Annotated in this window: 53 protein-coding genes and 1 other RNA gene (1 of these 54 cut by a window edge); 37 read left to right on the top strand and 17 right to left on the bottom strand. The window is 72.6% G+C overall.

All coding sequences use genetic code 11. The features are described from left to right. The 5 genes from ACI3ET_RS07980 to ACI3ET_RS07960 form a co-directional block, all read left to right on the top strand. Positions 1-1190 carry the end of an FtsK/SpoIIIE family DNA translocase gene (locus ACI3ET_RS07980; protein ID WP_405032479.1) on the top strand. The gene continues 1831 nt to the left of window position 1, outside the view, so only the last 1190 of its 3021 coding nucleotides appear in the window; the start codon falls outside the window, past its left edge; it ends in the stop codon at positions 1188-1190. A gap of 81 nt (positions 1191-1271) precedes the next feature. Continuing rightward, positions 1272-2780, top strand: coding sequence for a 30S ribosomal protein S12 methylthiotransferase RimO (gene rimO / locus ACI3ET_RS07975; RefSeq protein ID WP_405032478.1), 1509 nt, complete (start codon positions 1272-1274; stop codon positions 2778-2780). Further along, on the top strand, positions 2777-3382 hold the full coding sequence (gene pgsA, locus ACI3ET_RS07970; protein ID WP_405032477.1) for a CDP-diacylglycerol--glycerol-3-phosphate 3-phosphatidyltransferase: 606 nt from the start codon (positions 2777-2779) through the stop codon (positions 3380-3382). The genes rimO and pgsA overlap by 4 nt, the downstream gene beginning before the upstream one ends. Beyond that, complete coding sequence (locus ACI3ET_RS07965; protein WP_405032476.1) at positions 3379-3903, top strand: CinA family protein; 525 nt, start codon at positions 3379-3381, stop codon at positions 3901-3903. The genes pgsA and ACI3ET_RS07965 overlap by 4 nt, the downstream gene beginning before the upstream one ends. A gap of 3 nt (positions 3904-3906) precedes the next feature. Beyond that, entirely contained in the window at positions 3907-4245 is a 339-nt protein-coding gene (locus ACI3ET_RS07960; protein WP_405032475.1) for a helix-turn-helix domain-containing protein, read from the top strand. A gap of 52 nt (positions 4246-4297) precedes the next feature. On the opposite strand, the gene ACI3ET_RS07955 is transcribed toward ACI3ET_RS07960, so the two are convergent. After that, a complete protein-coding gene (locus ACI3ET_RS07955; RefSeq protein WP_405032474.1) occupies positions 4298-5620 on the bottom strand; it encodes an alpha-amylase family glycosyl hydrolase in 1323 nt (440 codons plus the stop codon). 74 nt (positions 5621-5694) lie between these two features. On the opposite strand from ACI3ET_RS07955, the gene ACI3ET_RS07950 reads away from it, so the two are divergent. Beyond that, the gene (locus ACI3ET_RS07950; protein ID WP_405032473.1) at positions 5695-6129 is read left to right on the top strand and encodes a rhodanese-like domain-containing protein; all 435 of its coding nucleotides are present in this window, start codon (positions 5695-5697) and stop codon (positions 6127-6129) included. 18 nt (positions 6130-6147) lie between these two features. On the opposite strand, the gene ACI3ET_RS07945 is transcribed toward ACI3ET_RS07950, so the two are convergent. The 4 genes from ACI3ET_RS07945 to ACI3ET_RS07930 form a co-directional block, all read right to left on the bottom strand. After that, on the bottom strand, positions 6148-7005 hold the full coding sequence (locus ACI3ET_RS07945) for a DNA-formamidopyrimidine glycosylase family protein (RefSeq protein ID WP_405032472.1): 858 nt from the start codon (positions 7003-7005) through the stop codon (positions 6148-6150). Positions 7006-7068: 63 nt separating this feature from the next. Then, the gene (locus tag ACI3ET_RS07940) at positions 7069-8010 is read right to left on the bottom strand and encodes a DMT family transporter (protein WP_405032471.1); all 942 of its coding nucleotides are present in this window, start codon (positions 8008-8010) and stop codon (positions 7069-7071) included. Between the two features lie 37 nt (positions 8011-8047). Continuing rightward, positions 8048-12922: an Lhr family ATP-dependent helicase gene (locus tag ACI3ET_RS07935; protein WP_405032470.1), complete on the bottom strand. Its 4875-nt coding sequence runs from the start codon at positions 12920-12922 to the stop codon at positions 8048-8050. Positions 12923-13010: 88 nt separating this feature from the next. Beyond that, positions 13011-13214 (bottom strand): hypothetical protein, encoded by a 204-nt coding sequence (locus tag ACI3ET_RS07930; protein ID WP_405032469.1) that lies wholly within the window; start codon positions 13212-13214, stop codon positions 13011-13013. 138 nt (positions 13215-13352) lie between these two features. Here ACI3ET_RS07930 and ACI3ET_RS07925 point away from each other — a divergent pair, with 138 nt between their 5' ends. The 3 genes from ACI3ET_RS07925 to ACI3ET_RS07915 all read left to right on the top strand — a co-directional run bounded on the left by ACI3ET_RS07925 (position 13353) and on the right by ACI3ET_RS07915 (position 18314). After that, entirely contained in the window at positions 13353-15338 is a 1986-nt protein-coding gene (locus ACI3ET_RS07925; RefSeq protein WP_405032468.1) for an ABC transporter transmembrane domain-containing protein, read from the top strand. Then, a complete protein-coding gene (locus tag ACI3ET_RS07920; RefSeq protein WP_405032467.1) occupies positions 15335-17284 on the top strand; it encodes an ABC transporter ATP-binding protein in 1950 nt (649 codons plus the stop codon). Before ACI3ET_RS07925 ends, ACI3ET_RS07920 begins: the two co-directional genes overlap by 4 nt. A 70-nt stretch (positions 17285-17354) precedes the next feature. Continuing rightward, the gene (locus ACI3ET_RS07915) at positions 17355-18314 is read left to right on the top strand and encodes a LysR family transcriptional regulator (RefSeq protein WP_405032466.1); all 960 of its coding nucleotides are present in this window, start codon (positions 17355-17357) and stop codon (positions 18312-18314) included. Between the two features lie 2 nt (positions 18315-18316). Here ACI3ET_RS07915 and ACI3ET_RS07910 read toward each other — a convergent pair whose 3' ends face one another. Beyond that, the gene (locus ACI3ET_RS07910; RefSeq protein WP_405032465.1) at positions 18317-20158 is read right to left on the bottom strand and encodes a carboxyl transferase domain-containing protein; all 1842 of its coding nucleotides are present in this window, start codon (positions 20156-20158) and stop codon (positions 18317-18319) included. 70 nt (positions 20159-20228) lie between these two features. On the opposite strand from ACI3ET_RS07910, the gene ACI3ET_RS07905 reads away from it, so the two are divergent. From ACI3ET_RS07905 to ACI3ET_RS07895, 3 genes are all read left to right on the top strand, one after another. After that, positions 20229-21155, top strand: a complete 927-nt coding sequence (locus tag ACI3ET_RS07905; protein WP_405032464.1) for an AEC family transporter — start codon at positions 20229-20231, stop codon at positions 21153-21155. Positions 21156-21164: 9 nt separating this feature from the next. Further along, complete coding sequence (locus ACI3ET_RS07900; RefSeq protein ID WP_405032463.1) at positions 21165-21386, top strand: DUF3046 domain-containing protein; 222 nt, start codon at positions 21165-21167, stop codon at positions 21384-21386. Between the two features lie 86 nt (positions 21387-21472). Further along, positions 21473-21886: a hypothetical protein gene (locus ACI3ET_RS07895; protein ID WP_405032462.1), complete on the top strand. Its 414-nt coding sequence runs from the start codon at positions 21473-21475 to the stop codon at positions 21884-21886. A 31-nt stretch (positions 21887-21917) separates the two neighbouring features. Here ACI3ET_RS07895 and ACI3ET_RS07890 read toward each other — a convergent pair whose 3' ends face one another. The 3 genes from ACI3ET_RS07890 to ACI3ET_RS07880 all read right to left on the bottom strand — a co-directional run bounded on the left by ACI3ET_RS07890 (position 21918) and on the right by ACI3ET_RS07880 (position 25204). Further along, positions 21918-23030, bottom strand: coding sequence for an aspartate-semialdehyde dehydrogenase (locus ACI3ET_RS07890; protein ID WP_405032461.1), 1113 nt, complete (start codon positions 23028-23030; stop codon positions 21918-21920). Continuing rightward, the gene (locus tag ACI3ET_RS07885; protein ID WP_405032460.1) at positions 23027-24298 is read right to left on the bottom strand and encodes an aspartate kinase; all 1272 of its coding nucleotides are present in this window, start codon (positions 24296-24298) and stop codon (positions 23027-23029) included. The genes ACI3ET_RS07890 and ACI3ET_RS07885 overlap by 4 nt, the downstream gene beginning before the upstream one ends. A 132-nt stretch (positions 24299-24430) precedes the next feature. After that, on the bottom strand, positions 24431-25204 hold the full coding sequence (locus tag ACI3ET_RS07880) for a YwiC-like family protein (protein WP_405032459.1): 774 nt from the start codon (positions 25202-25204) through the stop codon (positions 24431-24433). 345 nt (positions 25205-25549) lie between these two features. Here ACI3ET_RS07880 and recA point away from each other — a divergent pair, with 345 nt between their 5' ends. Then, positions 25550-26590, top strand: coding sequence for a recombinase RecA (recA, locus tag ACI3ET_RS07875; RefSeq protein ID WP_463671517.1), 1041 nt, complete (start codon positions 25550-25552; stop codon positions 26588-26590). Continuing rightward, positions 26590-27183, top strand: a complete 594-nt coding sequence (locus ACI3ET_RS07870; protein WP_405032457.1) for a regulatory protein RecX — start codon at positions 26590-26592, stop codon at positions 27181-27183. The genes recA and ACI3ET_RS07870 overlap by 1 nt, the downstream gene beginning before the upstream one ends. 34 nt (positions 27184-27217) lie before the next feature. Here the strand turns inward: ACI3ET_RS07870 and ACI3ET_RS07865 are convergent, their stop codons facing one another. Continuing rightward, positions 27218-27772 (bottom strand): DUF5709 domain-containing protein, encoded by a 555-nt coding sequence (locus tag ACI3ET_RS07865; RefSeq protein WP_405032456.1) that lies wholly within the window; start codon positions 27770-27772, stop codon positions 27218-27220. 107 nt (positions 27773-27879) lie between these two features. Between ACI3ET_RS07865 and ACI3ET_RS07860 the strand changes: the two genes are divergently transcribed. Further along, entirely contained in the window at positions 27880-28626 is a 747-nt protein-coding gene (locus tag ACI3ET_RS07860; RefSeq protein WP_405032657.1) for a YoaK family protein, read from the top strand. 23 nt (positions 28627-28649) lie between these two features. Continuing rightward, positions 28650-30170 (top strand): tRNA (N6-isopentenyl adenosine(37)-C2)-methylthiotransferase MiaB, encoded by a 1521-nt coding sequence (gene miaB / locus ACI3ET_RS07855; protein WP_405032455.1) that lies wholly within the window; start codon positions 28650-28652, stop codon positions 30168-30170. Between the two features lie 60 nt (positions 30171-30230). Here the strand turns inward: miaB and ACI3ET_RS07850 are convergent, their stop codons facing one another. Both ACI3ET_RS07850 and ACI3ET_RS07845 read right to left on the bottom strand, forming a co-directional pair. Continuing rightward, on the bottom strand, positions 30231-30380 hold the full coding sequence (locus tag ACI3ET_RS07850) for a hypothetical protein (protein WP_405032454.1): 150 nt from the start codon (positions 30378-30380) through the stop codon (positions 30231-30233). A 307-nt stretch (positions 30381-30687) separates the two neighbouring features. Further along, positions 30688-31248, bottom strand: a complete 561-nt coding sequence (locus ACI3ET_RS07845) for a PGPGW domain-containing protein (RefSeq protein ID WP_405032452.1) — start codon at positions 31246-31248, stop codon at positions 30688-30690. A gap of 68 nt (positions 31249-31316) precedes the next feature. Here ACI3ET_RS07845 and ACI3ET_RS07840 point away from each other — a divergent pair, with 68 nt between their 5' ends. Together ACI3ET_RS07840 and ACI3ET_RS07835 are read left to right on the top strand one after the other, a co-directional pair. After that, entirely contained in the window at positions 31317-32093 is a 777-nt protein-coding gene (locus ACI3ET_RS07840; protein ID WP_405032451.1) for a GNAT family N-acetyltransferase, read from the top strand. 21 nt (positions 32094-32114) lie between these two features. After that, complete coding sequence (locus ACI3ET_RS07835; protein WP_405032449.1) at positions 32115-32540, top strand: hypothetical protein; 426 nt, start codon at positions 32115-32117, stop codon at positions 32538-32540. Here ACI3ET_RS07835 and ACI3ET_RS07830 read toward each other — a convergent pair. Continuing rightward, positions 32515-36306 (bottom strand): FtsK/SpoIIIE domain-containing protein, encoded by a 3792-nt coding sequence (locus tag ACI3ET_RS07830; protein ID WP_405032656.1) that lies wholly within the window; start codon positions 36304-36306, stop codon positions 32515-32517. The genes ACI3ET_RS07835 and ACI3ET_RS07830 overlap by 26 nt on opposite strands. A 200-nt stretch (positions 36307-36506) precedes the next feature. Between ACI3ET_RS07830 and ACI3ET_RS07825 the strand changes: the two genes are divergently transcribed. The 7 genes from ACI3ET_RS07825 to ACI3ET_RS07795 all read left to right on the top strand — a co-directional run bounded on the left by ACI3ET_RS07825 (position 36507) and on the right by ACI3ET_RS07795 (position 41092). Continuing rightward, positions 36507-37736: a CpaF family protein gene (locus ACI3ET_RS07825; protein WP_405032448.1), complete on the top strand. Its 1230-nt coding sequence runs from the start codon at positions 36507-36509 to the stop codon at positions 37734-37736. Further along, positions 37736-38602 carry a type II secretion system F family protein gene (locus ACI3ET_RS07820; RefSeq protein ID WP_405032447.1) on the top strand — a complete coding sequence of 289 codons (867 nt, stop codon included), beginning with the start codon at positions 37736-37738 and terminating at the stop codon, positions 38600-38602. Before ACI3ET_RS07825 ends, ACI3ET_RS07820 begins: the two co-directional genes overlap by 1 nt. Then, positions 38599-39531, top strand: coding sequence for a type II secretion system F family protein (locus ACI3ET_RS07815; RefSeq protein WP_405032446.1), 933 nt, complete (start codon positions 38599-38601; stop codon positions 39529-39531). The genes ACI3ET_RS07820 and ACI3ET_RS07815 overlap by 4 nt, the downstream gene beginning before the upstream one ends. A gap of 64 nt (positions 39532-39595) precedes the next feature. Continuing rightward, positions 39596-39799, top strand: coding sequence for a hypothetical protein (locus tag ACI3ET_RS07810; protein WP_405032445.1), 204 nt, complete (start codon positions 39596-39598; stop codon positions 39797-39799). After that, the gene (locus ACI3ET_RS07805) at positions 39799-40188 is read left to right on the top strand and encodes a TadE/TadG family type IV pilus assembly protein (protein WP_405032444.1); all 390 of its coding nucleotides are present in this window, start codon (positions 39799-39801) and stop codon (positions 40186-40188) included. The genes ACI3ET_RS07810 and ACI3ET_RS07805 overlap by 1 nt, the downstream gene beginning before the upstream one ends. After that, positions 40185-40625 (top strand): pilus assembly protein, encoded by a 441-nt coding sequence (locus tag ACI3ET_RS07800; RefSeq protein ID WP_405032443.1) that lies wholly within the window; start codon positions 40185-40187, stop codon positions 40623-40625. The genes ACI3ET_RS07805 and ACI3ET_RS07800 overlap by 4 nt, the downstream gene beginning before the upstream one ends. Further along, positions 40622-41092, top strand: a complete 471-nt coding sequence (locus tag ACI3ET_RS07795; RefSeq protein ID WP_405032442.1) for a pilus assembly protein TadG-related protein — start codon at positions 40622-40624, stop codon at positions 41090-41092. Before ACI3ET_RS07800 ends, ACI3ET_RS07795 begins: the two co-directional genes overlap by 4 nt. A gap of 36 nt (positions 41093-41128) precedes the next feature. Here the strand turns inward: ACI3ET_RS07795 and ACI3ET_RS07790 are convergent, their stop codons facing one another. Further along, complete coding sequence (locus ACI3ET_RS07790) at positions 41129-41782, bottom strand: HAD-IA family hydrolase (protein ID WP_405032441.1); 654 nt, start codon at positions 41780-41782, stop codon at positions 41129-41131. 28 nt (positions 41783-41810) lie between these two features. Further along, the gene (locus tag ACI3ET_RS07785) at positions 41811-42476 is read right to left on the bottom strand and encodes an arsenate-mycothiol transferase ArsC (RefSeq protein WP_405032440.1); all 666 of its coding nucleotides are present in this window, start codon (positions 42474-42476) and stop codon (positions 41811-41813) included. A 194-nt stretch (positions 42477-42670) separates the two neighbouring features. Between ACI3ET_RS07785 and ACI3ET_RS07780 the strand changes: the two genes are divergently transcribed. Next, entirely contained in the window at positions 42671-44167 is a 1497-nt protein-coding gene (locus ACI3ET_RS07780; protein ID WP_405032439.1) for a nitronate monooxygenase, read from the top strand. 9 nt (positions 44168-44176) lie between these two features. On the opposite strand, the gene ACI3ET_RS07775 is transcribed toward ACI3ET_RS07780, so the two are convergent. Beyond that, positions 44177-44725, bottom strand: a complete 549-nt coding sequence (locus ACI3ET_RS07775) for a DinB family protein (RefSeq protein WP_405032438.1) — start codon at positions 44723-44725, stop codon at positions 44177-44179. A gap of 90 nt (positions 44726-44815) precedes the next feature. Between ACI3ET_RS07775 and prfB the strand changes: the two genes are divergently transcribed. From prfB to ACI3ET_RS07750, 5 genes are all read left to right on the top strand, one after another. After that, positions 44816-45928 carry a peptide chain release factor 2 gene (prfB, locus tag ACI3ET_RS07770; RefSeq protein ID WP_405032437.1) on the top strand — a complete coding sequence of 371 codons (1113 nt, stop codon included), beginning with the start codon at positions 44816-44818 and terminating at the stop codon, positions 45926-45928. Positions 45929-45930: 2 nt separating this feature from the next. After that, the gene (locus ACI3ET_RS07765) at positions 45931-47433 is read left to right on the top strand and encodes an aldehyde dehydrogenase family protein (protein WP_405032436.1); all 1503 of its coding nucleotides are present in this window, start codon (positions 45931-45933) and stop codon (positions 47431-47433) included. A 166-nt stretch (positions 47434-47599) separates the two neighbouring features. Further along, positions 47600-48292 carry a cell division ATP-binding protein FtsE gene (gene ftsE / locus ACI3ET_RS07760; RefSeq protein WP_405032435.1) on the top strand — a complete coding sequence of 231 codons (693 nt, stop codon included), beginning with the start codon at positions 47600-47602 and terminating at the stop codon, positions 48290-48292. Further along, complete coding sequence (ftsX, locus tag ACI3ET_RS07755; RefSeq protein ID WP_405032434.1) at positions 48289-49212, top strand: permease-like cell division protein FtsX; 924 nt, start codon at positions 48289-48291, stop codon at positions 49210-49212. Before ftsE ends, ftsX begins: the two co-directional genes overlap by 4 nt. An 11-nt stretch (positions 49213-49223) precedes the next feature. Then, on the top strand, positions 49224-50885 hold the full coding sequence (locus ACI3ET_RS07750; protein WP_405032433.1) for a peptidoglycan DD-metalloendopeptidase family protein: 1662 nt from the start codon (positions 49224-49226) through the stop codon (positions 50883-50885). A gap of 88 nt (positions 50886-50973) precedes the next feature. Here the strand turns inward: ACI3ET_RS07750 and smpB are convergent, their stop codons facing one another. Then, positions 50974-51450 (bottom strand): SsrA-binding protein SmpB, encoded by a 477-nt coding sequence (gene smpB, locus ACI3ET_RS07745; RefSeq protein WP_405032432.1) that lies wholly within the window; start codon positions 51448-51450, stop codon positions 50974-50976. Between the two features lie 141 nt (positions 51451-51591). Between smpB and ACI3ET_RS07740 the strand changes: the two genes are divergently transcribed. From ACI3ET_RS07740 to ACI3ET_RS07715, 6 genes are all read left to right on the top strand, one after another. Then, the gene (locus ACI3ET_RS07740) at positions 51592-52011 is read left to right on the top strand and encodes a CBS domain-containing protein (RefSeq protein WP_405032431.1); all 420 of its coding nucleotides are present in this window, start codon (positions 51592-51594) and stop codon (positions 52009-52011) included. Between the two features lie 116 nt (positions 52012-52127). Then, positions 52128-52496: a transfer-messenger RNA gene (gene ssrA / locus ACI3ET_RS07735) on the top strand. A gap of 411 nt (positions 52497-52907) precedes the next feature. Further along, on the top strand, positions 52908-53210 hold the full coding sequence (locus ACI3ET_RS07730) for a tyrosine-type recombinase/integrase (RefSeq protein WP_405032430.1): 303 nt from the start codon (positions 52908-52910) through the stop codon (positions 53208-53210). Positions 53211-53303: 93 nt separating this feature from the next. Beyond that, on the top strand, positions 53304-53450 hold the full coding sequence (locus tag ACI3ET_RS07725; protein ID WP_405032429.1) for a site-specific integrase: 147 nt from the start codon (positions 53304-53306) through the stop codon (positions 53448-53450). A 437-nt stretch (positions 53451-53887) separates the two neighbouring features. Further along, the gene (locus ACI3ET_RS07720; RefSeq protein ID WP_405032428.1) at positions 53888-54196 is read left to right on the top strand and encodes a monooxygenase; all 309 of its coding nucleotides are present in this window, start codon (positions 53888-53890) and stop codon (positions 54194-54196) included. A 374-nt stretch (positions 54197-54570) separates the two neighbouring features. Then, positions 54571-55845, top strand: a complete 1275-nt coding sequence (locus ACI3ET_RS07715; RefSeq protein WP_405032427.1) for an adenylate/guanylate cyclase domain-containing protein — start codon at positions 54571-54573, stop codon at positions 55843-55845. Positions 55846-56455: the final 610 nt, after the last annotated feature.

The following is a 56455-nucleotide window of genomic DNA, read 5'->3' as shown; positions in this document are numbered from 1 at the left end:
ACTCGATGATCACCTCGATCCTCATGCGCTCCACCCCGGACGAGGTCCGGATGATCCTCGTCGACCCGAAGCGGGTGGAGCTGACGGCCTACGAGGGCATCCCGCACCTCATCACGCCGATCATCACCAACCCCAAGAAGGCCGCGGAGGCCCTGGCGTGGGTCGTCAAGGAGATGGACCAGCGCTACGACGACCTGTCCGCCTTCGGCTACAAGCACATCGACGACTTCAACAAGGCCATCCGAGCCGGCAAGATCACCCCGCCGCCGGGCTCCGAACGGGTCCTGACGCCCTACCCCTACCTCCTCGTCGTCGTCGACGAACTGGCCGACCTGATGATGGTCGCCCCCCGCGACGTCGAGGAGTCGGTGGTGCGCATCACCCAGCTCGCGCGCGCCGCCGGCATCCACCTGGTGCTCGCCACGCAGCGACCGTCCGTCGACGTCGTCACCGGCCTCATCAAGGCCAACGTGCCCAGCCGGATGGCGTTCGCCACCTCCTCTCTCGCGGACAGCCGCGTCGTGCTCGACCAGCCCGGCGCGGAGAAGCTCATCGGCCAGGGGGACGCGCTCTTCCTGCCGATGGGTGCCAGCAAGCCGATGCGGGTGCAGGGCGCGTGGGTCTCGGAGTCCGAGATCCACGACGCGGTGGTCCACGTGACCAAGCAGCTGACGCCGAAGTACGTCGAGGAGGTCGTCGCCGCGCCGGTCAAGAAGCACGTGGACGAGGACATCGGCGACGACCTCGAGCTGCTGCTGCAGGCCGCGGAGCAGGTCATCACCACCCAGTTCGGCTCGACCTCGATGCTCCAGCGCAAGCTGCGCGTGGGCTTCGCCAAGGCCGGCCGTCTCATGGACCTCATGGAGTCCCGCGGCATCGTCGGTCCGTCCGAGGGGTCCAAGGCTCGCGAGGTGCTTGTCCGGTCGGACGACCTCGACGACACCCTGTCGCTGCTGCGCGGCGACGACGTGCCGCCACGTCCGGAGCCCGAGGTCGACTCTGCACCCTTCGACGCCGACGCCGCCGAGGTGGTCGACGAGGACACCGGCCCCGGGTATGCCACACCCGCGGGGGGCAACAGCCGCTACGACAACGACCCGGTGGCGCGGTCCCTGGTCGTGCACGAGGACGACGAGGAGTCCCAGGACGCCTGGGCCCTCACGGACCGCGGGGACCGGGAGCGCTACTGAGCGAGCCGGGGCCGGCCGGCGCGCCGCCTCTCCTCCGACGGACGGACGGGGACGCAGGCATCGCCGCCTAGACTCGGCACCATGCTTCCGTCCCGCTCCGTCGCCGTCGTCACCCTCGGGTGCACCCGCAACGAGGTCGACTCCGAGGAGCTGGCCGGCCGGCTCGCGGCCGAGGGCTGGACCCTCGTCGACGACGCGGGGGAGGCCGACGTCGCGGTCGTCAACACCTGCGGCTTCGTCGAGCAGGCCAAGAAGGACTCGATCGACGCGCTGCTGGAGGCCAACGACCTCAAGCGCACCGGCCGGACCCAGAAGGTCGTCGCCGTCGGCTGCATGGCCGAGCGGTACGGACAGCAGCTGGCCGCCGAGCTCCCGGAGGCCGACGCCGTGCTGGGCTTCGACTCCTACGCCGACATGTCCGGCCACCTGCAGCGGATCCTGGCCGGCGAGCGCCCGACCTCCCACGCCCCCCGCGACCGCCGACGGCTGCTCCCGCTCGCCCCCGCGGCACGGCGCACCGCAGCGACCGGGGTGGCCCTGCCGGGGCACCAGCAGCCCGGGGAGCGCGCGACCGGCACGGCCGGGAGCGCCCCTGACGGCCTCGCCCCGCTGTCCGAGGTCTCTCCCGCGAGCGGCCCGCGCGTGGTCCGCGCCCGGCTGGACGACCGGCCGTGGGCTCCCCTGAAACTGGCTTCCGGGTGCGACCGGCGGTGCGCCTTCTGCGCCATCCCCATGTTCCGCGGAGCGTTCGTGTCGCGTCCGCCGGAGGACGTCCTGACCGAGGCGCGGTGGCTGGCCGAGCGCGGGGTGAAGGAGGTCTTCCTCGTCAGCGAGAACACCACCTCCTACGGCAAGGACCTCGGCGACCTCCGGCTCGTCGACGCGCTGCTGCCCGAGCTGGCCGCCGTCGAGGGCATCGAGCGGGTGCGGGTGTCCTACCTGCAGCCCGCCGAGATCCGCCCGGACCTCCTCGACGCGATGGCCTCGACCCCCGGGGTCGCGCCCTACTTCGACATCTCCTTCCAGCACGCCTCCGGGCCGCTGCTGCGCCGGATGCGCCGTTTCGGGGACCGGGAGTCTTTCCTCGGCCTGCTCGACCAGGTGCGCACGCGGGTGCCGGACGCCGGGATCCGCACCAACGTCATCGTCGGCTTCCCGGGGGAGACGGAGGAGGACCTGGTCGAGCTCACCGCCTTCCTCGAGGCTGCGCGGCTGGACGTGGTCGGGGTGTTCGGCTACTCCGACGAGGACGGGACGGAGGCCGAGGGCTACGACGGCAAGCTCGACGAGGCGACCATCCGCTCGCGGGTCGAACGGGTCTCGGCGCTCGTCGAGGAGCTGACGGCGCAGCGCGCCGAGGACCGGATCGGCACGACGGTGGAGGTGCTCGTGGAGGCCGTCGACGAGGACGACGGCCGCCTCGCGGGCCGGGCGGGCCAGCAGGGGCCGGACGTGGACGGGGTGACCTACCTCGTGGCTCCTGACGGCACGGTGCCGGACCTGGCGCCGGGCTCCCTGGTGCAGGCGCGGGTGGTGGCGAGCGAGGGCGTGGACCTCGTGGCCGTGGTCGGTGGGGGGGCGACGCCGTGATCGGCCCCCACGACCCGGACGGGCCGGACATCGCGACGGCACCGGTCGCCCCGCAGGCCTCGGCCTGGAACGTCCCCAACGCGCTCACGGTCCTGCGCATCCTCATGGTCCCGGTGTTCGGCTGGCTGCTGCTCGCCCACGACGGGCAGGAGACCGACTGGCGCTGGTGGGCCACGGGCGTCTTCGTCGTCGCGATCGCCACCGACTGGGTCGACGGGTTCCTGGCCAGGCGCGACGGGCTCATCACCGACTTCGGCAAGCTCATGGACCCGATCGCGGACAAGGCGCTGAACGGGACCGCGCTGGTGGGGCTCTCGCTCGTCGACGTCCTGCCGTGGTGGATCACCGTGGTCGTCCTGGTCCGCGAGATCGGGATCACGCTCATGCGGTTCGTCGTCATCCGCCGGGGCGTCATCCCGGCGAGCAAGGGCGGCAAGCTCAAGACCGTGCTGCAGGCCGTCGGGATCACCCTCCTGCTCGCCCCGCTGGGCGGGATCGTCGCCACCGCGGGTCTGTGGGTCATGTACGCCGCCGTCGTCGTCACCGTCCTCACCGGGGTGGACTACCTCGTGCAGGCGTTCCGGCCGCGCCCCGCGTCGTGAGCGCAGCGGCCGAGGCCGTGCAACTGCTGGCCGGCCGCGGCTGGACGCTCGCCACGGCCGAGTCGGTGACCGGAGGTCTCGTGGCTGCCTCGCTCACGGACGTCCCCGGCGCGAGCGCGGTCCTGCGGGGCGGGGTGGTGTCCTACGCCACCGACGTCAAGAAGCACGTGCTCGGGGTCCCGGCGGGGGTGCTGCGCGAGCACGGCGCCGTCTCGGAGGAGTGCGCGCTCGCGATGGCGGCCGGAGCCCGGCGGCTGCTGGCCGCGGACTGGGCGGTGAGCACGACCGGGGTCGCGGGTCCCGAGACCAGCGAGGGGTACGCCGTGGGCACCGTCCACGTCGCGGTCGTCGGGGAACACGACCGGGCCCACCGGGCGTTGCAGCTGGACGGGTCCCGGGAGGAGATCCGCCGGCAGACGGTCGCCGCGGTGCTGGCACTGCTCGTGGACGTCGTTGGGCGGCTGTCGGTGCCTGCAGGTACGGTAGAGATCTCGTCGTCGACGACCACGGAGGAGGGATGAGACATGATGCTGCTGCGTCGTGAGCTGGGTGACGTCCTGCGCGAGACGCGCCAGGGCCAGGGTCGCACCCTGCGCGAGGTCAGCGCCGAGGCCGCCTGCTCGCTGGGCTACCTCTCAGAGATCGAGCGCGGCGAGAAGGAAGCCTCCTCCGAGCTGCTCGCCTCCATCTGCCGGGCCCTCGACCTGCCCCTGTCCCAGATGCTCTCGGACGTGGCCGACCGGCTCAACCTCGCCGAAGCCGCCGAGACGCAGATGACCGCGGTCCTCAACGAGGGCCTGGCGCGCCCCCTGCGCCACGGCCAGGTCCGGGTCCGCCGGGACCAGGTCGTCTCCGCGGCCTGAGCGGTCCACGCCACGCCGACCGTGGACGGCCCACGGCCGACGGCCCGCAGTCTCAGTCCAGCGGGGTGACCCCGACCCGGTAGCCCCAGGCCGGAAGCTCCCAGACCGAGCCCTCGGCATATCCCAGGGGCTCCCCGCTCCAGGCGTCGACGAAGCTCAGGTCCTGCCCCGGGGCGAGACCGAGCCTCACCCGCGCCGGGCTGTCCGACAGGTTGAAGGCTGCCACGACCGCGTTCCGGGTCTCGTGGACGCGCACGAAGCTGATGACGCGGGTCTCGTCGTCGTTGACGACGCGCGTCATCCGGGCGCCCCAGGCGGCGTTCCACAGCGCGGGGTGCGCCTTCTTGAGGGCGAAGAGCTGTCGGTAGAGCTCGCCCTGCGGGTCCTCGCGCCACTCGATCTCGTCCTTGTCGAAGAACGTGAGCCGCCGGTCGTTGCCCGCCTCCTGGCCGTTGTAGATCAGCGGGATCCCCTCGCTGACCACCGACAGGACGACGGCAGCGTCGAGCATCGGCCCGAACTGCTCGTACTCCGTCCCCTCCCACGAGTTCTTGTCGTGGTTGGAGACGAACATCATCCGCATCACGTCGGCCGGCCAGGCCCGCTCGTTCCAGGCGTAGTAGACCTTGAGATCGAAGGGCGTGGCCCGGCCGTGCGCGATCTTGTGCATCGTGTCGTTCCAGGACCACGCGTAGGTGGCGTCGAAGGCCGCAGTGTGCAGGTCGCGGTTCTCCCACTCGGCGAGGAGGAAGACCGGCTTGATCGTCTCGAGCTCGGCCCGCGCGGTCTCCCAGAAGTCGACGGGGACGTAGCCGGCCACGTCGCAGCGGTATCCGTCGATGTCGGCCTCGCGGACCCAGTAGGCCATCGCCTCGGTCATGTAGCGGCGCAGGCCGGGCTGGTCGTAGTCGAGGTCGATGACGTCGTCCCAGTCCCACCAGGGGGTGGGCATGAAGTCGCCCTTGAAGTCCTTGCGGTACCACTCGGGGTGCTCGCGGGTCAGCGGGTTGTCCCACGCGGTGTGGTTGGGCACCCAGTCGACGATGACCCGCATCCCCAGGTCGTGCGCGGCGGCGACGAAGGCCCGCAGGTCGTCCAGGGTGCCGAACTCGGGGTTGACCGCCAGGTAGTCGCGGACCGCGTACTGCGAGCCCAGCACACCCTTGCGGTTCTCCTCGCCGATCGGGTTGACCGGCATCAGCCAGACGATGTCGATCCCCAGGTCCCGCAGGCGGGGCAGGTGCTCCTGCGCCGCGGCGAAGGTGCCCTCGGGGGTGAAGTGACGCTGGTTGACCTGGTAGACCACGGCGTCCTTGCTCCACTCGGGGTGGGTGAGGCGGACCGGGGGTGCGGGGAGGAAGCGATCGTCTGGCACGGGGACCCAGTATGCCGTCCCGCGCGGGACGGCGGTGCACGCGCGCTGCATACCCCCCGCGGTATGCTGGGCGCATGAGAACCGTTCCCCGCCGCCTCGTCCTGCTCACCCCCGCCCTGGCGCTGCTCGCCGCGTGCGGTGCGGACGACGCTTCCTCCGGGGGCGGGTCCCCGGACGGCGCGTCCGGCAACGGCGCCGAGCTGGACGCGCAGGCCTTCTCCGAGCGGGTGGGCGAGCCCGGCACCGTGGTCGTCGACGTGCGGACCCCGGGGGAGTTCGCCGCCGGCCACCTGGCCGACGCGGTCAACCTCGACCTGCAGTCCGCCGACTTCGCGAGCCGGCTGAGCGAGCTCGACCCCGACGCGCGCTACGCGCTCTACTGCCAGTCGGGCAACCGGTCCGGCCAGGCGATGGCCACCATGCTGGACGAGGGTTTCAGCGACGTGGCGCACCTGGGTGGCGGCATCGGTGCGTGGCAGACGGCGGGTCTGCCCGTCGTCACGGGCTGAGCCACCCGCAGGGCGCTGCTACTCGTAGCGCCGCCGGGCGTGCCCCAGCGGCGTCTGGCGGGCCCCGTCGTCGGTCGGCGCGAGCCCGCCCTGACAGGTCGGGCAGTAGAACATCACGCGCTCCTGCGGCTGGCGGCCGATCGGGGCCAGCCGCACGGGCGTGCCGCACCGCTTGCACGGCAGGCCGACCCGCCCGTGCACCCAGGCGTCGTCCGCGGTGACGTCGGCGCGGCCGGTGATCGTGGTGCGGCCGGTCCGGCAGCTGAGGACGAGCATCCGGCGGGCGGTGGAGAGCATCTCCTCGACCCGGTCGGCGCCGACCTCCCCGACCGGTGCCCACGGGTGGAGGCCGAGCACGAACAGCGGCTCGGCGGTGAAGATCGTCCCCATCCCGGCGACGTTGCGCTGGTCCAGGCAGGCTTCGGTGATGGTGCGCTCCGGGTCGGCGAGCACGTTGGCCAGGGCGACCTGGACGTCGTAGCCGGGGTCGAGCAGGTCGGGACCGAGGTGGCCGACCACGCGGTGCTCCTCGCTGGTGCGGACCAGGTCGAGCATCCCGAGGGAGTCGCCGACGGCCACCCGTGCCGAGGTCCACAGCAGGGCACGGACCGTGTGCCGGGCGCCGAGGGCATGCCGCCGGCCGACCGGGTGCACCCGCCACGACCCCTCCATGCGCAGGTGGCTGTGGACGGTGAGGTCGCCCTCGAGCCGGTGCAGGAGGTGCTTGCCGCGCGGCACGACCTCGATCGTGCGCCGACCCGAGAGGTCTGCGGTGGCGTGCGCGGGGACCCGCACGTCCGAGCCCTCCAGGCGGTCCCCGGCGAGCCCCTGGTGCAACCGTCGTGCCGTCCTCCAGACGGCGTCGCCCTCAGGCACGGCGCGGCCCGTCCGCCGCGGTCGGGTCGGGCACGTCTGAAGTCTCCATCATCCCGACGGTGCTCACACGGGCTCTGGGACGGCCGGGCGGGTCCGGCGGCGCACGGTCATCAGCAGGAGGCTGAGCACGACGACGCCGATCCCGACGGCCGTGAGCGGTGAGAGATGCTCTCCCAGGACGAGGACGCCGAGCAGCGTGGCGGTGACCGGCTCGGCGAGCGAGAGCGTGGCCACGGTGCCGGCCGGCAGACCGCCCAGCCCGTGCTGGAAGAGCACGTAGGACACCCCCGTGGCCACGACGCCCAGCCACAGCACCATGACGAGACCGCTGGTGGAGGTCAGCCAGCGGAGGTCCGCGACAAAGAGGACCGGGGCGAGCACGACCGCGCCCACGACGAAGATGCCGGCCATCACCGCCATGCCGGGGGCGCCGCGGACCAGCAGCGAGCGGGCGGCGACGGTGTAGCCGGCGTAGGAGACCCCGGCACCCACGGCGGCCGCGACGCCCAGCCCGTCGACGCCGAACCCGCCGTCGCCCGCCACGAGCAGGACCACGCCGGTGACGGCACCGGCGGTGGCGAGCCCCCAGGGCAGGCCTGGGCGCTCGCCGAGCAGCAGCCCGAGCAGCCCGGTGGCCAGGGGGGCGACGCCGAGGGCGACGACCGTGCCGACCGCGACGCCGGTCCTGGCCACGGCCAGGAAGAACGAGACCTGGTAGGCGGCGACCGCGAGCCCGCCGACCAGCAGGAGAGCGAGGTCCCGGCGTCTGGTGACGAGGCCGGGCCGGGACACCGGCGCCTCCTCGCCCGACGACCATCGGACCTGGTCGCGCCAGGTCAGCAGGACCAGGACGGCGGCGCCCACAACCACCCGGAGCGCTCCCACCGCCGCAGGCCCGGACGCGTCCGGGCCGAGCGCCTGCGCCGTGCCGGTCGTCCCCCAGAGGGCAGCAGCCCCGACCGCCGCCAGCGCGGCGGTGAGGGCGCTCCCGGTTCGACGAGTCACGCGCGCGTCCCTGCGCTCCTGGAGCGCTGTCGGTTGCTCACCGGCGCAGCCGCAGTCCCTGGGGGGCGGTGTGGAACCCCGCCTCCACGAGCGCGCCGGCCAGCGGTGCGCCCGACCCGACCGCGGTCGCGCCGTCGATCCTGCCCACGGTGATCCCACGCAGGGAGCCGGAGCGCACAGCGCCGACGAGCGAGGCGGCCACCGCCGGCCAGACCCGCTCGGGCGGTCCGTGCGCGGGCGGGTCGAAGGTGAGGGCGCTACGCCCGCCCCGTTCGAGATAGAGCACGAGCGATCCGTCGACGAGCACCACCATGGCACCGGCCTTGCGCCCCGGCCGGTGGGTCGCGGCTTCCGGGTCGGTGCCGCCACGCCCTCCGGGCCACGGGACCGACGCGCCGTAGGGGCTGGCGGGGTCGGTCGCCGCCAGGAGCACGACCTCGGGCTCCCGGCCCGGCTTGTCCAGCTGGCCGTCCAGGGCCCGCAGCCGGTCGATGGCTCCAGCGGTGCCGAACTGCGCCGCTCCGAGGCCCTCCACGACATACCCACGCCGGACCCGCCCGGCCTCCTCCGCACCGGCCAGCACCCGGTAGACCCCGGCGAAACCGCCCGGGATCCCCTCCGCGACGACGGACCCCCGCGTGAGCACGCCGTAGCGGTCCAGCAGCTGCTCGGCGGTCGCCAGCGCCCGCACCGTGGTGTCCGTCTCGACGGGCGGCAGCAGCGACCACCGGCCGACCCCGCCGGGAGGCCCGGACCGGACCGGCAGGGAGGGGCGGGCGGACCGGGAGGACAGGGCCACGGAGGTGCGTGACCAGCGGCCGGTCCTCGCGGGGGCCCGGCGGGCCTTGTGGGCGGTGCGGCCACCGGCGAGCAGCGCGCGCACCGGGGCGAAGGTGTCGGCCGTCACGCGACCGGCCCAGACCAGCTCCCACACGGTCCTCAGCAGCGCCAGGTCGTCGGTCGCCCCGACGGCGTCGGACAGCGCCCGGAAGAAGTACGCGCCGCCGGGCACCCGCTCGAGCAGCTCCAGAACCTCCTGGGCGGGGGCCGCCGGCTCGACGTCCGGTGCCGTCATCGTCAGGTGGGCCGTGTCCGCCAGGTGCAGCGACACCCAGCCGTCGTCGCCGGGCAGCGACCCGTGACCCTGCCAGAGCACCTCGCCGGCCGTCATCAGCTCGTCCAGCTGGGCGGGGGAGTAGCCCTGCACGCGGGCCGGCAGCACCAGCGACTCGACGGCGGAGGCGGGCACGCGGGCACCGGCGAGCTGCTCGACGGCGCGCACCACGCCGTCCAGCCCGCGCAGCTCTCCGATCGACTGCCAGCGCGGCAGGAAGCGGGCGTAGGTGTCCTGGGTGACCGGCTCGACCTCCCGCCGCAGGGCGGCGAGGGAGCGCCGACGCAGCAGGCGCAGCACCTCGGCGTCGCAGACGTCGTCGTCGCCGGTGCCCTCCGGCACGAGCGCACCCTGCACCACCCGACCGGAGGAGACGAGCCGGCGCAGCGCGTCCCGGACCACGGCCGTGCCCAGGCCCAGCCGCCCGGCCAGGTCACCGACCGGAAAGGGCGTGTGGGTCCGGGCGTAGCGCACGACGAGGTCGCCGAGCGGGTCGTCCCCGCCCTCGAGGTAGGCGGCGGGCACCCCGACGGGGATGGCGGACCCGAGGGCGTCGCGCAGCCGTGCCGCGTCCTGGGCGTCGGCCCAGCGCTGGTCGCCGGCGATCCGCACCTCGATCACCCGGCGGGCCTCGACCAGCGCGGCCAGCCAGCCCGGCGCCCGGTCGCGGACGTCCTCCTGGGTGCGCGCGACGACCTCGTCGGTCGACAGCGGGCCGAGCACCCTCAGCAGGTCGACGAGCTCCTCGGGGTCGCGGGCGGCCCGCTCGGGGACGAGCCGCTGCAGCTCGTCGTGCGCGCGGGCCACCACCCGGGGGTCGAGGAGGTCCCGCAGCGAGGCGCCCTCACCGCGGCCGAGCAGCTCGGCCAGCAGGGAGGGGTCGAGCGACAGTGCCGCCGCCCGGCGCTCGGCGAGGGGGGAGTCGCCCTCGTAGAGGAACTGGGCGATGTAGCCCATGAGGAGCGACCGGGCGAAGGGCGAGGGGGAGGTGCTGGCGACGGTGACCACGCGCAGGTCGCGGGCGGCGATCCTGCGCATCAGGTCGACGAGCGCGTCGACGTCGTAGACGTCCTGGACGCACTCCCGCACGGCCTCGAGGACGATCGGGAAGGTGGGGTAGCGGGCGGCGACCTCGAGCAGCTGCGCCGACCGCTGCCGCTGCTGCCACAGCGGCTGGCGCTTGCCGGGGTTGCGGCGAGGCAGCAGCAGCGCCCGCGCCGCGCACTCGCGGAAGCGGGAGGCGAAGAGTGCCGAGCCGCCGATCTCGGTGGTGACCAGGTCGGCCACCTCGTCGGGGTCCAGGGTCAGCAGCTCGGCGATCTCGGCGTCCAGGCGCGCGGCGCGGCCCGCCTCGTCCGGGGCCGCCGCGCCGTCCTCCTCCCAGGCGCCCAGGTCAGGCAGTCGCAGGACGATCCCGTCGTCGGCGGCCATCGCCTGCACGTCGGTGCCGTAGCGCTCGCGCATCCGGGCGGCCAGGCACAGCGCCCACGGAGCGTGCACCGGCGTCCCCCAGGGCGAGTGCACGACGACCCGCCAGTCGCCGATCTCGTCGCGGAAGCGCTCCACCACGATCGTCCGGTCGTCGGGCAGGTGCCCGGTCGCCTGCTGCTGGTCCCGGAGGTAGGTGAGCAGGTTGTCGGCGGCCCAGGCGTCGAGCCCACGGTCCACCAGCGTCGTGCGCGCGTCGTCCGGCGACGCCGCGACGGTGCGACGCACGAGTTCGCCGACGGCCCCACCGAGCTCGGCCGGCCGTCCCTGCGACTCGCCCTTCCAGAACGGCAGCCGTCCGATCTGGCCGGGTGCCGGGGTGACGAGCACCTGGTCGTGGGTGATGTCCTCGATCCGCCAGCTGGTCGTGCCCAGGGTGAAGACGTCGCCGACGCGGGACTCGTAGACCATCTCCTCGTCGAGCTCGCCGACCCGGCGCCCCGGGCCCTCGCCCGTGGCGAGCATCACGGCATACATGCCCCGGTCGGGGATCGTCCCGCCCGAGGTGACCGCGAGCAGCTGGGCACCGCGCCGGGCGGTGAGGGTGTCGGTGACGCGGTCCCACACGATGCGCGGGCGCAGGTCGGCGAAGTCCTCGCCCGGGTAGCGGCCCGCGAGCATGTCGAGCGTCGCCTCGAACAGGCTGCGGGGCAGGGCGGCGTAGGGCGCTGAACGGCGCACCAGGTCGAAGAGGTCGGGGACCGACCACTCGTCCATCGCCAGCATCGCCACCACGTGCTGGGCGAGCACGTCGAGCGGGTTCGCCAGGACCGAGAGCCGCTCGATGGAGCCCGCCCGCATGCGCTCGACCACGACAGCCGTCTGCACGAGGTCGGCGCGGTGGGTCGGGAAGAAGACCCCGCGGCTGACGGCCCCCACCTGGTGCCCGGCACGCCCGACCCGCTGCAGGCCGGAGGCGACGCTGGGCGGGCTGGCGACCTGGACGACGAGGTCGACGGCGCCCATGTCGATGCCGAGCTCCAGGCTGCTGGTCGCCACGACGGCAGGCAGCTGCCCGGTCTTGAGGGCGTCCTCGATGACGGCCCGCTGCTCCTTGCTCACCGACCCGTGGTGCGCGCGGGCCAGGACCGGGGGTGCGCCGCGCGAGGCGCCCGACTGGGCCATCACCTGGGCGGGCGTGCGCTGCACCGACGGTCGGACGTGGTGCGTGGGAGTCGCCGGGAGCCCGCCGTCGACGGCCTCGTCCCGGTCGGGGTGCCGGTCCTCCCAGACCTCGTTGAGCCGGGCGGTGAGCCGCTCGGCCACCCTGCGCGAGTTGGTGAACACGAGGGTGGAGGTGTGGTCCGCGACGAGGTCGACGATGCGTCGCTCCACGTGCGGCCAGATGGACGCCCGCTCCTCCGGCGGGGTGGAGGGTGCCCAGGCGTCCGCGTCGGGGGCGCCGGCAGGTATGCCGTGTCCCTCGCCGTCGAGGTCCGGGAGCACCGGGCCGACGCCGACCGCCCAGTCGTCGTCGGGACCATCCTCGTGGGCAGGCTCGCGGTGCGCGACCGCCGCCCCCGTCCGGGGCCCGGGCAGCTCGCCCGCCCCGGGGTCGGCCATGTCGGGGACCGGCACGACGACCGACAGCTCCCAGGCCTTGGTGGACGGCGGCTGCACGGTCGTGACCGGGCGACCGCCTGCGAGGAAGCGCGCCACCTCCTCGACCGGTCGCACGGTGGCCGACAGGCCGATGCGCTGAGCCGGCCGCTCCAGGAGAGCGTCGAGCCGGTCGAGCGTGACGGCCAGGTGCGCGCCGCGCTTGGTGCCCGCGACCGCGTGCACCTCGTCGACGATGACGGTCTCCACCCCGCTCAGGGCTGCGCGGGCCTGGGAGGTGAGCAGCAGGAAGAGCGACTCGGGCGTGGTGATGAGGACGTCGGCGCCGTCCTTGGCGAAAGCCCGACGCTCGGCGGCCGGCGTGTCGCCGGACCGGACGGCGACCCCCACCGAGGGCGACGCCAGACCGAGACGGGTGGCGGCGTGCCCGATGCCGACGAGCGGCGAGCGCAGGTTGCGCTCGACGTCCACGGCGAGCGCCTTGAGAGGGGAGACGTAGACGACGCGGCAGCGCCCCGGGGGCTGCTCGTCGGTCCTGGCCGGTCGCGGGGAGCTGGTGATCCGGTCGAGCGCCCAGAGGAAGGCCGACAGGGTCTTGCCCGAGCCGGTGGGTGCCACCACGAGGGTGTGGTCGCCCGAGCTGATCGCGGACCAGGCACCGGTCTGCGCCGGGGTCGGCCCCGGGAAGGACGCGTCGAACCAGGCGCGCGTCGGCGGGGAGAAGCGCTGGAGGACGTCCTCGGTGGTCACCGGTCCACTGTGCCACCGGGCACCGACAGACCCGGCCGGGCGCGCCCGTGGCAGCGTCTCGGGGATCCCCGGCGACGGGTGGGTGTGCTCAGGTGCGCGGGTCCCCGGACTGCGGGACGATGCGGCGGCGCTTGCCCAGGTCGACCCGGTTGCCGTAGGCACCGGTGACGCGCGGCACCGGTGGGCGCTCCATGTCGCGCACCTCGTGGTGCAGCGTGCGGTGCGGGGGCCGCCACAGCTTCAGCGCGACGAGCAGCTTCTGCCACCAGGCGAGGTCCTGCCGAGTGCTCACGGTTCCTCCAGTGCGCCAGGATCGGGGTCGGGGTTCATCCTCTCACCACCAGGGCCGGCGTCCGCACCCGGTGGCGGACCAGGGCTGCCCAAAACCCGTGGAGGAAGGTCGGTGCGGCGGCCTATCCTGAACCACGCCATGCGCGACTTCCCACCCCCCACCACCGCCCGGACGCCCGGATCCGCCGAGGCGCCCGACACGCGCACGCCCGTCCGCTTCCTGTGGTGGATGCTGCGTCAGCAGGGCGACCTGATCGTCGCAGGCTCGCTCCTGAGCGTCCTGTGGATGATGCCCACGGCCCTGACCCCGTGGATCTTCGGTCGCGCCATCGACGAGGGGATCGTCGGGGGCGACGCCGAGCGCATCGTCCTGTGGTCGGCCGTGCTGCTGATCGTCACCCTGGCGGGCGGCGGCAGCGGCGTCTTCTACCACACGGTGGTGGTCCGCTCCTGGCTCGTCGCCTCCTACGGCAACACGGGCCTCGTGACCCACCAGGCCACCCTGCTGGGCCACGTGCTGCCCCGGCGCAGCCCGACCGGGGAGGTCCTGAGCGTCAGCGGCAGCGACGGCGACCAGTTCGGCCACTTCGTCGAGATCACCTCGCGCGTGATCGGCAACCTGGTGGCCTACGCCGTCGTGGCCGCCATCGTGCTGCAGATCTCCGCACCGCTCGGCCTGGTCGTCCTGCTCGTTGCGCCGCTGCTGGTCCTCACCTCCATGCCGCTGCTGCGTCCCCTGTCCGCGGCGCAGACGCGCGAGCGTACCCGCGACTCCGAGCTGACCTCGATGGCCACCGACATCGTGGCCGGGCTGCGCATCCTGAGGGGCATCGGCGGCGAGCGCATCTTCGGCGAGAACTACGCCAGCCAGTCGCAGCGGGTCCGCGTCGCCGGCGTCCGCGCAGGTGCGTGGGCCGCCCTCGTCGAGGCCGTCGGCGTGCTCCTGTCCGGGATCTTCGTCGTCGTCCTGATGGCGCTCGGGGTGCAGGAGGTACGCGCGGGTCGGCTGCAGATCGGCGAGCTGATCACCTTCCTGGGCTACGCGATCTTCCTCGTGCAGCCGATCCGGGTCTTCTTCGAGGCCGCGCAGCAGATGACGCGGTCCCTCGTCTCGGCCCGCAAGGCGATCGGGGTGCTGGGCAGCCCCGACCCGTGGCCGGAGCGCCGTCCCGGCTCCCTGGACGCCGCCGGCGAGCTCCTCGACGAGGTCTCGGGGCTGCGGGTGCGTCCTGGCCGTCTCACGATGGTCGTGAGCGCCGTCCCCGACGACAGCGCCGCGCTCGCCGACCGGCTGGGTCGCTACCTGCCCGCCGAGGACGCCCTGTCCCAGGACGCGGAGGAGCTCGCCGGGAGGGCCGAGCGCCGGGCCATGGTCCGTCGCGAGCAAGCCAGGGCCGAGCTCGCCGAGCGCGACCGACACCGCGCCGGACGACCCTGGGGCGTGACCCTGGGCGGGGTCGACCTGTCGACGGTGCCGCTCGCGCAGGTGCGCGAGACGGTGCTGGTCAGCGACGCTGGGTCCTACGTCTTCGCCGGCACCCTGCAGGACGCCGTCGACCCGCGGGGTCGCCTGACCCGCGAGCAGGCCGAGGCCGCCCTCTACGCCGCTGCAGCCGAGGACGTCTACGACATCCTGCCCGGGGGCTGGCAGGGCGTGCTCGACGAGCGCGGTCGCGGCCTGTCCGGCGGGCAGCGGCAGCGGCTCGTCCTGACCCGGGCGCTGGCCGCCGACCCTCCCGTCCTCGTCCTGGTCGAGCCCACGTCGGCCGTCGACGCCCACACCGAGGCGCGGATCGCGGACCGGCTGCCCGGGCACCGGGCCGGTCGCACGACCGTGGTCGTCACGGCCTCTCCGCTGCTGCTCCACCACGCCGACGAGGTCGCCTACCTGGAGGGCGGCCGAGTGGTGGCGACGGGCACGCACGCCGAGCTGAGCCGCAGCCACGCCGACTACCGCTCCACCGTCCTGCGCGGCGACCTCGTCGACCCGCACCTGGTGGAGGCCCTCGACCGGGCGGCCGAGGACGGGAGCCGCAGCGACTCGGCCCAGGGGCACCCCATCCCCCCTTCCGTGACCCATCCGACGCCCGACGGCGTCCACGTCGTCGAGGAGGTGAGCTCGTGAGCGCCCAGCTCGACGAACGGCTCCGCGCCGACTCCGCCCGCACCTGGCGGACGGGAGCTGCGACCCACGACCCGGTGCCGCCCGGGCTGCGCCCGCCCGCGCCGGGCAGCGTCGGGCTGCGCCAGCGGCACCGGATGCTCTGGGAGCGTCACGCCCTGCGGCGGCAGCGTGCCCAGGACCACCTCGCGTCCGCGCTCGACCCCGAGCGCGGGCTGCCGGTCGCCGCCTCGGCCACCGTGGTGGGCTACCTCACCGGGCTCCTGCGGCGCCGGCTCGGCATGGTCGTCATCGTCACCGGCGCCAACGCGCTCGCGGCCGCTGCCGGCCTGGCCCTGCCGATGCTGCTGGGGCGCCTGGTCGACAGCGTGGTGGCGGCCGACGGACGACCGGCGTCCGGCACCGTGACGACCTTCGTCGCGGTGGTCACGGCCGTGCTCGTCGCCCAGACGCTGCTGACCTACCTGGCCAAGTGGCTGGCCGTCCGGCTGGGCCACGGGGTCCTCGCGGAGGCGCGCGAGCACGTCATCCGGGCCGTGCTCCGGCTGCCCCTGGGGCGGGTCGAGTCGGCGAGCACGGGTGACCTCGTCACCCGCGTGACCCGCGACGTCGGGGCGATGAGCTTCGCCGTCCGGCGGGCGCTGCCCGAGTTCATCATCGGGCTGGTGACCGTGCTGCTCACGGTGGTGGCGATGGTCGTCAACTCGTGGGCGCTGGCGGTGCCGACGCTGGTGACGGCGTCGCTGTCGCTGTGGCAGGTCCGTCGCTACCTGCGCGACGCGCCCGCGGCCTACCTGCTGGAGGGTGCGACCTACTCGCAGATCAACAGCACCCTCACCGAGACGGTGGAGGGCGCGCGGACCGTCGAGGCGCTGGGGCTGCAGGACCGCCGTCGGTCTGCGGGGGCGGACGACATCGAGGTGTCGGCGCAGGCCGAGCGCTACGGCCTGACGCTGCGCAACGTGCTGTTCGCGGTGATGGACATGGCGTTCTCGCTGCCCCGGGTGATCACGCTCGTCGTCGGCGCCTGGCTCTACCTGCGCGGCTGGGTCACCCTGGGTCAGATCACCGCCGCCATGCTCTACATCGAGACCTTCTACGGTCCGTTCGACCGGCTCGTCGGCATGATCGACAGCCTCCAGGTCGGGATCGCCTCCACGACCCGTCTGCTCGGCATCGCCGAGGTGCCGGCCGACCGGGTCCCCCGTGACGCGCTTCCGCAGGGTCGGGACATGGTCGGCCGGGACCTGCGCTACGCCTACCGGGAGGGCCACGACGTGCTCCACGGCATCGACGTCGGCCTTCGGCCCGGCGAGCGGCTGGCCGTGGTCGGACCCTCGGGGTCGGGCAAGTCCACGCTCGGTCGGCTGCTCGCCGGCATCCACGCACCCCGCAGCGGCTCCGTCGCCGTCGGGGGTGTCGAGCTGGTCGAGCTGCCGCTCGACGTCCTGCGCACCGAGGTCGCCCTCGTCACCCAGGAGCACCACGTGTTCCGGGGCACGGTCCGCGACAACGTGGTGCTCGCTCGCGACGGCGCGGACGACGCGGAGGTGTGGCGTGCGCTGGAGACCGTGGATGCCGGCGAGTGGCTGCGCGCCCTGCCCGCCCGGCTCGACACGGTCCTCGGGTCGGGGCACCAGGTGCTCACCCCTGCCCAGGCCCAGCAGATCGCCCTGGCCCGGCTGATCCTCGCCGACCCGCACACCCTGGTCCTCGACGAGGCGACCAGCCTCATCGACCCGCGCACGGCGCGGCACCTGGAGGGGTCGATGAACGCGTTGCTCACCGGGCGCACCGTGGTGGCCATCGCCCACCGCCTGCACACGGCGCACGACGCCGACCGGATCGCCGTCGTCCAGGACGGGCGCATCGTCGAGCTGGGCAGCCACGACGAGCTGATGGAGCGGGGCGGGGAGTACGCCGCGCTCTGGCGCGCCTGGACCAGCTGAGCGTCCTCGGGCTCCTCGGCCCCCGCGCCGGAGCGACCGTGCGCCCCGCAGGGCTGCCACAATCGGACCCATGTTCAACCCGGAGCACCTGCGCACCCTCCAGGCGGTGGTCGAGGAGGGGACGGTGCTCGCGGCCGCCGACCGGCTGCACCTGACGCCCTCGGCCGTCAGCCAGCAGCTGGGCCGGCTCCAGCAGCAGGTGGGCCAGCCCGTCATGGTCCGGCAGGGCCGCGGCCTGGTCCCCACGGACGCCGCCGCGGTCCTGGTCCGGGTGGCGGAGCAGATGGTCGAGCTCGACGAGCGGGCCAGGGCCGAGCTGGAGACCCTCCAGGAGGAGGTGTCGGGCCCGCTCGTGCTCGCCGCCTTCCCGACCGCGCTGCTCGGGCTGGTGGCTCCGGCCGTCACGGTGCTGCAGGAACGCCACCCCCACCTGGTGCTGACGGTGCGCGAGCTGTCCCCCGAGGCTGCGCTGCACGCCCTGCGCCGTGGCGAGGTGGACGTCGCGGTCGTGCACGACTGGACCGACCGGCAGGTCTCGATCCGGGCGGGCCTGCAGGCCCACCTGCTCGGACTCGACCCCGTCGACCTCATCGCCCCGGCCACCTCCGACCTCCAGGCGGGTCCGGACGGGGTCGACCTGGACGACCTGGGCGGCCACGTGTGGATCGACGACTCGCCGGGCGTCTACAGCGACTGGCTGCGCGGAGCCCTCTCCACCCGCCGGCTGCCGCACCGGATCGGGGCGACCGTGGAGGCGTCCGCCCCCCGGCTCTCGCTCGTCACCCAGGGGTTCGGGCTCTGCCTGCTGCCCCGGCTGGGTCGGGACGCGCTGCCGGCCGGTCTGGTGGCGCTGCCGCTCGTGGAGGCACCGACCCGGCGCATCCACGCCGTGCACCGCGAGGCCAGCGCCCGTCGCCCGGCGGTCGAGGCCGCCCTCGAGGCGATGCGCACCGTATGGCGTGAGCGGGCCGAGCTGCCCGACGTTCCCGAGGAGGGCGAGGGCGGCGGCGGTGGGGGTCCGACCCGCTGAGGTCAGTCGTGGTGCTCGGCGGCGAGCTTGCCGAGGGTCCGGGGCCGCAGCCGGTCGTCGGCCTTCTGCCGCAGACGACGCGGGCTCAGCCCGTGCTGGGCGTTGTACCCGTCGACGATCGCCACGCGCAGGGCGTGGGCGGTGGCGTAGGGGTCCTGGCCGTCGTGGACCACGGTGTCGACCAGCCCCTGGTGCCGGAGGTCGTCGGAGGAGGCGCGCATGGTCTCCAGGGTCATCGCCACCTGCTCCACCGTCGGGTTGGCCTCGTTGTAGAGGATCGTGGCCGTGGACCGAGGCTCGGACACGAAGCCCAGGGCGCTGTCGAGCATGACGGTCTCGCGGCCGAACGGGGTGGTTGCCAGACCGCCGCCGCTGCCCATCGCCCCGGTGATGACCGAGATCGTGGGATAGGGGTGGGAGGCCGCCTTCTTGATGCTGCGCGCGATCGCCCTCGACTGTCCACGCCGCTCGGCGGCCATCGTCGGCAGCGCACCGAGGGTGTCGGTGAGGAAGACGATCGGCAGCTCCCAGCGCTCCGCGGCGTCCATCATGCGCACGGCATACTCGAAGTCCTCCGGGCTGGGGTTCGCCGGGGACTTGCCGACGTAGCTGCCCGAGATGCGGTAGCTGGGCTGGTCGCCGACCACCATGAAGGACTGGCCGGCGATGGTGCCCACCGCGGCCACGATCCCGGGGTAGCGCTTCTCCTCCTCGAACTGCACGTGGTTGTAGAACGGGACGGCGGTGTCGAAGACGTTCTGCAGGAAGAACTCCGTGTCCAGCCGGTTGGCCCCGACGGCGATCTCGTTGTAGCGGGCCATCAGCGCCTCGCGCCGCGAGGCGTCCGGGCGGTCGCGCCGGTCCCGTTCCACCTGCAGCGTGTGCTCGACGAGCTGACGGTCCCACAGCGCGGCGGAGAACCCCTCGACCCCACGGGTCAGGGGCCGCGACGTGGCCCGCCGGCGGTCCTCGCCGTCGTGCCGCCCGAGCCGCAGCCGGTGCCCGGAGCGACCGGAGGCGATGACGCGACCCAGGAAGGTGATCAGCTCGTCGACGTCCTTGAGGAGCACGTCCACGTTGCGGTCCAGGTAGTTGGCCTCGGCGCTCTGCAGGCCGCGCGGCACCGCCCGCCCCTCGAAGGTCTCGATGACCCGGCGGCCGGCGAAGCCGTAGTCGGTCCCCTCCAGCGCGACGATGAGGTCGGCGCTCGGGACCGCGCTCGCCGACATCCCGCCCCACACCTGCCCTGCCAGCACCGAGATGTAGGGCCGGTTGGTGGTGTGCTGGAACTTGTTGGCGGCCGCGGCCATCCGCTGCATCTGGATCAGGCCCAGCACGTTCTCGTGCTGGCGCACGCCCGAGGAGGCGCCCATGCTGACCAGCGGCAGCCTCTCCCTCTCGGCAAGCTCGGCGGCCTGGACGAACTTCTCGCCCGCGACCTCCCCGAGGGACCCGGCGAAGAAGGACCAGTCGACGACGTAGACCACCGCGCGCTGGCCGTGGAAGTGCCCGATGCCGAACTTGGCCGACTCGGTCGACCCGCTGCGGGCCTCGGCGTTGAGCAGCTTGTCCTTGTAGTGCTCGATGGTGTCGCCGACGCGCCGCTGCAGCCCGATGAGGTCGTCGACGACGCGCAGGTGACCGCGCCGCTCCTGCAGGTTGACGGCCTCGAGGAAGGTCCGGATCGCCTGGGTGGGGTTCAGGCCCGGCCGGGTCTCGTAGAGGGAGGCCACGGTCCGGGGTGTCACCGGCCGAAGGTCGAGCACCTCCGCCGTGACGCCGCCGTCGCCGGTGACGTAGTCGTCGTCGGGGTGGTGGTCGTCGGACGACCGCGGGTCGCGCATTCCAGGGAGGCTAGCAGCGCGTGGAGCCGCTGCGCCCCGGCCGTGCGGGAGGTCGGGATAATGGTCCGTCGTGACTGCCGTGCTGATGGGTTTCTGGCTGATCGCGGCGGTCGTCGCGGTCGGCTGGCTGCTGGCCCACACCGGGCTGTTCGGCCGGCCCGAGCAGCAGATGCTCGCGAAGCTGACCTTCTGGGTCGGCTCGCCGGCCCTGCTCTTCCTCGTCGTCGCCGACGCGGACGTGCGCGTCCTCTTCTCGGGCTTCCTCGTCGCCACCGCCGTGGCCGTGGTGGTGACGGCCTCGGCATACCTCCTGCTCGCCCGGCTCGTGCTGCGACGCAGCATGACCCACGCCCTGATGGGCGGCATGAGCGTCAGCTACCTCAACGCCAACAACCTCGGGCTGCCGATCGCCATCTACGTCCTGGGGGACGCGTCGTGGTCGGCGCCCATCATCCTGATGCAGCTGCTGGTCCTGCAGCCGGCGTGGCTGGCGGCGCTGGACACCAGCCAGGACGGGCACGGCTCGGTGTGGAGGCTGGTGCGCGCACCCCTCACCAACCCGCTGACGATCGGCAGCCTGCTGGGTCTGGTCGTGGCCCTGACGGGGGTGCAGCTGCCGGACGTCGTCCGCGCGCCCCTCGAGCTCGTGGGTGGACTGGCGATCCCCGGCATGCTCCTGGCGTTCGGCATCTCGCTGCGCCTGTCGCCGGTGCCGCGCGGCAGGGCCAACCTGGCCGAGCTGGGCGGGGTGGTCCTGCTCAAGCTGGTCCTGATGCCGGCGGTGGCGGGGCTCGTCGCGGGCCCGGTGCTCGGGCTGGGCCCGCAGGAGGTGCTCGCCGCGGTCGTGATGTCATCCCTGCCGACCGCCCAGAACGTCTACATCCTCGCGGTGGCCTACGGTCGCGGCGAGAGCATCGCGCGGGACAGCGTGTTCGCCACGACCCTGCTGGCGATGCCCGCGATCCTGCTCGTCGTCGCCCTGATGGGCGGCGGCTAGGGTGGCCCGGTGCGGCTGAGCGAGTTCCGGGACCTGATGGTGCGCCACTTCGGGGCGGGGTATGCCGCGCTCGTCGCCGCCTCGCACACGCTGGGCTCGCTGGGGGGTCGCACCGCGGACGAGGCGATCGCCCAGGGGGAGCCGGTCCGGCGGGTCTGGGAGGCGATCTGCCAGGACCTCGACGTGCCGCCGGAGCACCAGTACATCGAGCCCCCGCGGCGTCGGCGCTGACACGGGGAGACGCCTCGGCTGTCGCACCCGGCGGGTCCGGCTGCGCTCGGGGTGCGCGGCGGGGAGCACAGGGGCACACTCGGGGGATGACCGATCAGACTCCCGCCCCAGACCTCACCGAGGACGAGCAGACCCTCGTCCGCCGCTCCGCGTTCGGCGCGATCGCCCTGGTGTCCCAGGCGGACCCCGGGTTCTTCGCGATGTTCAAGGAGTCGATGGCCGGCTCCCAGGCACTGCAGCAGGCGCCCGAGGGCGTCAAGGAGCTGCTGAGGGAGGGCGGCCTGCCCACCCCGCCGCGGGGCAGCAAGGAGGAGGTCCGCGCCACCATCTTGGCCGAGCTCGGCCAGGCGATGGACGTGCTGCGGGCGAAGGTGCCGGCGCAGGCCGACGGATACCGCGACGTCGTCCTGGCCGCGGCCGACCAGGTCGCCGCTGCCGCGGACGGGGTGGCCGCGGAGGAGCAGGCGGTCATCGCGGAGATCCGCAGCGCGCTCTCCTGAGCAGGGCCTGGACGCCACACTCCCTGCGGGCTCAGAGCAGACCGCGCTCCAGCATGACCTCGGCGATCTGGACGGCGTTGAGGGCCGCGCCCTTGCGCAGGTTGTCGTTCGACACGAACATCACCAGACCGCGTCCGTCCGGCACCGACTGGTCGGTGCGGATCCGCCCGACGTAGGACGGGTCCTGGCCGGCGGCTGCCAGGGGGGTCGGAACGTCGGCCAGCTCGACGCCGGGGGCCTCCGCGAGCAGCGTGGTGGCCCGTGCAGGCGTGATCGCCCGGGCGAACTCCGCATGGATCGCCAGGCTGTGACCGGTGAAGACCGGGACGCGCACGCAGGTGCCCGAGACGGCGAGGGCGGGGATCCCGAGGATCTTGCGCGACTCGGTGCGCAGCTTGACCTCCTCGGAGGTCTCCCCGTCCTCGACGAGGTCACCGGCGAGGGCGACGACGTTGAACGCGATGGGGGCCACGTAGGCCTTCGGCCCGGGCAGCACCACGGAGGCGCCGTCGTGGGTGAGCCCCTCGATCGGGGCGTCGGCGGCCACCCCGGCACGGACCTGGCCCCCGAGCTCCTCCACCCCGGCGAGCCCGGAGCCGGACACGGCCTGGTAGGTGGCGACGCGCAGGCGCTCCAGCCCGGCCTCCGCGTGGAGGGGGCGCAGCACCGGCATCGCGGCCATGGTCGTGCAGTTGGGATTGGCGACGATCCGCCGGCCACCCCCGCCGACCGCCTGCTGCAGGTCGTCCGGGTTGACCTCGCTGACGACCAGCGGCACGGCGTCGTCCATCCGCCACGCGGAGGAGTTGTCGACGACCACGGCGCCAGCCTCGGCGAAGCGGGGGGCGTGCGTCCTGGACGCGCTGCCGCCGGCGGAGAAGAGCGCGACGTCGATGCCCGAGAGGTCCGCCGTCGCGACGTCCTCGACCACGATCTGGCGCGCTTCGTCATACCCGGCGATGCCGTTGGGCGACCCGTCCCAGGCCAGCGTGGTGCCGGCCGAGCGGGAGGAGGCGAGGTAGCGCACCGAGGCGACGGGGAAGCCGCGCTCGGAGAGCAGTCGGCGCATCACCGCGCCCACCTGCCCCGTCGCGCCGACCAGGGCGACGTGCAGGTGCGTCCTGTGCTGCGGCTTCCTGCTCACCGGCCCGTCCCGCCGTAGACCACGGCCTCGGCCTCGGCGTCCAGGTCGAACGCCGTGTGCACCGCACGCACGCCGGCCTCGAGGTCGGCCTGGTCGCAGATCACGGAGATCCGGATCTCGGAGGTGCTGATCATCTCGATGTTGACGCCGGCCTCGGCGAGTGCGGAGAAGAGGCGCGCAGCGACCGAGGGGTTGGACCGCATCCCGGCACCGACGAGGGAGAGCTTGCCGACATGGCTGGTGTAGAGCACGTCGCTGAACCCCATCTCGGCCTGCAGCCCCCGCACGGCGGCCACCGTGGTCTGCCCGTCCGTCTCCGGGATGGTGAACGAGATGTCCGACGTGGCGGCGTCGGACGTCGAGACGTTCTGGACGATCATGTCGACCGACACGCCCGCCCGCGACACGGCACCGACCACCGCGGCGGCAGCCCCCGGACGGTCCGGGATGCCGACGGCGGTGACCTTGCCCAACGACCTGTCGTGGGCGATGCCGGAGATGATGGGTTCTTCCATGGTGTCCTCCGTGAGGGGTCGGCCGACCAGGATCCACGTGCCCTCCTTGTCGGAGAAGCTGCTGCGGACGTGGAGCGGCACGTGGAACCGGCGCGCGTACTCCACCGCGCGCAGGTGCAGGATCTTGGCGCCGTGCGCCGCCATCTCGAGGGTCTCCTCGATGGTGAGGCGGGTGACGGGTCGGGCGCTGGGCACGATGCGGGGGTCGGCGGTGTAGAGGCCGTCGACGTCGGTGTAGATCTCGCAGACGTCCGCGTCGAGGGCGGCAGCGAGGGCGACGGCGGTGGTGTCCGAGCCACCGCGGCCCAGCGTCGTGATGTCGTCGTCGGTGCTGATGCCCTGGAAACCGGCGACGATCGCCACACGGCCCTCGTCGAGGGCGAGCCGGACGCGGGCGGGCTGGACGTCGAGGAGCCGGGCGCGCCCGTGGGCGGTGTCGGTGCGCATGCCGGCCTGGGCCCCGGTGAAGCTCTTGGCCGGGACCCCGAGCTTCTCGATGGCCATCGCGAGGAGAGCCATGGAGATCCGCTCGCCGGCCGAGAGCAGCATGTCCATCTCCCGCTGCGGCGGGACGCCGGGTGAGACCTGGGCGGCGAGGTCGAGCAGCTCGTCCGTCGTGTCGCCCATCGCGGAGACCACGACGGCGACCTGGTTGCCGGCCTGGTGGGAGGAGACGACGCGGCCGGCGACGCGGCGCATCGCCTCGGCGTCGGAGACGGACGATCCGCCGAACTTCATCACGAGCAGAGCCATGGGACTTCCTGGGGAGGGTTCCTGGGGGCGTGGGGTGGTGCGCTGACGGCGGCGTCGGGCGTCCCGGGGTCGCACCAGTGTAGTGCTCCCGCACGCCCTGCCTTGACGCAGGGGAAGCGTTCTTCGGTCCGCTCAGACCAGCAGCAGAGCCGCGCTCGCCACCACGAGCGTCCAGCCGATCTCTCCGACGCCCAGGCGGGCCGGGCTCCAGCCGAGCCGGGGGAGCAGGGCCGCACGGGCCGCGAGCGCGAACCCGGTCGTCGCGAGGACCGGCCCTGCTGGTGCGGGGAGGAGGAGAGCCAGCGCGGCGACGAGGAGGTGGTAGGTCACCGAGACGACGAGGAAGGAGGTGTTGTCTCGCTCGCGGATCGCGCTCTTGACGTAGAACACGGTGCCGACGAAGTAGCAGGCGAGCACGGCGGTCAGCAGCCAGGCGCGCGTCCGGTCCTGGGTGCCCCCCAGGTCGTAGGCGACCAGGGTCATGAGGCTGGACCCGGCACTGGTGGCCAGCCCGCTGACCAGGGCCCGTTCGTGGCGGGTCGCCGAGGCGACCAGGCCGACCCCCAGCGGCAGGATGAACAGCGGGGTCCAGCGCAGCAGGCCCGGTGAGACGGTGAGCAGCGCGAGCCCCAGCCCTGCCGCGAGCAGCAGGTAGGCACGAACGGGCGCCAGGTAGCGGCTCCTGCGCCGCGCCTTCAGCCACAGCCCCGTCGCGAAGAACGCGAGGTAGCCGGCGAACCAGAAGGCCGCGAGGAGCAGGTGCGCGGGTCGGGGGCCCGAGGCGAGCGCGCCGACCAGCAGGGGAGTGGCGAGCATCGCCCAGGCGCCGTGCTGGTGGGGCACCCAGCCGGGCGAACGACGACGACGCGCAGGACGTCGCTGGACCGGGGGCGCGGTCGTGCTCACCCCTTCAGGCTAGGCCGCGCCAGGGTGCCGCGACACGCCGGGTCGGGGATGCTTGTGTCGTACAAACTTTCGATTACCGTTGTCCACACGGTGCCGCCGCAGGCACCCGACGTCCACAGGTATGTCGTGGACGGCCGGGTCTGTCGGTGGGGGCGCCTAGCGTCTGACTCAGACCCGGACCAGGGCCTCCACGAGGAGGCGGCGGCCGGAGGTCGGTCGAAGGTAGGCGCGCCCACCACGAGGACGAAGGAGCATGACATGGCCACGAAGATCGCACCTGGCGGCGCACGCAACGGTGCAGCCGCGGTAGCCGGCAGCGACAGGCAGCGGGCGCTCGACTCTGTGATGGCGCAGATCGAGAAGCAGCACGGCAAGGGCTCGGTCATGCGGCTGGGTGACGAGACCCGCCCCCCGATCAAGGTCATCCCCACCGGGTCGATCGCCCTGGACGTCGCCCTCGGGGTCGGTGGGCTGCCGCGGGGCCGGGTGGTGGAGATCTACGGCCCGGAGTCCAGCGGAAAGACCACCGTGGCGCTGCACGCGGTCGCGAGCGCGCAGAAGGCCGGCGGCATCGCCGCCTTCATCGACGCCGAGCACGCCCTCGACCCTGACTACGCCAAGGCGCTCGGCGTCGACACCGACGCCCTGCTCGTGAGCCAGCCGGACACCGGTGAGCAGGCGCTGGAGATCGCGGACATGCTGATCCGCTCGGGGGCCCTGGACATCATCGTCATCGACTCGGTCGCCGCCCTGGTGCCCCGGGCCGAGATCGAGGGGGAGATGGGGGACAGCCACGTCGGCCTGCAGGCCCGGCTGATGTCCCAGGCGCTGCGCAAGATCACCGGTGCCCTGAGCAACACCGGCACCACCGCGATCTTCATCAACCAGCTCCGCGAGAAGATCGGCGTGATGTTCGGCTCGCCGGAGACGACGACCGGTGGCAAGGCGCTGAAGTTCTACGCCTCGGTGCGCATCGACGTCCGCCGGATCGAGACCCTGAAGGACGGCACGGACGCGGTCGGCAACCGGACCCGCGCCAAGGTCGTCAAGAACAAGGTGGCGCCCCCCTTCAAGCAGGCAGAGTTCGACATCCTCTACGGGCAGGGCATCTCCCGGGAGGGCGGTCTGATCGACATGGGGGTGGACCACGGCTTCGTGCGCAAGGCCGGTGCCTGGTACACCTACGAGGGTGAGCAGATGGGGCAGGGCAAGGAGAACGCCCGTCAGTTCCTCAAGGACAACCCCGACATCGCCGACACCATCGACCGCAACATCAAGGCCAAGCTCGGGATCGGTGTGCCGGTCGCCGGGGCTGTCCTGCCCGGCGCGGACGACCTTCCGGACGGGGTCGACCCCGTCACCGGTGAGGTCTCGGTCGACTTCTGATGGCCGAGGCAGACCGGCTGTCTGCGGCACGGCAGGTGCTGGCGGAGGCGGAGTCCGCCGCCAGCGCGGCCGCGCCGCGGTCAGCGGGGCCGGGGACCGCAGAGAGCAGTGCTGACCCTGCGTCCGTCGCTCGTCGGATCGTGCTGCGGCAGCTCGCGATGGGTCCGCGCACGCGTCGGCAGCTCGAGGACAAGCTGCGCGACCGTGGGTGCGCCCCCGAGGTGGCTGCCAGCGTGCTCGACCGGATGGGGGAGGTCGGCCTCGTCGACGACGAGGCCTTCGCCGAGATGTTCGTCCGCTCCCGTCAGGAGACCAAGGGCCTCGCGGCCGTGGCGCTGCGTCGTGAGCTGCGCGACAGGGGGGTGGCGGACGAGGTCGTCGATGCCGCCCTCGAGGAGATCGACCCGGAGCGGGAGAAGGACCAGGCCCGCGCCCTGGTCGTCCGTCGACTGCGGACGATGCGCGGCCTGGACCGGGACGTCCAGACCCGGCGCCTGGCAGGCTTCCTCGCCAGGAAGGGCTACGGGTCCGGCGTGTCGTTCCAGGTGATCCGCGAGGCGCTGGACGACCTTCCCGAGCACGCGCGGGACTGACCCACGCGGAGGAACCGTCACTGCCGTGAAGCAGTCACTCGTCCTCGTCGGGAGCCGGCGCGTCCGAGGGGTCCCACTCCACCTCGGTCAGGGTCTCGTCGGCGTCGTCGTCCACGAAGTGCATCGCCGACTCCTCCGGAGAGTCCCAGCTGGTCGCGCGCCCCTCGCGGGCGACCATCCGTGCCTCGCGGTCCTGGTAGCGCCCCTCGTCGGGACCGATCAGACGACCCACGCGACGGTCGTCGCCACCGTAGTGGTCCAGGTCGGCGCGGATCGCGTCGGGGTCGTCGCCCCCCACCATGCCGTCGTCCTTCTCGTCCATGCCCGACTCGTTGTCGGGGGCGCCGTACGCGGAGTAGGGGTCGGCCACCTCCTGGCGGACCCGCTGGTCGATGGTCTCCTCGCGCAGCTGCTCCTCGGCCGTGATGCCGAAGGCGACCGACCCCTGCAGCCGGTCCGGCGGGGCGTACCCACGGTCGAGCGGGTCACCGTCGCCCATCAGCGTGTCCTCGGCAGACAGCTGATCCTCGTCGTCCACGCTGAAGATGCCCATCTCGTCGCCGATGCTCTCGCGGTCGTTGGCAATCATCGTCGCTCCTTCGCGGACGGGCTGTTCTCGTGGTCTCATCCTACGTCCGCACTACAGTGGGTGGCCGTGAAGGTCACCACTCCCGCCCCTGTGACAGTGGTCTCGTGATGTGGCAGGTGTGGGTCCTCGCGGCGTCGCGCCGCACCCCCACGCTCAACCGGCACCTGGCCTACCACCTCGCCTGGGTCGCGGGCGTCCTCAACTCCGTCGGGTTCGTCGCCGTCGGCTTCTACACCTCGCACATGACGGGCATCACCGCCAGCGTCGCCGACCACCTGGTCCTCGGCGGGTGGCGGATCGTCTGGCTCGGCGTGGTCGCCCTCGCCTTCTTCCTCCTCGGCGCCATGACGTGCGCGGTCCAGTTCAACTGGGCCCGCCGCAGGCCCCACCACCACGACCAGCGCTTCGCCCTGGTCCTGCTGACCGAGGCGGTGCTCGTGCTGCTGGTCGGCGGTATCGCCGACCAGGTCACCTGGGGCGCCCGGGTGTGGCCGCTGGTCGCGACCCTCGGCTTCATCATGGGCCTGCAGAACGCGCTGATCACCAAGGTCTCCGACGCGACGATCCGCACCACCCACGTCACCGGCATGGTGACCGACATCGGCATAGAGCTCGGCAAGGGCCTCTACCGCAACCGGCTGGCCCCGGACGTCGCCGTCCCGGTGCAGGCAGACCTCGGCAAGCTGTGGATGCTGTCGGCCCTGGTGGCCCTCTTCTTCGTCGGGGGGCTGATGGGAGCCGCCGGATACCTGCTCGCGGGCTTCGTCGTCGTCCTGGTGCCGGCGGCCCTGCTGTTCGCGATGGCGCTGCCTCCGCTGGTGCTGGCCCGCCGCGCCGCGCGGGAGACTGCCTGAGCGCGGTTACCCTGGTGGGTGCGATGAACACCACCAAGACCTACGACGTCCGCACCCACGGCTGCCAGATGAACGTGCACGACTCCGAGCGGCTCGCCGGCCTCCTGGAGACGGCCGGCTACGTCGACCTGGCCAGCGTGCCCGCGGCGCAGCGCGCTGACGTCGCCGACGTGGTGGTGTTCAACACCTGCGCCGTGCGGGAGAACGCCGCGAACAAGCTCTACGGCAACCTGGGTCAGCTGCGGCCCGCCAAGCTCGCCAACCCCGACCTGCAGATCGCGGTCGGCGGGTGCCTCGCGCAGAAGGACCGCGCCACGATCGTCGAGCGCGCCCCCTGGGTCGACGTCGTCTTCGGCACCCACAACGTCGGCTCGCTGCCCGCGCTGCTGGACCGGGCCCGCCACAACAGGGCGGCCGAGGTCGAGATCCTCGAGTCGCTCGAGGTCTTCCCCTCCACCCTCCCCACCCGGCGCGACTCGGCCTACGCCGCCTGGGTGTCCATCTCCGTCGGCTGCAACAACACGTGCACGTTCTGCATCGTGCCCGCGCTGCGGGGCACGGAGAAGGACCGCCGCCCCGGTGAGATCCTCGCCGAGATCGAGGCGCTCGTCGCCCAGGGGGTCGTCGAGATCACCCTGCTGGGGCAGAACGTCAACACCTACGGCGTGGAGTTCGGCGATCGGCTCGCGTTCGGCAAGCTGCTCCGCGCGTGCGGCGAGGTCGCGGGGCTGGAGCGCGTGCGCTTCACCAGCCCGCACCCCGCCGCCTTCACCGACGACGTCGTCGCGGCGATGGCGGAGACGGCCAACGTGATGCCCAGCCTGCACATGCCCCTGCAGTCGGGGTCCGACCGGGTGCTGCGCGCGATGCGACGGTCCTACCGCAGCGAGCGCTTCCTGGGGATCATCGACCGGGTCCGTGAGCAGATCCCGGACGCGGCGATCACCACCGACATCATCGTCGGCTTCCCTGGCGAGACGGAGGAGGACTTCCGGGCCACCCTGGACGTCGTACGCGCCTCCCGGTTCTCCAGCGCGTTCACCTTCCAGTACTCCGTCCGGCCCGGCACCCCCGCGGCGACCATGGAGGACCAGGTCCCCAAGGAGGTCGTCCAGGAGCGCTTCGAACGGCTCCTCGTCCTGCAGGAGGAGGTCAGCTGGGCCGGCAACCGTGAGCTCGAGGGGCGCCAGGTCGAGGTGCTGGTCGCGCCGGGCGAGGGACGCAAGGACGCCGAGACCCGCCGTCTGTCCGGACGGGCGCGCGACAACCGGCTCGTGCACTTCGCGGTGCCGGTCCCAGCCGATCGGCCCCGCCCCGGCGACGTGGTGACCGTCGCGGTCACCTACGGCGCGCCGCACCACCTCGTCGCGGACTCTGGCGTCCAGGGCGGGGTGTATGCCGTGCGCCGCACCCCCGGCGGCGACGCCTGGACCGCCCTGCAGGACGGTGCCACCCCGGGTGTGACGAGAAAGCCTGCCGTCAGCCTCGGCATCCCCTCCGTCGGCGCCCCACCCGTGCGCGCAGCACCTGTCTGCGACCCGTGACCGGATGCGTGGCGGGACGGGCCTGGGCGACACCGGCGGCGGGGTGCACCGCTCCGGTCGTCAGGCCTCCAGCTGGCGGAGCGCCTCGTCCAGCCGACGCGGGCGCGTGAGCCGCAGCACGGGGACGCCGTCGGGCTGCCTCTCCCATCCGCGCAGGCTCAGCCACCGGGGGTCGTCGAGGGCCACGACCATCTCGACCCGTGGCAGCACGACGTCGGACCACCCTGCCGTAGGCGGAGTCCAGGATCCACCGCTCGTCCGCGACCAGCCGGGCCGCGAGGTCGCGCTGGTGAGCCGGGTCGCGCTCGGTCCAGCCGGGCAGCCAGCCGATCTCCTCGTCGACCAGGTGCACCGGAAGGCGAGCGCCGCCGAGGCGCCCGGCAGCGGTGGACTGGCCGGAGCCCGTCAGGTCGTAGAGGGGCACCCTGCCGGCGCGGCGGAGATCGTCGACGCTCGCAGCCGTCACGCACTCATCCTGCGGCAGACCGCTGGTCGGGGCGCGTCCGCTCGGGGAGGGTCAGACGCGGCCGTGCCACACGCGGTCCCTGGCCCCCCTCATCCGGTTCAGCCGCAGGTGCGCCCGGCGACGGCGGGCCACCTTGGCGCGGTAGGCCCTCTCGTTCCGCTTCACCTCGGCCACCGCCTCCGGGCGGTCGTGGAAACGGTGCACGGAGTACGCGAGCAGGCCCAGGGCGAGCAGGGAGGAGCCGATGAGGGTGATGCCGACGGCTGGCCCCCCGAAGAGCCACCACGTCGGGGGCAGCATCCACCAGCTCGGTGGCGTGGGCGACCATATCCACAGGGCCCCGAACGCTCCTGCCGTGAGGGCGCCGAGGGTGGACAGCGTGATGCGCATCCAGTTCTCCACGCCCTCGGCCGCCGCGCGCCAGGCGTGCACCTTGACGGGCTCGGTCATCCGCTTCGCCCAGCCGTACTGCGTCGAGAGCACCGCCAGGCCCGCGACCGTCAGCAGCAGGCCGGGCCCCGGCAGGAAGAGCGCGAGGAAGCCGACAAGGAGCAGCGACCAGCCAAGGACCTCGAGCACGAGGCGTTTGGCGGCTTCGGTGGCGGCTCTCACGGCCTCAGGCTAGACGGGCCTGCTGACACCACCATGGGAGAGGCCGGGCGGAGGCTAGGCTGCGGCGGGTGACGTGGGTCCAGGTCGACCGGGGGGAGCTGCTGGAGCGCAGCGCACACGACCCCTACGTGCGGTGGGCGCTGCCGAGCGAGGTCATCGCGGTGGCCTCGGACCAGGGGTGGGCGTGCGTGGCACCGTGGCGCCGGGGGAGGAGTCACTGGGGCGGCGTCGCGGTGGTCCGCCCGTGGGCCGGTGAGCGTGCCGAGAGCGAGGCCTTCGCAGCGCTGGCCGAGCTGGCCGACCGTGACGGGGTGTCCGTCGAGTGGTTCTCGACCCACCACGAGCGTGGTCTGGTGATCCCCGCCGGGTACGTGACGGTCGGCGCGGGCTCCTGGGACTTCCTGTGGACCGACGACGTCCCCGCCGCCGACGGCAGCGTCGCGTTCCACGAGCTCCACGACGGCGACGACGCCACGCTCATCAGCACCTTCGGGCACGCGCACAACCCCGCGTTCGAGGGCTTTCCGGGTCACGGCCACGCCAGCCTGTGGCTCGCGGTCCGCGACGACGCCGGTGACCTGGTCGCCCTCGGGGGGGTCCACGAGCTGGCCTCGGGCATCCCGCACCTGTCGGGGATCGTGGTGCACACGGCCCACCGGGGTCGGGGCCTGGGGCGCGCCCTCACCGCCGAGCTCACCCGCCGGGCGATCGAGGAGGCGGGGGTGAGCACCCTGGGCGTCTACAGCGACAACATGCCCGCCCTCCGCCTCTACGAGCGGCTCGGCTACCGCACGGCCCACCGGTTCACGACGCGCTCCCTGGCGACCGTGGCCGACGCGGGCTGAGCGACGCCTACGATGAGCGGCGTGCCCACCGACCCCGGCGCGGCGGAGCCGCCGCCCCGCAACGCCACCACCGACCCGACGCCCCGGGAACGGGCTGCGGGTCAGGTGGCCACGCTCCTCGTCGGCGCGGAGGCGGTCGTCCTGCTCGGGATCGCCGCGTTCTACCTCTACGAGCTCGTGATCGGCGGGGGCACCGATCCCGTGGTCGTCGTCACGTCGGCCGTCACCATCCTGGTGTTCGCCCTCGGGCTCGGATACACGGCCAAGGGACTGCGGGCCCGCCACCCGCGCGCGCAGGCGCCGGCCATCGCGTTCAACTTCCTCATGGTGCCGCTGGGCATCGCCATGTTCGAGTTCGCGCCCTGGTGGCTCGCCGCTCCTGTGCTGCTCGCCGGTCTGGGTTCGGTGACCGCCACCTTCCTCATGGGTCGTCTCGGCGGGGACTGATCCCCGGCTGCGCGACCTGGACCCGCACGCACGAGCCGTCGAGGACCAGCACCCCCCGGCCCGGCAGACGCGGTTCGCCGACCGGGAGCCGCACGCCAAGCGGTCCGCCCTGGGCGGGGGAGGTGGGCTGCAGGACGACGCCCGTGCGGTGCCGTGCGACGTGCGGGACGAGACCGGTGAAGAGCACCGAGCACGCCTCGAGGTCTCCGCCGACGAGCAGCCGTCCGGCTGTGCGTGCGGACCACTCCAGCACGAGGTCCGCGGCCCTGCTGCGGGCCAGCAGGTGGGCATCGTCCACGACGACGGTCCCCCGGAACGCCTGGAGCGCGCTGTCGAGGCGCGCGTCCTCCCAGCGCCCTGGGCCCACCCTGAGCACGTCGCCGTCCCCGGCCCCGGAGACCAGCGCCTGGAGGGTGCCGCTCACCCCGGAGCGCGGGGGGCCGAGCACGAGGACCGAGCCCCCGGGGAGGGGCAGCGGCTCCGCGTCGTCACCACCGACCGCCCAGGGTCCTCCCGGCAAGACCGAGCGGGGCAGTGCGCGGACCTGCGGCGGGGGGAGGCCCGGGGGTCGCCTGTCCGGCGCCGGACCGGCCGTGTCGCCGGGCGCCTCGTCCGCAACGACGACCTGGGCGACGACGCCGTCGTGGGTGCGCACCAGCCGTCCGACCGGCTGGTCGCGGGGCAGCTGCTGCGGACGGAGGCCGGCGCGCAGCACGTCTCCCGGGTCGTGCAGGCGCAGCACCCACGTCTCGGCGATCAGACCAGCGACGGCGCCGGTCAACAGACCCCTTCCACCACTGAGCACCGCCACCACCCCCGCGCCGGGTCCTTCCCGCAGCAGCCGGAGCAGCAGGTCCACGCCGCGACCACGGTCCACGGGCTCGTGGGCCTCGACCCACCGCTCCCAGCCGTCGACGACGACCACCACCGGCTCGTGCCTGGCCCCGTCGGCCCGCCCACCGTCGGCCAGCCGGTCCTCGACCAGCTGACTCAGGACCTCCATCGTGCGCAGACCCTGGGCGACGTCGTCCGGGGCCACCCACGACCGCAGCCCGGGGTGCCGGGCGAGCTCGGAGGCCTCCAGCGACCTGCCCAGGTCCAGGACGTAGAGCCAGACCGGGCCGGCCCCCCGGACGAGCGAACGCAGGACCGTGCTCCGACCGGTGCGGCCCGAGCCGACGACCGCGATCGGGTCGTCCGGTCGCCACTGCAGCTCCTCTCGTCGCTGCCGGTCGGGGCGGTCCGCCACCGCCCACGCCCTGTCGTCGACGAGATCGGCGGTCGTCAGGGACGAGGGAAGCGGGGGCAACCACACCGTCGGCCGGAGGTGCCCTGCCTCTGCGGCTGCGTCGGTGAGGACCTGGGGCAGCTCGCCGAGCGTGCTCCCGCCCGGCCCCGCCGCACGCGGCGAGGGACGGCGCAGGCGGCGCCAGCCGTCCCAGACGTCCTCCGCCTCCTCGAGGTCCCAGGGGTCCTCCGGCACAGGCTCCGTCCCCGGAGCGGCCGGGGCGACCTGCAGGAGGCGGACCGGCGTGGCGCCCGTGCGCACCAGGGCGACGCCTGGCCGGCCCTCCGGCAGGTGGGCCGCGTCCGGGACCTCCAGCACGTCGAGGCTGTCGGCCGCGTCGCGGACCCGCAGCGCGATCCGCAGGTTGACGTTGGCCCGCAGGTCGGCAGAGACCACCCCTGCCGGCCGCTGCGTGGCGAGCACGAGGTGCACGCCCAGGCTGCGGCCGACGGTGGCGACACGGACGAGGCCGTCGAGGAACTCGGGCAGCTCCTCGGCGAGCACCCGGAACTCGTCGACGACCACGACCAGTCTCGGCACGTCCCGCCCGCGGTAGTCACGGACGTCCCGCACGCCCGCCTCCGCCAGCCGGGCCTCGCGCCGGCGCAGCTCGGCCCGCAGCGAGGTCAGCACCCGTTCGCCGAGATGGGGGTCGAGGTCGGTGACCAGGCCAGCGGTGTGCGGCATACCCGCGCACTCCCCGAGGGAGGAGCCACCCTTGTAGTCGACGAGCAGCAGGGCGAGGCGGTCCGGGGCGTTGCGCAGGGCCAGGGCGGTGACGAGGGTGCGCAGCAGCTCCGACTTGCCGGACCCGGTGGTCCCGGCGACGAGGGCGTGCGGCCCGTCGCGGACCAGGTCGACCTCGGCGACGGACCCGGACCCGTCCACGCCGACCGGCACCCGCAGACACGCCGGTCCCGACCACGCGGCGACGGCCCCGGCGACGTCCTCCGGCCAGGGCAGGAGGTCGCCCAGCGTCGTCGCGACGCGGTCAGGGGCGTGCGCGCCACCGGCGCCCGGTCCGAGGTCGGTGAGGCTGGCCATCGACCGGGCGAGGTGGCGGGCGCGAGACAGGGAGAGCAGCGTCGGGACGAAGCGCTGGTCCGACGCCCGCGGCCGGCGCAGCACGCCCTCGGTCGAGCTCACCAGGACGACCTGGGTCCGGTCCGGTGGCGCATCCTGGAGCCTGTCCACCAGGAGGAGGTCCTGCCCCCAGCGCAGGGACCGGGGCGGTGGGACGGCGGTGTCCTCGCGCGTATGGGGCAGCCAGGCGAGCAGGTCCCACCCCGTCCCGGGCAGGTCGTCGGGGCGCACGAGCAGCCCCAGGCGCGACGGACCGTGCGCGGTCGTGAGCTGGAGCAACCACGCGCGGACGGCAGCGTCGCGCAGCGCAGGCTCACCGACGACGACGACCGGCTCGGCGAGGTCCAGCACGAGCGGAGCGGTGGACAGGGTCGCTCTGCGGTCGTCGACCCGGACCCCACTCACGCAGGGGGCCTCGCCGAGGACCACCTCCAGCGGCTCCTCCGCCCGGTCCCACAGCTCGGTCGTCGGCAGGGGCACGAGAGACCTGACGACGCCGAGGAGGCCGGGGGCGAGCTGGCGGCGCACCTGCAGCTCGGCAGCGAGGCCACGGTCCTCCTGCTGCTCCAGGTCGAGGACCAGACCCTGGTGGTGAGCGAGGGCAGCCCGGTGCTCGAGCCGGGTCGCTCGGCGTTCTCCGAGGTGGTGGCCCAGCACCATGGCCGGAGCCATCAGCCCGAAGACGAGGAGCAGCGGCATCCGCAGCAGGCCCGCCGCGACCACGGCAGCCACGAGCGGCAGCCCCCAGGACCAGGCGCTGGGGGCGCGCACGGTCGCGAGGGCGGGAGGGTCGGGGGTCTGTAGGTGCACCTCGTCCAGCCGCGGCCGGGGTCGCGGCCAAGGTCGCAGCACCACGGTCCCCCCGGCGGCCGGGCCGCGCACCGGTGGGGGCGGGTCGGCGAGCAGAGCGAGACGCGACGCGCCCGCGACCACCGTCGTCCCCGGGGCCCAGCGCTGCCCGCCCCGCCCCTCGGTCGCCAGGCCGTTGGTCGAGCCCAGGTCCTCCAGCGTGACGCCGTCCCGTCCCTGCCTGACGCGCAGGTGCCGGCGCGACATCGTGGGATCGACCACGCTCAGGTCGCAGCCCGCCCCACGGCCCACGGTGAGCCAGCGTCCCGGGCGGAGGGGGGCGGAGGCCCCGGCGTCGGGGCCGGCGACCACCACCACCCGCGGACCGGCGCTGCCGTCGAGGCTGCGTCCGGGACCGTCGGCGGGCATGCCGGTCGCGCCGACCCGTGCGGGCACCGCATACCCGTGGCGGAGGGGCTCTGCCGGGTCCGGACCAGGTCCTGTGCCCCCCATCCCGAGGCGGGTCCGCAGCTCCTGCACGGTGGACGTGTCGGGGCAGCGGACGACGACGTGCTGCGGCCCGGTCAGACCCGGTGCGGTGACCATCACTCTCACGCCCCCATGCTGCGGGAGAAGGCGCTGCGGCCGCCCTCGTCGTCCACAGGTCACGGTTGTCCACAGGCTTCGTTCGGTTTTGGTCAGGGGTTGGCAAAATGCCTTTACAGTCCGGTGGTGGGCACGCTCAGATGGGTGCCGGGGAGGGCCTGGGGCGCTCCATGACGACACGACACCGGGGAGGACCGGCGATGCGGGGGACTGCTCTGCAGCTGCTCGAGGACGACGTTCGCGAGCTCATCCGGCGGCGACGGCTCGACCCGTCGCGGGACGACGTCCAGGTGCGCGACCTCATCGGCGAGGTGCTCGACGACTACGACGAACGGTCGCTCGTGGGAGGCCTCGTGCCCCTGCCCGACCGGCGTGAGGCCCAGCGGGTGCTCCTGGAGTCGGTGGCCGGCTTCGGGCCGCTCCAGGCCTACCTCGACGACCCCACAGTCGAGGAGATCTGGGTGAACGAGCCCAGCAAGGTCTTCGTCGCGAGGCACGGCCGGTCCGAGCTGACCCCCACCTTCCTGACCGAGCAGCAGGTCCAGGACCTCGTGGAGCGGATGCTGCGCAGCTCGGGTCGCAGGGTCGACCTCAGCAGCCCCTTCGTCGACGCGTCGCTGCCGGACGGCAGCCGCCTGCACGTCGCCATCCCCGACATCACCCGGCGCCACTGGGCCGTCAACATCCGCAAGTTCGTGGTCGCCGCCGACGGGCTGGAGGACCTCGTCCAGCTGGGGACGCTCACCCAGCACGCCGCCGCCTTCCTGGAGGCCGCCGTCGCCAGCGGGCTGAACATCCTCGTGGCCGGCGGCACGCAGGCGGGAAAGACCACGATGCTGAACTGCCTCGCCGCCGCGATCCCGGCGCACGAGCGGGTGGTGACCTGCGAGGAGGTCTTCGAGCTGAAGATCAACCTGCGCGACGTCGCCGCGATGCAGTGCCGGCAACCCAGCCTGGAGGGGGTGGGTGAGGTGCCCCTGCGGCGCCTGGTCAAGGAGGCGCTGCGGATGCGCCCCGGGCGCATCATCGTCGGTGAGGTGCGCCAGGAGGAGAGCCTGGACCTGCTGATCGCCCTCAACAGCGGGCTGCCAGGCATGTGCACGGTGCACGCCAACAGCGCCCGGGAGGCGGTCACCAAGATGTGCACCCTGCCCCTGCTGGCCGGCACCAACGTGTCGTCGTCGTTCGTGGTGCCCACGGTCGCCGCCTCGGTGGACCTCGTGGTGCACCTCGGCCTGGAGGCGGACGGTCACCGACGGGTCCGGGAGATCGTCGCGCTGCCCGGCCGCGTGGAGGGTGACGTCGTCGAGACCTCGGACATCTTCAGCCTGCGCGGCGGGATCCTGGAGCGCACCGACGGCTTCCCCCCGCACCCCGAGCGCTTCGAGCGTGCGGGCTTCGACCTCGGCGCGCTGCTGGGACGGCCCTGATGCAGGGGGCGTTCTGGGGCCTGCTCATGGGCCTGGGCCTGGCCGGCATCTGGTGGTCGTTCTGGCCCCGGCAGGAGCGGACGAGGGTCCGGGCCGGCCGCCGACGACTGGACCGCCTGGGTGACGAGATCGTGCTCGCCGGCGTCCGCGGGCTGGGGCCACGGACGATCGTCGGTTTCGCGGTCGCTGCCGGCCTCGTGGTCCTCCTGCTCGGGTATGCCGTCACGCAGGTCTGGACGGTGAGCCTCTGCTTCGCCGTGATGGCGACGTGGGCGCCCTTCGTGGTCGTCCGCGGTCGCGCTCGTGCCCGTCGCGCCCGCCTGCGCGACCTGTGGCCCGACGTCGTGGACCACGTCCACTCCGCCGTCCGGGCCGGTCTGGCCCTGCCCGAGGCTCTTGTGCAGCTGGGTGAACGCGGACCTGAGGAGCTGCGGGGCCCCTTCGTGGAGTTCGCGCACGACTACCGCGCCACGGGTCGCTTCTCCGAGGCCCTCGACCTGCTCAAGGAGCGGCTGGCCGACCCCGTCGCCGACCGACTGATCGAGGCCCTGCGCATCGCCCGCGACGTCGGCGGCACCGACCTCGGGCGGGTCCTGCGGACGATGTCCTCCTTCCTCCGGGAAGACGCCAGGTCCCGGTCCGAGCTCGAGGCGCGGCAGTCCTGGACCGTCAACGCCGCGAGGCTGGCCATGGTTGCGCCCTGGGCGGTCCTGCTCCTGCTCGCCACCCGCGGCAGCACGCTCGCGGCCTACGGGACCCCGGCAGGCGGGGTGGTCCTGGCCGTGGGTGCGGGGCTGACCCTGGTGGCGTACCGGCTGATGATCACCATCGGGCGCCTGCCAGAGGAGCAGCGGGTGCTGCGATGACCCCTGTCCAGTGGTGGGGTGCCCTGCTGGGCCTGCTGCTGTCCTGCGGGCTCCTGCTGCTCTGGGCGGGCCTTCCGGCGACCCGTCGTGTCGACCTGGCCTCACGCGTAGAGCCCTACCTCGACCGCACGCCCCAGCGCTCCCGCCTCCTGGGCCTGGACGACACGCGACCGTGGCACCTGTCCGACGTGGTGGCTCCTCTCGCCGGACGGGCCGGGTCGCTGCTCGACCGCATGCTGGGGGGTACGGACTCGGTGCGGAGCCGTCTCCTCCGGGCGGGTGACCTCCCGGACGTCGACGGTTTCCGGGTGCAGCAGGTGGGCTGGGGCATCGGCGCCGCAGCTCTCGCCTCGGTCCTGGCTTCGCTGCTGTGGTGGAGTCGCGGCGCGAGCGTCGTCGCCCTCGCAGTGCTGGTCGGGTGCGCCTTCCTGGCGGGGGTGGTCGCCCGCGACGTCCTCCTGAGCCGGGCCGCGGCGCGCCGCGAACGCCGCATCATGGCCGAGTTCCCGGCCGTCGCCGAGCTGCTGGCCCTGTCCGTCACGGCGGGAGAGGGCACGGTGCAGGCGCTGGAGCGGGTCGCGCGTGTCTCGCGCGGCGAGCTGGCGGACGAGCTGGACCTTGCGCTGGCCCACGCCCGCACCGGGGCCAGCCTCCCGGAGGCGCTGCAGGAACTGAGCCGGCGGACCGGGCTCGGTCCGATCGTCCGCTTCGTCGACGGTCTCGTCGTCGCCATCCAGCGTGGCACTCCGCTCGGCGAGGTGCTGCGTGCGCAGGCGGCCGACGCGCGGGAGGCCGCCAAGCAGGGTCTCATCGAGGAGGGCGGCAAGCGCGAGATCTCGATGATGGTCCCGGTCGTCTTCCTGGTGCTGCCCGTGACCGTCCTGTTCGCCGTCTTCCCGGGGGCCTCCATGCTCCAGATCTCCCTCTGACCACCGACCGCCCACCGACCGTCCAGAGACCGACCACCCACCCCCCTCCGAGAGAAGAGACACCATGCACCGCACCCTGACCCTCGCCCTGCCCGCCGTCCTGGCCGCCCGGCTCCGCGCCTGGGCCTCCGAGCCCGAGCGCGGTGACGTGCCGGGATGGGTCCTCATCACGATCATGACCGCCGGGCTCGTCGCGGCCCTGTGGCTGGTGGCCGAGCCGCTGCTGACCGGGATGTTCACCACCGCGGTCTCCAGCGTCGGCGGTTGATGCCGGCGCCCGCCCCGCTGGGGGAGCGCGGGGCCGCGACCTCGGAGTTCGCCATGCTCGCCGGTCTCGTGAGCGTCATCCTCGTCGCGGCGATGCAGCTGGCCTTCGCGCTGCACGTGCACAACACCGCGACCGCCCACGTCGTCGAGGGTGCCCGGCTGGGCGCACGGGCGGACTCCGACCCGCAGCTGGGCGCGCAGCGGGCGCGCGAGCTGATCGCAGAGAGTCTGCCCGGCAGCCGGGGGGTCGCGGTCAGCTCCGGGCGTACCTCGGTGTCCGGCGTCGAGGTGGTGGAGGTGACCGCGACGATGACCCTGCCGGTCTTCGGCCCGTTCGGACCCGCCGACCGGATGAGCGTCACCGGTCACGCCTACGCGGAGGACCAGTGAGCCAGGTGTCCTCCGAGCGCGGCTCAATGACCGTGGAGGTCGCCTTCCTCCTCGTGCTGCTCGTGGTCCCGCTCTTCTACCTCGTCGGCACCCTTGGGAGGCTTCAGGCGGGAGCGTATGCCGTGAGCGCCGCGGCCCGCGAGGCCGGGCGCGCCTTCGCCACCGCGGAGTCGGTCGACTCGGCGACGGGGCGGGCGCAGGCAGCAGCCGCTCTCGTCTTCCGGTCCCACGGCTTCCTCGAGGGCCAGGGCGCTGTCGGGGTCGGGTGCGCAGATCCGGGGTGCCTGCAGCCCGGCAGCGCCGTGCTCGTGGACGCCTCGATCTCGGTGCCGCTCCCGCTCGTGCCGGACTTCATGGCCGGGTCCGTGCCCACCACGGTCAGCCTGACCGCGCGGCACATCGAGCCTGTCGACGAGTTCCGGGGGTCTCCGCCGTGACCCGTGGTGGAGGGGAGCCGTTCGACGACCGTGAGTCCGGTCAGATCAGCATCCTGGTCGTCGGGATGGTCGCGGTCACCTTGACGATCATCCTCAGCATCGTGGCGGTCACGTCGGTGCAGCTGAGTCGGATCCACCTGCTCGACGCGGCGGACGCTGCCGCCCTCGACGCCAGCGACGCGCTGGCAGAGGAGGCCGCCTACACGCAGGGGGTGGCCACCGGCGTGCCGGTCACCAGCTCGACCGTGGTGGAGGCCGCCCACGCACACCTGGCCTCCCGCGAGCGTCCGACCCGCCTCAGCGGCTGGGCGGTCGGGCCAGGTACCGGGACGCCGGACGGTCGGACCGCCGTCGTCGTCCTGACGGGCACGGCTCGGCTGCCCGTCGTCACGCCCGTGCTGTCCTCCTTCGGGGGAGGGGTGACGATCACCGTCACGTCGTCCGCCCGCAGCGACCTGGACCCCTGAGCCGTCCGCACCGGACCGGAGGTCGGTGCAGCGGCTTCAGGGCACGGCGATGCGCACTCCCTCGCCCGAGACGGTGAACCGCACGGCGGACAGGTCTCGGACCACCAGGTCGGCCAGCGGTGCCAGCTCCTCTGCGGTGCTCGTGGTGGTCAGGGCCAGCGTCGCCGCGCCGGCGGCCCGGCCCGAACGCAACCCCGCCGGCGCATCCTCCACCACCAGGCACCGGGCCGGGTCGGCGCCGAGCCGGTCGGCACCGATGAGGTAGGGCTGCGGGTCGGGCTTGCCCACGGTGATGTCGTCCGCGGTCACGAACGCCTCGGGCGGCACGAGGCCCGCGGCACCCAGCCGGAGGATGGCGAGGTCACGGCCCGCAGAGGTGACGATGGCCGCGCGCGCTCCGACCGTGGCGATGGCCTGCTCGGCCCCGGGCAGCGCCACGACGCCGTCCGCGTCCTCGAGCTCGCGGCGGTCGATGTCGGCGGTGGCCGTGTCCGCGTCGAGGTGCGGCGCGACCATCTGCACGATGCCGCGGCTGGGCACGCCGTGGAAGCCGACGAACCTCTCCAGAGGGATGTCGTGGTGCACCGCCCAGGCGTACCAGGCGCGCTCCACGGCGGCACGGGAGTCGGTCAGCGTCCCGTCGTTGTCGAAGAGGACGGCATCGAAGGTCTCCTGGGTGATGTCGCGCACGCGGACATCCTCTCAGGAGCACTGCGGCTCACCGTGCGGCTGCCTCCACCATGCTGGGCGACCTGTCGAGGATGGCCACCTCCAGCTCAGACAGGAGCTCACGGACCCGGGTCTCCAGCACGTCCGCCACGTGACGCACCGTCCCGAGGTCCTGGCCGTGCGGGTCCTCGACGTCCCAGTGCACGGTGCGACGGCCGGCGACCGGCGAGCTCAGGCAGCCGATCAGCACGACCACGTCCGCAGCGTCGACCGCGTCCTCGTTGACGGGCGAGGGAACCGGGTGCTGGAGGTCGACGCCGCGCTCGGAGAGGACCCGGCCCGCGTGCGGGTTGAGAGCGCCGGTCGGGTGGACGCCGGCGGAGCGGACCAGGACGTGGCCCCCGGAGAGGTGCTCGGCCAGCGACGCCGCCATCTGGGACCGACCCTCGTTGTGCTCGCACACGAACAGCACCTTGGGCAGCGGCGACACCGGCCGCCCCTCCGCACGGGCGGTCGCGAGGAGCTCGTCGCGGGCCCAGTGCTCCAGGAGGACCGGGATGAACTCGGGGTGCCGTCCGGTGGCCTCGAGCTCCCGGCGTCCGTGGGCCACGACCTGGGCGACCTCGTCGGGCCCGAAGCGGTCCTTGAAGCGTTCCGTGAGGGTGCGCAGCACCCGCTCCATCGCATGCTCGTACACCTTGCTGAGCAGCTCCATCGGGCACCTCCGTAGATGAACACCACGTGAACTCTCAGTGTACTCCCGGAGACCCTTGCACGCTGCACCGACGTGTCGACCGCCGTGCCCGGCTGGCGGGAGAGACACGCCCAGGGACTTACGCTACCGTAACCTACGCGACCGAAACCTACGCTCTCGTAGGTCCCCGATCCCCGAAGGTGACACCTCCGCGCATGGCTCTAGCCCACACCGAGCACGCCCCGACCCCCCGTCCTGGCCGCGAGCGCCGCCGCCCCGTCGTCATCCAGGGCGGCATGGGGGTGGCCATCTCCGGATGGCGCCTCGCCCGCGAGGTCGCCGGCGCGGGCCATCTGGGAGTCGTCTCCGGCACCGCGATGGACGCCGTGATCTCCCGCGTCCTGCAGGACGGCGACCCGGGCGGCCACTACCGCCGTGCGCTCGCCCACTTCCCGAGCCCGGCGATGGCGCAGCGCGTGCTCGACAAGTACTTCATCGACGGGGGACGCGCCACCGACAGCCCCTACAAGCCGATCCCCAAGCTCACCCTGGAGACTGCGGTCGCGGGCGAGGAGCTGGGCGTGGTCGGCAACTTCGCCGAGGTCTGGCTCGCCAAGGAGGGCCTGGCCGAGGACGCCGTCGTCGGCATCAACTGCCTCGAGAAGGTCCAGATGGGCACGCCCACCGCGCTGTTCGGCGCGATGCTGGCGGGCGTCGACTATGTGCTCATGGGGGCCGGCATCCCCCGCGAGATCCCCCAGCTGCTGCGCTCGCTCGCGGCCGGCGAGGTCGGACGGATCAGCGCCGACGTCGCCGGCGGTACGGTGCGCCGTCACATCGAGGTCGACCCGCGGGGACTCCTCGGGGAGGAGCTGCCCCCGATCGTCAAGCCCGACTTCCTGGCGATCGTCTCGGTCGACCAGCTCGCGACCTATCTGCACCGCGACCCCGACATCCGGCCCGACGGCTTCGTCGTCGAGCGGCCCCCGGCCGGTGGGCACTCCGCGCCCCCTCGCGGCCGTCTACAGCTGGACGAGCTCGGCGAGCCGGTCTACGGAGCCCGCGACGAGGCCGACCTGGACAAGATGGCAGCGATCGGCCTGCCGTTCTGGATGGCTGGCGCCTACGGCACCCCCGAGGGCGTGGCCCAGGCCCTGTCGGCCGGGGCCGTCGGCGTCCAGGTGGGCACGCTCTTCGCCCTGTCCGTCGACTCCGGGCTTGCCCCGGGTCCGCGGGCGCAGCTCATGGACCGGCTTCGCGGCGGCACGCTCACCGTCCGCAACGACCCCCGGGCGAGCCCGACCGGCTTCCCGTTCAAGGTCGCCACGCTCGAGGGCACCGCGAGCGAGCCTGAGGTCTACGAGGCGCGCCCGCGCCTGTGCGACCTGTCCTACCTGCGTCAGCCGTACCAGCGTGAGGACGGCGAGGTGGGGTACCGCTGCGCCGCCGAACCCGTCCACATGTACCTGAAGAAGGGCGGTGACCTGGAGGAGACCGTCGGTCGCAAGTGCCTGTGCAACGGGCTCATGGCCAACATCGGCCTGGGACAGCACCGCAAGGACGGCTACGACGAGGACACCCTCGTCACCCTTGGCCAGGAGCTCGACGGCGCAGAGGAGCTGATCGTGCGCCACCCCGAGGGATGGCGTGCCCTCGACGCGCTCGCCTACCTGCAGGAGCAGCTGCCCGCGGTGCGGCTCGCCTCTGTCTGAGGAGAGCCGCTACTCGCCCGTCTCACCGTCGACGGCCTCGCGCAGCAGGTCGGCGTGGCCGTTGTGGCGGGCGTACTCCTCGACCATGTGCACCAGGATCCAGCGCAGCGACACCTGCGTCTGCCCGCCCCACGCCGGGTGCGTGCCGCCCAGACCAGCGCCGTCCTCCGCGCTCAGTCGAGCGACGACCCCGCGCGAGCGCGTCACCGCCGCCTCCCAGCCCTGGCGCAGGTCGGCAGGGTCGTCCTCCACCGCCGAGCGCCACTCCCAGTCGGGGTCCCGGGTCCCATCGACCCCGCGCCACGCGCCGGGCATCGGCTCCCGTCCGGCCGTGTGCGTGAACCAGTGGTCCTCCACCCAGGCGAGGTGCTTGAGCAGCCCGGCGAGCGTCATACCCGTCGGGTGCAGCGGGTGTCGCAGCCCGTCTGCCCCGAGACCACGGGTCTTCCACTCCAGCGTCGCGCGCTGGTAGTCGAGGAAGCCCAGCAGGGTCTCCACCTCGCCGGCCGCCAGGGGTGGCTCGGGCCGGCCGTGCTCGTCGACGACGATCTGGCTCATGGCGGCGAGACTAGGGCAGGTGTATGCCGTGCGCCGGGGCCGGGCCTCGTCGGGACGGGCCTGCCGACGGGTCGCGTAGGCTAGATCCTCGTGGCCGTGGACTTCGAGAACGACATCAAGGCGCTCCGTTCGACGATGGAGTCGGTGCGTGAGGTGACCGACCTCGACCGGCTGCAGGCTCAGATCACCGAGCTGGAGGCCCAGGCGTCCTCGCCCGACCTGTGGGACGACGTGGAGAAGGCCCAGCAGGTCACCTCGGCCCTGTCGAGGGCCAAGACCGAGCACGACCGGGTCACCGGGATGGACGCGCGGATCGACGACCTCGAGGCCCTCGTCGAGCTGGGGCAGGAGGAGTCGGACGCCGAGACGATGGAGGAGGCCGAGCGCGACCTGGCCAAGCTCCGCAAGGACGTCGAGCTGCTGGAGGTCCGCACCCTCCTCAACGGGGAGTACGACCAGCGTGAGGCCGTCGTGACCATTCGCTCCGGTGCCGGTGGGGTGGACGCAGCGGACTTCGCCGAGATGCTCATGCGGATGTACCTGCGGTGGGCGGAGCGGCACGGCTACCCGACCACCGTGCTCGACACCTCCTACGCCGAGGAGGCTGGCCTGAAGTCGGCCACCTTCGAGGTGAAGGCGCCCTACGCCTTCGGCACCCTGGCCGTCGAGGCCGGCACCCACCGGCTGGTGCGCATCAGCCCCTTCGACAACCAGGGGCGGCGGCAGACGAGCTTCGCCGCGGTCGAGGTCATCCCGCTGATCGCGTCGACCGACTCCATCGAGATCCCCGAGGGGGAGCTGAAGATCGATGTCTTCCGCTCCTCCGGTCCCGGCGGCCAGTCGGTCAACACCACCGACTCGGCCGTCCGGATGACGCACATCCCGACCGGCGTCGTGGTCTCGATGCAGAACGAGAAGAGCCAGATCCAGAACCGGGCCGCCGCGCTCCGCGTGCTGCAGTCACGGCTGCTGCTGCTGAAGAAGGCCGAGGAGGCCGCCGAGCGCAAGGAGATGGCCGGCGACGTCAAGGCGTCGTGGGGCGACCAGATGCGCTCCTACGTGCTGCACCCCTACCAGATGGTCAAGGACCTGCGCACCGGTCACGAGGTCGGCTCGACCTCGGGCGTCCTCGACGGCGACATCGACGACTTCATCCAGGCCGGCATCCGCTGGAAGCGCGGCCTCGAGAAGGCTGCCGACTGACCGTGCCGTCGCACCACACCGGCGCTCCGTCGGGCACCCCGGCCGTGACACCGCTGGACCGGCTCGACCTCGGTGCGCTGCGTCGTACCGTGACCTCCGGCGTCTCCGCCGACCTCCGGTGGCGCCGGGCCCACCTGGGTGCGCTGCGCCGGCTGGTCGTCGAGCACGAGGCCGAGCTGCTGGACGCCCTCGTCGCCGACGTCGGCAAGCCGCGGCTCGAGGCGCGGTTGACGGAGACCTACGTGAGCGTCGAGGAGATCGACCAGCTGCTGGCCCACCTGGAGGAGTGGACGGCGCCCCGGCAGGTGTCCCTGCCGCTCATGCTCCGTCCCGGCAGCGCCCACGTGGAGCTCCAGCCCAAGGGCGTCGTCCTGGTCATCGGGCCGTGGAACTACCCCCTCAACCTGCTCGTCTCCCCGGTGGCCGGTGCGCTGGCCGCCGGGAACACGGTCGTGCTCAAGCCCAGCGAGCACGCGCCCCGTCTCGCTGCTCTGGTCGGACGTCTTGTCCCGCTGTACTTCCCGGCCGACGTCGCGCAGGTCGTCACCGGCGGTGTCGAGGAGACGACCGCCGTGCTCGAGCACCGCTTCGACCACATCTTCTTCACCGGCTCCGACCGGGTGGGGCGCATCGTCATGCGCGCCGCCGCCGAGCACCTCACGCCGGTGACCCTCGAGCTCGGCGGCAAGTCCCCGACGTTCGTCGACGACAGCGTCGACCTGGCCGTGGCGGCGCGGCGGATCGTCTGGGGCAAGTTCACCAACGCGGGGCAGACGTGCGTGGCCCCTGACCACGTGCTCGTCACCCGACCCGCCCGGGACCGGTTGCTCACGGAGCTGGCGGCGGCGGTGCACGAGTTCTTCGGCGACGACCCTCGCACGAGCCCGGACCTCGGCCGCATCGTCGACGCGGGGCAGCACGCGCGGCTCGTGGAGCTGCTCCGCAGCGCTGGTGGCACGGTCGTCGTGGGTGGGCAGCACGACGCGGGCGACCGCTACCTCGCGCCGACGGTGCTCGCCGACGTCGACCCGGAGGCTCCGATCATGCAGGAGGAGATCTTCGGCCCCGTCCTGCCCGTTCTCACCGTCGCCGACCACGACGAGGCCATCGGGATGATCACCTCCCGCGCCCACCCGCTGGCGCTCTACGTGTTCTCGGAGCAGGACGACGTGCGCGCGGCCTTCGCCCTGGGCACCACGTCGGGGGGTATGGCGTACGGGGCGACCGTGGTCCACTTCGGCGTGACGCAGCTGCCGTTCGGGGGAGTCGGCGCCTCCGGCATGGGTTCCTACCACGGGCGCGCGTCGGTCGAGGAGCTCAGCCACCATCGGTCGGTACTGGACAAGCCCCTGGGACCGGACACCCTCAGGGTTCTCTACCCGCCCTTCGACGGGCTCAAGGGACGGGTGGTCGGCGCGGCGACGGCCCCCGGACGGCCCCGCCGGCCCGCAGTCCTGCTGCGGGAGGGTCTGGCCGCGCTGCGCGGGATCGTGCGGCGCGGCTGAGGGGAGGACTCCTCCCGCGCGACCCGGTGGCTGCGGAAAGGTGGCGTGCCACCCCTCCGGCGTCGCGCTGATCCAGTGCCGCGCGCGGTCAATACCAGATCTCACCAGTCCCGTCCGTTACCGTGAGTCCCGACCGTCCCCCCTGTCACGGAGCCCTCCTCGCGCGATGATCACCCTCGAGAACGTCAGCCTGCGCTACGCCAAGGGCGACCCCTGGGCGTTGCGCGAGGTGGACCTCGACGTGACCCGTGGGGAGTTCTGCTTCGTGGTCGGACAGTCGGGGTCGGGCAAGAGCTCCCTGCTCCGGCTGATCATCCTGGAGCACGAGCCGACGAGCGGGCGGGTCCTCGTGGCCGGACACGACCTCGGCGAGCTTCCCCACCGGCGGGTACACCTCCTGCGCCGCCAGATCGGCACGGTCTTCCAGGACTTCCGGCTGCTCTCGGGCAAGACCGTCTACCAGAACGTCGCCTACGTGCTGCAGGTCCTGGGCGCGCACGGCCACGAGATCCGGCAGCGGGTCCCCGAGACCCTCGCCCTCGTCGGGCTCCAGGACAAGGGTCGACGGTTGCCGCACGAGCTCTCCGGCGGCGAGCAGCAGAGGGTGGCCATCGCCCGCGCGATGGTCAACAAGCCGCCGATCCTGCTCGCCGACGAGCCGACCGGCAACCTCGACCCGGACACCAGCGGCGAGATCGTCGCGATCCTGGACCGCATCAACCACTCCGGCACCACCGTGCTCATGGCCACCCACGACACCACCATCGTCGACCAGTTCCGCAAACGCGTCGTCCAGCTGCACGAGGGTCAGGTCGTGCGCGACCAGGCCGAGGGCGGCTACCGGCAGGTGAAGCCGTGAGGGCGGGTTTCCTGCTCGGCGAGGTCGGCAACGGGTTGCGCCGCAACGCCTCCATGGTCGTCTCCGTGGTCCTGGTGACGATGGTCTCGCTGTTCTTCCTCGGCATCGGGCTGCTGTCCCAGGCGCAGGTGAGCACGGCGCAGGGATACTGGTACGACAAGGTCCAGGTCTCCATCTTCCTGTGCACCCCCGACGCCACCGAGGTCGCCTCGTGCGCGGACGGCGCGGTCACCGAGCAGCAGCGCCAGCAGATCGCCGCGGACCTCGACGGGCTCTCGCCCCTGGTCACCGAGTACTTCTACGAGTCGAACGAGCACGCCTACGACCGCTTCCGGGAGCAGTTCCGCAACTCCCCGGTGCTGGACTCCATCCCCCAGGAGGCCATCCCGGAGTCCTTCCGGGTCAACCTGTCGGACCCCAGCAAGTACGAGGTGATCCGCGCAGCCTTCGAGCAGGCGCCGGGCGTCGAGAGCGTGGAGGACCAGCGCGAGGTCGTCGACCGGCTGTTCGCCTTCCTCCGCGTGCTGAGCCTGGGGGCCCTGGCCCTCGCCGTCGCGATGGTCGTCTGCGCCGTCCTGCTCATCTCCACCACCATCCGGATGACGGCCTGGACGCGTCGGCGCGAGACCGCGATCAAGCGCATGGTCGGTGCCTCGTCCTTCTCGATCCACCTGCCGTTCATCCTGGAGACGGTGATCGCCACGCTCGTGGGTGCGGCGCTGGCCGTCGGCCTGCTGTGGGCCACGGTCCGCTACGGGATCACCGGGTTCCTGTCCGAGCTGCTCGCGGGGGAGAGCGGCCTGATCAGCCTGGTCGGGGAGCGCGACCTGTGGCTGATCACCCCGTTCCTGGTCGGTGGGGCCCTCCTGCTGGCCGTCGTCACCTCGTGGTTGGCGCTGCACCGCCACGTGAGGGTCTGAGGAGAAGCACCATGCCAGAGCACACCACCGTCCGCGGTCGTCGCGTCCGATCCCGCCTGCGCGGAGCCCTCGTGCTCGCCGTCGCGGGTGCGGTCCTCGGCGGCCCCGCCCTCGCTGCCGACCTCGACGACATCCGCGACCGGATCGACCGCGTCGAGCAGCGGGAGAGCCAGGCCGAGCGGGACCGGAGGACGGCTCAGGAGCAGGCCACCGACCTCGGCGTCGAGCTCGACAACACCACCGAGGCGCTGCAGGCCGCCGACGCGCGCTGGCGCGAGACCACGGCCAGGGTCGAGCAGGCGCGCGTCGTGCTGGCCGAGGCCGAGGCCGACCTCGCCGACGCCGAGGACGAGGCGGAGCGCATCGAGTCCGAGCTCGCCGTCGCGCGGGCCAACGAGGCACAGATCGAGGACCGGCTGGAGGTCAACGAGACGGAGCAGTCCGAGAGCCGCTCCACGGTCGGAGCGATCGCCCGGGAGAGCTACAAGCAGGGGGGTATGGGGTCGCTCGCCACCACGCTCGACCTCCTCTCGGGAGAGGCGGACGCGGTCGACGAGATGGCGATGGCCCGCACCGTCCTGCGCGTCCAGGACCAGCAGATCCGGCAGCTGGCCACCCAGGAGGCCCAGCAGGTGGCCGAGCAGGACCGGCTCGCCGGGGTCCGGAACGACATCGACTACCTGCTGGCGCTGGCCGAGGCCAACGTCGTCGCCAAGGACCAGGCCCGGGCGGCCGCGGACGAGGCCAAGACCGGGCTGGAGGCGCTCGAGGTGCAGCAGGCCGAGGACCTCGCCGACCTCGAGGCGGAGAAGGCCCGCGTCCTGGCCGAGCTGGAGGCCGAGCAGAAGGTCTCGGACGACCTGGCGGCGGAGCTCCAGGAGCTGGCCAGCACCAAGCACGGTCTCGTGGCGCAAGAGCAGGCGGAGGTCCAGCGCATCGCCGAGGAGGAGGCGCGGCGCAAGGCGGCGGAGGAGGCCCGTCGTAAGGCCGCGGAGGAGGCAGCCGCGAAAAAGGCGGCCGAGGAGCGGGCCGCGCAGCGAGCCGCCGAGCGCGAGGCTGAGCGGCAGCGTGCTGCTGCCGCGGACGCGCAACGGCGGGCGGACGCATCCGCGCAGGCCGAGGCCCAGCGTCGGGCCGGCGCGGCCCAGGCGGAGGCCGACGCCGCCGCCCGGCGGGCCCAGGAGGCCGCGGCCCAGGAGGCCGCGGAGCGCGAGGTTGCCCAGGAGCGAGCCTCCCGTGACCAGCAGCGCGAGCAGGCGGCGGCGCAGGCGGTGTCCGGCAGCTACCTGTCCTACCCGATGAACGCCCCGATCACCAGCGAGTTCGGCATGCGCCTGCACCCGGTGCTGGGCATCACCGTGCTGCACTCCGGCACCGACTTCGGCGCCGCCTGCGGGACCCCCGTGCTCGCCGCCGCGGACGGCGTCGTCCACTCCACGCCCTACGACAACAGCCGCGGCAACTACGTCGTCCTCGACCACGGGGTCCAGCGCGGCGTCAACCTCACGACGGCGTACCTGCACCTGGAGAGCTTCGCGGTCTCCGCCGGCCAGTCGGTCGGCCGGGGTCAGGTCGTCGGCTACGAGGGCACCACCGGGACGTCGACCGGCTGCCACCTGCACTTCGAGACCCGTGAGAACGGGACCCCGGTCAACCCGCGCTCCTGGCTCTGACCCGCCCTCCACGACCGGACGCGCCGGGTGACCGCACCGGACGCGCCGGGAACCGCGGCGGCCACGCCATACCCCGGGTCCGAGGGTGTCAGCCGTGCTGCTTCAGGTGCGCCGACATGGCGCGGTCCGCCTCGCGGAGGTCCTGGCGCTCGCGTAGCGTCTGCCGCTTGTCGTGCAGCTTCTTGCCCTTGGCCAGCGCGATCTCGACCTTGGCCTTGCCGTCCTTGAAGTAGAGCGACAGCGGGATGATCGTGTGCCCGGCCTGCTCGGCCTTGGAGACCAGCCGGGTGATCTCGTCGCGGTGCAGCAGCAGCTTGCGCCGGCGCCGCGCGGCGTGGTTGGTCCAGTTGCCCTGGGAGTACTCCGGGATGTGCACGTTCTCCAGCCACAGCTCGCCGCCGTACTCGGTGGCGTAGCCGTCGGCCAGCGACGCACGCCCGTGCCGCAGTGACTTCACCTCGGTGCCGGTCAGCACGAGGCCGGCCTCCACGGTGTCCTCGATGAGGTACTCGTGGTAGGCCTTCTTGTTGTTGGCGATGACCTGGCGGCCGGTTTCCCTTGGCATGACCGGGTCAGTCTAGGTGAGCAGCATGTATGCCGTCGCCAGCGTCTCCGCCGCTGCCCGTCTGCAGTTGCCGGGCCGCTCCGCGCGGGGGAGGGTGGGAGGGTAGGTGAGCGATTGACCCCGACCGACGCCAGGAGCGACATGACGACCGCACGCGAGATCATGACCACGCAGATGCACACCGTCACGGAGGACCAGTCGGTCGTCGATGCCGCCGCGCTCATGCGGGACCACGGCGTAGGGGCGCTGCCGGTGCTCTCGGCCGACGGCTCGCTGGTGGGCATCGTCACCGACCGCGACATCGTCGTGTCGGCCGTCGCGCAGGGCGCGGATCCCTCGACCACGACCGTGGGCCCGCTGGCCGGGGGCATCGTGTCGACGGTCGGGCCCGACGAGGACGTCGACCGCATCGTCGACACGATGGGCGACCAGCAGATCAAGCGACTGCCCGTCCTGGAGGAGGGACGTCTCGTTGGGATGATCAGCGAGTCGGACCTGGCGCGGCACGTCTCCGACGACAAGGTCGCCCACTTCGTGCAGATGGTCTACGGGCGGGGCTGAGCGACGCTGACGCAGGGCCGGGAATCTGTGTGGACCCCGGTGTGTTGACCACGTAGACTGAACAGTCCCCCCTCGGGAGGACTTCTTGACAACTGCACAGCATGAGGCACCCCCACGGGGGTGATCGGTTTCGACGTTGCACGGTTCTTCAGGAGAAGCGGGTCGAGGATGCAAGGTCAACTCGTCAACGCTCCTTGCGAAACCAATAGCTGCCAATTCTTCGCGCAGCGACTTCGCCCTCGCCGCCTGACGGCGGGCTTCGAAGTCTGTCAGCCTGAGCTAGTTTCCGACTCAGTGTCTGGCATCAGCTAGGAAACTTGCTGCGTGATCATGTCGAGGGATCACGCGGGACTTTACTCGACTGGGCCTGTCAGGGAACGTGTGCGCGCGAGCCCTGGGGCCGAGAAAATCTGTAGCGCACTGCACCCGGAGAAGTCCTGTTTTCCCGGTAACGGACGCGGGTTCGATTCCCGCCACCTCCACCCACGTGTCTCATGCTGTGCGAGTCGTCGCACGTCAACCCCCAGAAATCCGCCGGAACGGCGCGGATCTGGGGGTTTCGTGTGTCCGGATAGGAGTGGTCAGAAATATGCTCACGGGGGCACCCAAACTGACACAGAACTGACACACCTGGTCCGATCCGGAGGCGGAACACGTGAGCACGAAGGAAACGAGAGCCCCCCGCCTCGCGGCATCGTCCAATTCGGAGGCCGCTACCGGGTGCGGATGGACTATCAGGGGAAGACCCACTCCCTCGGGGTCTACGACACCATCACCGACGCCAAGGCGCTGCACATCGCGAGGGCAGATTCGGCACGAGGGATGTTGTTCCGCCCACGGAGCGGAGGGCCGAACGGCAGGCCGCCGCTACGCGGGCCGAGTCGTAGGCATTGACCGTGGGGGCGTGGGCCGAGACGTGGCTGGCCAGAGTGGAGGCCGACCCCCACCGCTCGCGCGCCACCGTTATCTCCTACCGCTCGGTGCTCAGGAACCACGTCCTCCCAGAGCTGGGGGACATCAGGCTGGTCGAGCTGACGACTGAGCGCGTCGCCGAGCACCTGGCCACGCTGGCCCGGCGTCCCTCGCGACGCCACCCAGGTGCCTGTGTCAACGGAATCGCACCCAACACCGTGATCGTGCTGCGGTCCATGCTCAACGCTGCGGTGAAGGCGAAGGCCGGGGGGACTGGAGCGCCTTGAGTTCCCGGCGGCGCCCAAGCACCGCCGGGTGCGCCCCGAGGACGAGCACGGGGACGTGGCCTCCCCGGATCAGGTAGGGCGTTCACGGAGGCGATGCCGCCGCACCTGCAGATCGCGATCCCCCTGGCCGCCTGGTGCGCGCTGCGCATCGGAGAGCTTCTGGGACTGGAGCGCAGCGACCTGGAGCACCTGGACGACCCCTGCGCGCGGTGCTCCACGTCCGCAGGCAGTGGAACGTGAAGGGCAACGCACTGACGCCGCCCACGGCGGACAGCGTCAGGACGATCGCGCTCCCCGAATCGCTGCTGCCCGCCCTCCGGCACCATCTGGAGACCTACACCCCTGCGGGACGAACTGCCCCGGTCCTCGCGGGCCGCGGCGGAGATGCTCCACCCCCGTTCCCGCAGCTGCACGAACCGCGCACGCTTGGCCGACAGCGGACGCCGCCCCGGCCCCTTCTTCACGCGACGAGACAATGACCTCACGACCTCGAACTCTAGGGAGGTGTTGCGACAGTCGCTGGAAACCACCCCGCCGTTGACAGATGCTTGGCGTCCACTCTCACGCCGGCCTGGTTGACCCGCCGCGGCCGGCCATGGGACGGCGGACACGCACGCGGTGGACGGGCCCGCTCGTCCTGCCCGAGACTGGACAGACCTGACACGAAGGCCACACCCATGAACACGCTGCTGTACTTCGAGTTCCCATCCGACGGTCCTTACGGGCAGGAGGCGGCCGTCGCATACGCAGACCTCGCTGCAGACATCTCCGTCGAGGACGGGCTGATCTGGAAGGTCTGGACGGAGCAACCCGAGACGTCGACGGCGGGAGGTGTCTACCTCTTCGAGGACCCCGAGTCCGCCGCACGCTACGTCGAGAAGCACACAGCGCGGCTGGCCGGTTTCGGAATCACCGACATCACGGCCAAGGAGTTCGCCGTCAACGAGCCGCTCTCCGAAACCACGCGAGCGGCTCTCCGCCGCTGAACCTCCTGGGCCATCGGTGGCCACCCGGTCTAGCAATCGCATGGACATGTCTCCCTAACGACCCCGCCGATCTCGACGGGTCACGTGCACAGATCTGCCGCCAGGAGCGTGGTCGCATGCCTGAGGCAGCGCAACGCTTCCTGCTTGGTCATGTCCTCGGCTCGGTTCTTGTCGTAGTAGCCCTGGCCAGTGGAGTCGGTCAGGCGGATCTGTGCCGGCGATGCGGTGCAGCGCGCAGCCTGGTCGGTCTGTTGCCCGACCAGGTCAGTCGTACGTTTCCATCGGTGCGTGCGGACATCAGGGCCACGTGACCGTCGACTGTCATCGCTTGAGACTCGGGCTGAAGCGCTTCGCGGCGGGCGTAGGCTGCCCCCGTGTCAGACATCGGCGGAGCTCTCAGCCGGCTAAGTCTGAGGTTCCTCGATCCGGCGCTGGAGCGCGACTATCAATCGACGGTTGCCGCATCGAACGGGCAGCAGCTTCGGATGGGGATACTGGCCGGCCTCGCCCTATGGCTGTCCGGGATGGTGCTCATCCCATTGGCGCTCAGTGTCGACACCGCGGTCGTCGCACTGATCTGCGCCGGTATGGCCGCGCTCAACGTGGTTGGCTATCTCGCGACACGGTGGGCGACGACGCTTGACCGTCAACAGGTCATCGGGCTCACGTTGAACGGGTCGGCCGGACTGGCCGTGCTCGTCTTGTCCGAGACCGTGGGCATGGACGAGTCCTTGGCGGCACCGGCCATCCTGCTCGTCGCCATCTTCGCCTTCGTCGTCCTTCGCCTGCGGTTCATCCTCGCCTTCGTGGCCGCCGGCACGTATCTGGTCGGGTTTGCAGTTGTCGTCGCGGCCCGTCCGGCTCCGGCGGCCATCCTAGAGCTCTTCCTGGTCGCTGCAGCCATTGTCGTCGGGCTCGCGGCGACCTATCTTCTCGAGCAAGGCGCACGCGACGTCTTCGCGCAACGTCGGTTCATCGAGACGCAAGCCGTCGCTCTGGCCGAGGCGCACGCGACATCCGAACGACTGCTGCTCAATGTCCTGCCAGCGAAGATCGCCGAGCGCCTGGAGGCGGGCGAGACGACCATCGCCGACTGGTTCGACGACGCGACCGTACTGTTCGCAGACCTTGTTGGGTTCACCCCGCTCGCCACCCGCCTGGAGCCGCGCGCGACTCGCGATCTGCTCGATCGATTCTTCACCGGGTTCGATGAGCGGGCCGAGCGCCACCGGCTCGAGAAGATCAAGACCATCGGCGATGCGTACATGATCGTGGGCGGAGTGCCGGAACCCTCCACGGGTCATCCAGCGCGAGTCGTTGCGTTCGGCCTGGATCTGTTCGATCTCGTGGCGCTGGTGGCAGCCGACCTCGGCCTGCCGCTCGCCCTGCGGATCGGCATTCACACGGGTCCGGTCGTGGCGGGCGTGGTCGGCACGCACAAGTTCAGCTATGACCTGTGGGGCGACACGGTCAATGTGGCCAGCCGCCTGCAGTCGCACGGGGTCGCGGGTTCGCTCCACATCAGCGAGACGACCTGGCTCCGCGTCCGTGAACTTGAAATGGTCCAGGCTTCCTCGCGTGGCCCGATGGAACTGAAGGGACGTGGCTCGATGGCGACATTCCTTGCTACTCGTCGGTCGGTCGCCTGATGATCCCACTCCACTCGCCGACCACGCCTTGAGACCAGCCCAACCCACATCGCTGACCACGAGGGTTGGCGGGTCGGGGACGGCTTCGCGCCAGCGATAGCGTCGAGCTCGTCCGCGAGTCCGTGCGCATGGTCCGGGAGGAGCTGATCGAGACCGAGGCCGCACAGGTGATCGCGCGCGACCCGGTACGAGCGCACCCCGGACCGCGTGACCGAGCGCAACGGGACCCGCCCCAAGCTGTTGACACCAAGGGCGGCGAGCCGCCACCAGGAGTGGGCCAGCAGGACGCCGACGACCGCGATGGCGCTCGGGCATAGGCCCACCATGCAGAGGTGCGGGCTGCCTGTGAGCCTCATCCGGCCCTCCACGAGGCCCTACCTGACCACTGGACGGGACGGGGCCCCTGCGGCGTCCACACTCCGCCCGGTCGGAAGATCTCGAGTAGCACTCGGGTGAACCTCCGCAACTGGCACCCCTCTATGTGGGTCTGTCCGATGAACGGTGGTTCTGGTGTTCATCTCAGAGGTTCTCCGCGGCCGGCATGCGGTCGGCGAAGGTGACGGCGAAAGCGTTGAGCGCGGGCTTCCACCGCATGGTCCATCGTGCCTGC

The sequence above is a fragment of the Ornithinimicrobium jinqii genome (genome assembly GCF_045032595.1).
GTDB lineage: Bacteria > Actinomycetota > Actinomycetes > Actinomycetales > Dermatophilaceae > Ornithinicoccus.
The sequence above is the reverse complement of the archived record's forward strand: the minus strand, read 5'-3'. Positions and strand labels throughout refer to the sequence as shown.

Bases quoted from the DNA above. Each gene is read 5' to 3' on its own strand.
- rimO (WP_405032478.1), top strand. From the start codon at position 1,272: ATGCTTCCGTCCCGCTCCGTCGCCGTCGTCACCCTCGGGTGCACCCGC.
- ACI3ET_RS07960 (WP_405032475.1), top strand. From the start codon at position 3,907: ATGATGCTGCTGCGTCGTGAGCTGGGTGACGTCCTGCGCGAGACGCGC.
- ACI3ET_RS07950 (WP_405032473.1), top strand. From the start codon at position 5,695: ATGAGAACCGTTCCCCGCCGCCTCGTCCTGCTCACCCCCGCCCTGGCG.
- ACI3ET_RS07925 (WP_405032468.1), top strand. From the start codon at position 13,353: ATGCGCGACTTCCCACCCCCCACCACCGCCCGGACGCCCGGATCCGCC.
- ACI3ET_RS07915 (WP_405032466.1), top strand. From the start codon at position 17,355: ATGTTCAACCCGGAGCACCTGCGCACCCTCCAGGCGGTGGTCGAGGAG.
- ACI3ET_RS07910 (WP_405032465.1), bottom strand. From the start codon at position 20,158: ATGCGCGACCCGCGGTCGTCCGACGACCACCACCCCGACGACGACTAC.
- ACI3ET_RS07895 (WP_405032462.1), top strand. From the start codon at position 21,473: ATGACCGATCAGACTCCCGCCCCAGACCTCACCGAGGACGAGCAGACC.
- ACI3ET_RS07885 (WP_405032460.1), bottom strand. From the start codon at position 24,298: ATGGCTCTGCTCGTGATGAAGTTCGGCGGATCGTCCGTCTCCGACGCC.
- recA (WP_463671517.1), top strand. From the start codon at position 25,550: ATGGCGCAGATCGAGAAGCAGCACGGCAAGGGCTCGGTCATGCGGCTG.
- ACI3ET_RS07870 (WP_405032457.1), top strand. From the start codon at position 26,590: ATGGCCGAGGCAGACCGGCTGTCTGCGGCACGGCAGGTGCTGGCGGAG.
- ACI3ET_RS07865 (WP_405032456.1), bottom strand. From the start codon at position 27,772: ATGATTGCCAACGACCGCGAGAGCATCGGCGACGAGATGGGCATCTTC.
- ACI3ET_RS07860 (WP_405032657.1), top strand. From the start codon at position 27,880: ATGTGGCAGGTGTGGGTCCTCGCGGCGTCGCGCCGCACCCCCACGCTC.
- miaB (WP_405032455.1), top strand. From the start codon at position 28,650: ATGAACACCACCAAGACCTACGACGTCCGCACCCACGGCTGCCAGATG.
- ACI3ET_RS07830 (WP_405032656.1), bottom strand. From the start codon at position 36,306: ATGGTCACCGCACCGGGTCTGACCGGGCCGCAGCACGTCGTCGTCCGC.
- ACI3ET_RS07825 (WP_405032448.1), top strand. From the start codon at position 36,507: ATGCGGGGGACTGCTCTGCAGCTGCTCGAGGACGACGTTCGCGAGCTC.
- ACI3ET_RS07820 (WP_405032447.1), top strand. From the start codon at position 37,736: ATGCAGGGGGCGTTCTGGGGCCTGCTCATGGGCCTGGGCCTGGCCGGC.
- ACI3ET_RS07815 (WP_405032446.1), top strand. From the start codon at position 38,599: ATGACCCCTGTCCAGTGGTGGGGTGCCCTGCTGGGCCTGCTGCTGTCC.
- ACI3ET_RS07810 (WP_405032445.1), top strand. From the start codon at position 39,596: ATGCACCGCACCCTGACCCTCGCCCTGCCCGCCGTCCTGGCCGCCCGG.
- ACI3ET_RS07805 (WP_405032444.1), top strand. From the start codon at position 39,799: ATGCCGGCGCCCGCCCCGCTGGGGGAGCGCGGGGCCGCGACCTCGGAG.
- ACI3ET_RS07785 (WP_405032440.1), bottom strand. From the start codon at position 42,476: ATGGAGCTGCTCAGCAAGGTGTACGAGCATGCGATGGAGCGGGTGCTG.
- ACI3ET_RS07780 (WP_405032439.1), top strand. From the start codon at position 42,671: ATGGCTCTAGCCCACACCGAGCACGCCCCGACCCCCCGTCCTGGCCGC.
- ACI3ET_RS07775 (WP_405032438.1), bottom strand. From the start codon at position 44,725: ATGAGCCAGATCGTCGTCGACGAGCACGGCCGGCCCGAGCCACCCCTG.
- ftsE (WP_405032435.1), top strand. From the start codon at position 47,600: ATGATCACCCTCGAGAACGTCAGCCTGCGCTACGCCAAGGGCGACCCC.
- ACI3ET_RS07750 (WP_405032433.1), top strand. From the start codon at position 49,224: ATGCCAGAGCACACCACCGTCCGCGGTCGTCGCGTCCGATCCCGCCTG.
- smpB (WP_405032432.1), bottom strand. From the start codon at position 51,450: ATGCCAAGGGAAACCGGCCGCCAGGTCATCGCCAACAACAAGAAGGCC.
- ACI3ET_RS07740 (WP_405032431.1), top strand. From the start codon at position 51,592: ATGACGACCGCACGCGAGATCATGACCACGCAGATGCACACCGTCACG.
- ACI3ET_RS07725 (WP_405032429.1), top strand. From the start codon at position 53,304: ATGCCGCCGCACCTGCAGATCGCGATCCCCCTGGCCGCCTGGTGCGCG.
- ACI3ET_RS07720 (WP_405032428.1), top strand. From the start codon at position 53,888: ATGAACACGCTGCTGTACTTCGAGTTCCCATCCGACGGTCCTTACGGG.